The following is a 57,671-nucleotide window of genomic DNA, read 5'->3' as shown; positions in this document are numbered from 1 at the left end:
CGGCTACCTTTGCGCCGCTGCGCTTGGCGATGCTGGAGAGGTCTTCGACCTTGCCGGGGGTATTCCCGGCGAGTACGACATCCAGCTGAATTTTCGGATGCAGCAGGTCGATCGTCACCGTCTGGGCGGAAAACGATCTGCCGCCGACCTTATACGTTTGGCGTGCGCTCACGATCGGGTTTTTCAGGGCTTGTCCCACGTTTCGGGTAACGTAGGGGAGGTACTGTTCCACTCCATCCCTGGTCAGCTTGACGGCTGCATCGTCCTTCTGCCAGCTGGCTTCAACGCCGAGCTTGCTGACGATGAGTGACAGCGGTACATAAACCGAACCGTTCTCGCGGAACGGGGCGGCGGCAAGAGCGAGGCTAGTTCCGTCGAAAGCGGCGGACTTCTGCGCGAGGTGAAGCGTCAGACGGTGGTTGCCCCCGAAAATGTCGAGCTGCTTGGCGGCGTCGTTCCACTGGGTGGTTACGCCTTTGAACTCGGTCAAGGAGCGGACCGGCAGGAAAGAATAACCGGTTTTTGCATCGACGATCACGACGTTTTTGACGGCCGAAGCGGCGGAGGCAGGCGCGGATGGCGCAAGGCACACCCAGGTAAGGCACATGATGAGTACTGCGGTTAACCATTTTTTCATGCTGCAAAAATATCCCCTTTGTCTCGAAATATAAACCAATGTTCAGGAAATCATTTCCTTACTAGTATATCGGCTTACAGAGCGGGAACTTTGAGCCGAATGTCATAAGGTTTATTCGCTAAACTATGCTGGGCGAAGCCGGACAAGCTCTCGATGGTGCAAGCATAAAAAAGGAGGAACTTCGATCAACGAAGCCCTCCTTTTGCAATCCGCCCTGTAATCGCAGCGCCTATTCCGCTACGCGCACGTATACCCGGTCTCCATGACGGTCGACCTCCACCGGGGATTCGAACAGGTCGCTGAGCGTGTCCGCGGTCAGCACGTCCTCGGTCCGCCCGCTGCAGACCGCCTCGCCGCGTCTCATCAGCAGCACGTGGCTAAACGCCGGCAAAATTTCCTCCGTGTGGTGCGTAACGTAAATGAGCGTCGGCGCGTCCGGCTGCAGGGTCAGCTCCCGGATGCTGTCCAGCAGCTTCTCCCGGGAAAACAGATCCAGCCCGTTGCACGGCTCGTCCAGAATCAGGATGCGTGGATTGGCCATCAGCGCGCGGGCAATGAGCAGCTTCTGCTTCTCGCCCTGTGAGCAGGTGCGGTATTCGCGGTCCCACAAATGGCCGCAGTTCATCGTTTCCATCAACTCGCGGGCACGGTCGAAGTCCTCATCGCTCGTTTTGTCGTACAGGCCCACTGTGGCGTGCTTGCCGCTGACGACGATGTTCTGGGTGCGATCCGATCCGTACAGACGCTCCTGAAAGGAGTTGCTGACCCAGCCGATCGATTTGCGCAGCTCGCGCAGGTCCACTTCCCCGAAGCGGTGCCCCAGCACACTGACCGAGCCTTCGGACGGCCAAATATAACCGTTGACGATGTTCAGCAGCGTCGTTTTGCCCGAGCCGTTCAGGCCCAGCAGCGCCCAATTCTCGCCGGGCTTCACCTGCCAGCTTACATTTTTCATTAACGTATGCTGCCCGCTTCTCCACGTAATGTTCTCGATATCGATGATCATCAGGTTCCCTCTCTCTCTTGATCCGCAGTCGGATACATGCTGTTCTTCACATGTTAAAACAAATCCCGGTCCTGTCAATACCTGAGCCGAAGAAACGGCAGAGGATAACGTCTCTGGGATGCTCTGATCACTGGCCCAGTCTGGCGATTTCCTTCAATCATACGACGCGGGGAAAAGGGCTGTCGCTGCGATAATTGCTGAACGGGGGAAGCATTTTTTGCTATAATGGGCATCAGACAGCCGGAAATCGGGGCCTGATCCGGCCAAGCCGTCAAGCCGATGGGGATCTCACGTGCTTATACGGCAGGCAGGGGAACAGCGGGTCCACAAAGGAGACATTTTCATGAAAAGGGAAAGCTTTATTCAGCCGGATGCTGCAGGCTGGCTGCAAAAGTTTCATTTTTCAATCCCGATCAAGGTGCGCTACTGCGAGACGGATATGCTTGGACATGTGAATAACGTCAGCTATTTTATGTATTTTGAACAGGGCAGAATCGAATACTTCGAGCAGCTCGGGCTGTTTGGCGACTTGTTCGGCGAGGAGAAAGTGATGGTGGTTGCCGATCTCGAGTGCCAGTATCTCGCCCAGATGTACCGCAGCGATCCGGTGCAGCTCCACGTGCGGGTGGCGTCGATCGGACGCTCCTCCCTGGACATTGAGTATGCCGTCGTCGCTTCAGGAACACTGAAGGCGGCCGGACGCGGCGCGGTCGTGCTGATCGAAACGAAGAGCGGGAAGAGCACTCCGCTGCCGGAGGAAATCAAGGAAGCCATCCGGGCGTTCGAAGGAACGGGTCTGGCGCAATAGCCGTCTGCTTGGAAGAACGTCACTGTAGATGGGGAAAAAGATGCAGAAGCAGATAGGAGCAAATGCTAGTTATGGCAAAGCAAAAATTTTACGTCGTCTGGGAAGGGCATAAGCCGGGAATCTATACGTCTTGGCCCGAATGCCAGGCTCAGGTGAACGGGTATACGGACGCCAAATACAAGTCCTACGAATCGCGCGCGGAGGCGGAAGCGGCTTATGCGGGCGGATGGAAGAAAAACTGGGGCAAAGCCAAGGCGTCGGGCTCAGCCGGAGGTTATACGTCCAAAGCAGCCAAATCCGGCAAGCCGTCTGCGTCGGCATCCTCGATGGAAGAGATCGATTACGACAGCATCTCGGTGGATGTCGGTACGCGCGGCAATCCCGGCCCGGTCGAGTACAAAGGCGTCGATACGCGGACCGGGGAAATTCTGTTCTATGTCGGACCGGTTGAAAATGGAACGAACAACCTGGGCGAATTTATCGCGATCGTCCATGCACTGGCGTATTTGAAGCAGAAGGGCAGCAAGAAGACCATTTACACCGACTCGAAGACGGCGCTGGCCTGGGTGCGCAACAAGAAACCGGCGACGACGCTGGCCCGTAACGAGAAAACGCGGAAGATTTGGGAGCTGACGGACCGCGCCGTGCAGTGGCTGCACGAGAACAAGTACGAGAACAAAATCGTGAAGTGGAAGACCGAGGAATGGGGCGAGATCAAGGCGGATTTCGGCCGGAAATAATACGGAAAAAGAGCCCGGAGCAGCTTGGAAGCGCTCCGGGCTCTTTGGTTTGCAGGAGAGTATGGGTTTAGGCGAAAGCATAAGCATGTATGTTCGCGACCGCTTGTATTTTTGCGTAAGTATGTGTTTATGCGCATCTGTACTGTGCTCTATCGTCGGCATAGGGCTACGCGTAAGCCTGTATTTCCGAGTATGCGTGTGTGATTGCCAGTACGCTTGCGCTTGAGAGAAGCATGCGTTTATGAGATGGGGGCGTGTGTCTCGGGTAGAGACTGGCTGCCGCTGCTCGCTAGTTCCCTTCCGGCTGGCCGTAATCCAGAACGACCATTTGGTGGCACTGCCACTCCGGCAGCTCATACGTGACGAGGCCGTTCTGCTGCCGAAAGTCGATAGGCGTCATCTGCGGCGCCAGGTATACGCCGGTGACCGGCTCGGAAATCCGCAGTTCCGCGGTTGTTCCACGGATCGGCAGCAGGTCCTCGATCACTTCAATGTTACGACCGCGCTTCACCGGCGAGGCGTACAGCGAATGATGGACATAACGCTTCTGGTCCGGCTGATGCTGAACCGTTGTTACGCCCTGCGCGGGAAGATTCGTACGCAGCGTCTTCTCCGGCAGCAGACGGTTCAACGCGTACAAGACGGTTTCCTTTAAAACGAGGCTTCCCTTGGAAGCATAATCTTCGAACACGTTCCAGGCGATATAAATTCCGTTCGCATGCTCCACCATGCCCGGCCCGCCGTACTCTCCGCTGTTCGGTGTATGCTGATGGGAGCAGAACGTGAACGCGTCGCGGTTAAAATACGGATTTTCCCGTTTGCCAAGCTCGGTTCCGCCCTCGGCAAGCGTCACTTTCTGCCCCTCCGAATAGAAAATAAACGCCGATTCCTGCAGGCTCGCCAGCGGATGCTGCGGATGGTAGTAGTCCGGACGGAACGGATTGACGCCGGCGTGGCGAACGCCCAAGTCGATGGCAAATCCGCTGCCGTCCGGCTTCAGGCCCGACTCGCCGGTAGCAAGGATGCGCCCGCCGCCGGCCAAAAAGCTGTCCAGCTTGGCCAGAATCGCATCGTTGACCCGGATCCGGTCGGGCAGGATCAGGACGGCATACGGGCCGAAGTCGGCTTCCAGGTCGACGACGTCGAACAGGATATGCCCTTCCAGCAGCATGCGCACCGCGCCGGCGTCCGGATCGCCGGTGAAGCTGTCGTGGCCGCCGTTCGCCTGATGGGTGCCGGCCGCTTCCACCGACAGCAGCGCTACATCGGTCACGTTGACGGCGTCACGGCACCACGCTTCCTTGGCTTCGACTTCGGCATAGGCCGCGCCGATCAGCCGGTAGGTGGCTTCATCCATCGCGCCCAGCGGATGCAGCTGGTCCCCGATGGAGCAGGCGGCGCCGTTCGCCAGACTGAGCGCGGCTTCATACCGCAGGGCGTTCGGGTGCTTATAGCCGCCGAATTCGCCCCAGGTGGTATGAAACTTGCCGGTCATGCCCAGGAACGGCATGCCCAGCGTCTGGGCGTAGCGGGCGGACAGCGGGAAGTGGTCGTAGCCCCAGCCCCCGGTCGGCAGCGACTCCAGCTCGAGATGCGAGTTCATGTGTGCAAGGTCGCGGCGTCCGCGGCGGATGTGGCCGCCGTTATGGAAAATCGGCAGCCCGGGTTTGTGCCGGTGCACCGTTTCTTTAACGCGGCTGGTGTAATTGGCGTAAGTTTGCTCCCAGAGCGGGCGCATGGCGCTTTTGTCCCGCGGGTCGATCCCCTGCTCCCGGGCCGCCGCTACGCAGGTGGCGCAGTAGCACTCCCGCACCCCGACGATGTCCAGAAAGATGCCGTCGGCATCATAACGCTGCGCGACCTCTTCAATCTGGGACAGCAGAATGTCCAGATAAGGCGTATTCAGGCAGAGCTGGTGGTATCCCGGCGTGAACAGGTCGCCTTCGCGGCTGAAGCGTTCACGGATCAGCCATTCGGGATGCCGCACGGCAAGCCTCTCGTCAAGGCCTGCGGACAGGTAGACAGGAGTTCGTACCCCGATTTCGTGGGCGGCTTCAATCATGGCACCGAGCAGGTCGAAGGACAGTCCCGGATGCGTGACGTTCGCCTCGGAGGGATGGTATGCCCATCCGTGATGGCATTTGGAAAAAACGGTGATCGAATCCACATGGCCAAGCTTCAGCGCCTGCTGAAACTGTTCCTTGCTGAAGCGGGTGCCGATGGGATGAATCGCTTCGGACGTATGAAAGTCGAGATGAACCTGGCGCATACGCATGGTAGATGTTCCTCCATTCAATAAGCAGAGATTTGAAAACGGCTTTGCACATACCCCTAAGGTAAAGGAAAATGGATACCGCTTCCATGCGGAATAGCGACTTTGTTCTGTCCGATATCGACTTTTGAAAAATGACCGGATCAGCATATTATGCTAGGATGAATTTATTGATGAGAAAGATCTGCCACGATATCGACTTGTACAGGAGGTAGAGGAAGCCCATGAAATGCCTCGAGCTGGCGATTCCGCCGCTGCCGTCGCTTCTGACCGTCGGGCGCGCCGTATGGGCGCCTGGAAGCCGGCATCAGACCCGCAGCTTTGACGCCTACGATCTGATTCTGGTCAAAAAGGGCGCCATGTATATGCGGGAAGACGATACCGAATATGTCATTCAGGACGGTCAGCTGCTGCTGCTCGAGCCGGGACGTACCCATTCGGGCACTCAGGCATGCTCGGAGCCGACGGCGGTGTATTGGGTGCACTTCCGGCACCCGGAGCCCCTGCGCCGAATGGAGGCGGAGGATATTCCCTGGTCGGCGGTGCTCCCTCAAGGGCAGGACAGCGACGAGCATCCGGCAGAGCAAACGATGTATCTGCCCAAATTCGGCGATGCTCCTTTTCACCTGCTCCAGCCTTTGCTGGACCGGATGGTGGAACTGCATCGCGGTTTTGCCGTGGAGCAGTCCTTGAAGCTGCAGGTGCTGTTCTGCGACCTGCTGGAGCTGCTGCAGGCGGATTTGGGGCGCAGGCCGGGCTCGCGATCGGCCGCTCTCGCCCGGGAGACGGTCAGTTATCTGCAGCGCAGCTGGAATGAGCCTTTTCGCTCGGAGGAGCTTGAGGAGGCGCTGCATTTTCAATTCGACCACATTACCCGCTGCCTGAAAAAGTACACGGGCATGACGCCCCTTCAGTATGTGCAGCATTTGCGGATCAGCCAGGCGATGGTTCTGCTGGAGCAGACGTCACTGACGGTGCAGGAAGTGGCAGAGCAGGTCGGCATTCCGAGCGCGAGCTTTTTCGGGAGGCTGTTCCGGGACCGTACGGGGATTTCCCCGGGGCAGTACCGTCAGCGCCGGCAGAGCCATTTATAGAGACTGACGGTGGACAGGATTGGAGCCGGGAAGGCTTTCTTTGAACGCATGGCGAAATAGAAAAGCGGACCTCTTTTCGAACACACAACATCGAAAGAGTGCCGCACTGCTGTAGAATGAACTTAAGGAGGACGGTATGTCGACCATCGAAGTGCTGGATCAGGGCTATGTGCGTTTAGTGAATCATATGGGATCGGACTTAACCGTCGTTAATGCGGCCCGGGTCTCTTATGCCAAGCAGTCGCTGGAGTTGAACGAACGGGACGTGCGGCTTATCAAGTTCCTTGCCCGCGAAGGGCATACGTCGCCTTTTCGCCATGCCATCGTTCAGTTTGAGGTCTATGCCCCATTAATGGTGGCCAGACAATGGTGGAAATACGTGGTCGGGTCTGCCCATTATGAGGGGACCGGCGACAGCTTGGAGGCATGGAACGAATCAAGCCGGCGATACATAACAGAAGACCCTGCATTTTATATCCCAAAGGCAGGCGAGTGGAGGCTCCAACCGGAAAACTCCAAGCAGGGCAGCGGCGGAGAGGTGAATTGGGAGCTTGGCGTGAAGCATACCCAAGAGCTGATGGGTTATGTGGAGCTGGGCATTTCCAAGTACGAAGCCGCCCTGGCGGACGGCATTTGCGCGGAACAAGCCCGGTTGTTCCTTCCCGCTTACGGGATGTATGTACGCTGGTACTGGACGGCGTCGGTTCAATCCGTCGCGCACTTCCTGTCTCAACGGCTGGAGCATGATGCGCAAAAAGAAATCCAGGAGTATGCGAAAGCAGTGCTCGAGCTGATCAAACCGTTATTTCCCGTTTCACTGGGGGAGCTCCTTGGGAATGAGGAATAGCCAGTTCGACCAAACGGAAAACTGGAAAGTCATGAAATGACCCATGACTAATAGTCTAATATTCGTAATCTAACTTTGAGGAGGAATAATCACATGCCGAAAACGATCCAATGGGGTATTTTGGGAACGGGCTGGATTGCGTCGCAGTTTACAAAAGATCTTGCTTTTACGGAAAATGGGGTGGCAGCGGCCGTAGGCTCCAGAACGCTCGACAGTGCTTCGCGATTCGCCGCTGACTATGGAATCGGGAAAGCATACGGCAGCTACGAAGAGCTGGCAAACGATCCGGACATTGACGCGATCTATGTCGCGACGCCGCATCCTGCACATAAGGAAAACGTCCTGCTGTGTTTGAAAGCGGGCAAAGCGGTATTGTGCGAAAAGCCTTTTACGGTGAACGCGGGCGAACTGGAGGTGGCTGTATCTTATGCCAAGGAGAACAAGGTTTTTCTGATGGAAGGAATGTGGACGAGATTTCTTCCGGTCATCCGCAAAGTGAGGGAATGGCTGGATGAAGGGCGGATTGGTGACGTTAAGCTCGTCAAAGCGGATTTTGGATTCCGTGCCGGCGTCAATCCGGAAGGCAGACTGTTCAATCCGGGCCTTGGGGGCGGGGCACTGCTGGATGCCGGGATTTACCCCGTGTCTTTTGCATCGCTGATCTTTGGGGCTGAACCGGAGGAAGTGTCGAGTACCGCTCAGATCGGCAGTACCGGCGTGGACGAGCAGTTCTCTCTCCTGCTGTCCTATGGCCCAGGCAAAACCGCACAGCTGAACGGGGCCATACGCCTGAATATGGACAATGAAGCATGCATTTACGGCACGGAAGGGTATATTCGAATTCCTTCCTTTTTGAACGCGACCAGAGCTGCGTTATATGTCAACGGCAGTGAAGAGATTTTTGAAGATGACCGGACATCGCTCGGGTATGCGTTTGAAGCCGAGGAAGTGGCAAGATGTCTGGCGGAGGGGCGGACCGAAAGCTCGGTCATTCCGCTTGAAGAGTCGGTGGCGATTATGAAGCTGCTCGACCGGATCCGAGGTCAATGGGGACTCCGTTATCCGTTTGAGTAATGTTCCGATATTTAAATTTCAAGGAGGCCTGCTGCGATCCAGGAGCAGGTCTTTTAGTGTGTACACTACTTAATCAACAACCTTTTTACGGTTCATTACGGCTGTAGCAAGGGAAAAAATACCGAGGGAGGAGACCAGAAACAATACGGTTACATCCTGGATATAAACATAAATAGCCCCAACTAACGCTAACCCGGCTGCATTAAAAACAGCAAGTCTTGTTACAAGCGATCTTCTTGCGAATGCTGCCGCAGCGAAATGAAGAAAACTTACTACGGCATGAAATCCATACAGTATCAAAAAGAAAAACACAAACACGACGAAATCCCCTGGGCCGCTAGCGTATGGGGTATCGGATACCAGCGAATGGTTGATATGGACGACAAGGGCACCGTTTAAAATGCTTAGAACAAGGGAGAGAAGGCAGAGGTTGACCACCAATTCTTTTTTCGCAATATCCATGATATAACTCCTGAATTTGGCTTTTTCTATATCATAAACTATTCTTGGCTGGAAAGCCTAGACTGGGGCTTGTCGAAGATCTGTCACTTTTTGCTGGTTTCAGAGCGATAAGGACAGGTACTATAATAGCTGTACATCCATGACGAAGGTCGCCTATCCGATTACAACGAATGCGACTGCTTAAAGGAGGCCGCAGCTATGAGTTCCTATATTTCTGAACGCATAAAAATTCCGCCGGGATTGTGGGCAGGATTCCGTCAACTCGGGATTGCCCCGCATGACGTTGTCCGCAGCGCAGGACTCCCGCTTACGATCATTGCAGAACCCGAGGTCACCACGGCCCAATATTTCGCCATTTGGCAGGCTTATTCCGAGCTGGCCGGCGACGTCGCCCAAGGCATCATCCAGCTGGCGACTGTCTTTGAAACGGCGAAATACCCGCCGACCGTTTTGGCGACGTATCATGCCCGTGATTACCGTGACGCGCTGTACCGGATGGCCCGGTACAAGCAAATGTGTCCCCCCGAGAGCCTGCGCATCACTGAGGAGGGAGAGCACTGCACCATCGAGCTGGGCTGGCTGCATCCCGGGGAGTCCGGCCCGCCGGTGCTGGTTGGCATCACGCTGGCATGCCTCATGGAGCTTGGACGCCGGGGGACAGGGCAGCCTGTGCAAGCACGGTCCGTTGAATTTATGCAGCCAATGGGTGATATCCAGACCCTTGAAAGTTATTTCGGCTGCCGGATCCAGGTAGGTGCTACACGCAACCGGCTGACGCTGCACCGGAGAGATCTGGATCGGCCTTTTCTATCGTACAACGAAGAGCTGCTGGACATTCTGACTCCCGCGCTGGACCGGTCGCTTGATGAACAGCAGCGCAACCGCTCGTTCCCCGAGACGGTCAAATGGATTCTGAAGCGCAGCCTCACGGCAGGGCGCCCCGACATCCAGGCTGTCGCCAGAGAGCTCGGGATGAGCGACCGTACCTTGCAGCGCCGGCTTACAGAGGAGAACACCAGCTTCAAGCACCTGCTGACGCAAGCCAGACATGAGCAGGCGCGGGAATATTTGGCGGACCCTTCGCTTGATATTAAAGAGGTCGCTTTCCTGGTTGGATACGAAGACCAGAATTCGTTCTACCGGGCCTTCCGGCTTTGGGAAGGAAATACGCCATCCCATTGGCGTGCTGAACATGTAAGTACGAACTCGTGAGCCGAAGGACAGCGAGCAGAGCCCGATTTTCGATCGATTTCCAAACCTCGGATTGCTTCGGCTTGTCGGGATATTCTGTTATTTTATTGGCGTGTATAGCAAGAACGTTGGCGCTGCACACTAGTTACTGAACCCTCCTGGTCAGGTAATATGATCTCTATCCGGAGTAAAAGGAGTTTTTTGTTATGGATATGGGATTACACAATAAGACAGCGTTAGTTACAGGATCTACGAAAGGGATCGGAAAGGCCATTGCCATCGAGCTGGCCAAAGAAGGCGTTCATGTACTCATTAACGGCCGAAACGATGCAGAGGTAGAACAAACGGTGAATGAAATCAAGGCGAACTTCCCGGCGACCTCTCCGCAGAAGGCGACGGCCGATCTTGTAGATAAAGGGCAAAGAGAAGCTTTATTTGAAAAATTCCCCCAGGTTGATATTTTGGTGAACAATATGGGGATCTATGAGATCATGCCATATGAGAACGTTGACGACGAAGTATGGGAAACCTACTTCCGCACGAATGTTCTTGCCGCCAATGGGCTGACCAAATTTTATCTGCCTACCATGCTGAAGCAGGATTATGGGCGGGTTCTCTTTATTGCAAGCGAGGAAGCGTTGATGCCTTCGGGACAAATGCCTCAGTATGCCGTGACCAAGTCGATGCTGTTATCTCTGTCGAAGAGCTTGTCCAAATTGACGAAGGGCACCGAGGTTACTGTGAATACGATCATGCCGGGACCGACCCTCTCTGAAAATGTGCAGCAAATCATTGAGGGGATGTACGCTGACGAAGATCTGACCTTCTCGGAAAAAGAGAAGAGGTTTATGGCGGCAGGCCTGCCCCAATCGGAAATTCAGCGGTTTATCCGGCCGTTTGAAATCGGCAGATTGGCTGCTTTTGTATGCAGCCCTTATGCATCCGCCTTCAAAGGCGCTCCGATCCGTATGGATGGGGGAATGGTGCCGACAATTTTTTAATCGATGTTGTTGCGAAAAAGAACCTTGGGCGGAATCCCGAGGTTCTTTTTGGTATTTCGCCGTAAAGAGCAACGCCAATTCCAAATTGTGGTATGATGGGGCTGCCTTACAGTATCAGGCGTTGTCAGGATCAAATCCGTTCCAGACGATCGTTTGCTCCATCGGGAAGCGCTTGGTCGGCCTGGCTGGCTTGACGGCTTTCCCTATCGCGACGAGCAGGACCGGAATATAACGCGGCGGAACGTGAAAGGTTTTGACGAATGCGTCGGCGTCGAAGCCGACCATCGGGCCGGAGTCCAGACCCATCGCTTTGGCGGCGAGCATCAGCTGCATGGCTGCCAGTGAAGCGTTGCGAATCGCTTCGTCGCGCCGGTAGGGTGAGGAGGCGTCCACTGCATAGGCCTTATCGATTTGATCAAACAGGATTCGGGATGAAGCATAGCCAGCGTAAGCATCTTCAGGCCCGCCTTCCATAACAGGTCCATAGACCGCTGCGGCATTCCGGTTAGCCTCGAGGTCGCCGAGCACAGCGACGGTCACGGATGCATCGACGACCTGCCGTTGGCCGTTCGCAGCGTGTAGGAGCTTGTGTTTGGCATCCATGTCGGTAAAGGCGACGAACTTCCAATGCTGTAGATTCCAGGACGAAGGAGCGCTGCCCGCAAGCTCCAGCAGCTGCTTGATTTCTTGTTCACTGATCATGTGTGAGGGATCGAAATATCGCACGGAATGGCGCTCATGGATGACGGTAAGAAAATCGGATTGAACAGTTGATGACATGAACGGGTCAACTCCCTTAATCTATAGTCAGGATCTTGTTCGCGAACTTGCATCCTTTATACCGCCATGTTATGGCAACGGGCGGTCTGGAACAACCGCATTTTCAGCAAAGTGTACCGTAACAGTTGCGCCGTCTTCTATACATAACGCTATTAGAGTGAGGAAACAAAATGAAAAAATATTTGGATATCCTTGCCGATATCGAACGTAAAATCAGCGAAGGGCAGTTCGAGTCGGGTCAAAAGCTACCTTCCGTCCGCAATGCGGCGAAGATGTATGGCTGCAGCGTCAGCACGGTTACACGGGCATACACGGAGCTGGAGAGCCGTCACATGATTTACTCCATCTCCCAAAGCGGCTACTACGTTGTGGAGAAACCCGGCAAAGGGCCCGACGCTGCGGAGAGCTGGCAGATCGATTTCGCCTCGGCATCGCCCGATCCGTCGCTGTTTCCGTATTTGGATTTTCGGCACGCCTTGAACCAGGCCTTAGACACGTACCAGAGCCATCTGTTCACCTGCGGCGAAGCCGAAGGACTGAAGAGGCTCCGTCATACGCTCGTTTCCCATTTTGCGGAAGACCAGGTGTTTGCCCAAAAGGAGAGGATCATCGTTTCGGCGGGTGCGAACCAAGCGCTCGAAATATTAGCAAAAATGCCGTTCCCGAATGGGAAGTCCATCATCTTGGTAGAACAGCCCAGTTACGACATCTTTTTACGGTATCTTGAGACGGAGGGCATCCCGGTATGCGGAATTTCCCGGACGACCGCGGGAATTGATTTGCAGCAATTGGAGGAGAAGTTCAAACACGGCGGGATCAAATTCTTCTACACCATGTCCAGGTATCACAGCCCGCTAGGGACTTCATTCAGCCGGGAAGAAAGAAAGGCGATTGCCCGGCTGGCCGGCAAATACGACGTTTATGTCGTGGAGGACGATTACATGGCCGATCTGGGAGAAGAGCCGGGAACAGATCCCATTTATGCCTACAGCGGCATGTCACACGTCATATATTTGAAAAGTTTCTCAAAAATAATATTCCCGGGGCTACGGCTCGGGGCCGCCGTGCTGCCGGAGAAGCTGATGAAGGCGTTCTGCGAATACAAAAGATATGCCGACACATCGCAGCTGTCCCAGGCAGCGCTTGAAGTCTACATCAAAAGCGGTATGTATGAGCGGCACAAGCGAAAGATACGCAGCCAATATGCTGACCGGATCCGCGAACTGAATAAGGCGGTTTTGCGGCATAACGGTTCAGGCCTGATCGATATCCCCCCTGTGTCCTCGGGATTGTATGTTCCGTTCAAGCTGCCGAAAAAGGCCAATCTGGAACGCCTCGTTGAGCGGCTTGCCGCAAAGAAGATTCTCGTTGTTTCGAGCAAGCGGTTCTATTTATCGGACTATAGGGAGCAGGAGAAGTTTTTAAGAATCAGCATTGCTAGGGCGCAGCCGGAACGGATTGAGGAGGGAGTCCGGGAGATCATCGGAGAAGTAAGCCGGGAGCTCAAATGCCTGGTATGACGTTAAGAAGGAGTGCATTAAGACGGCATACGGCATTAAAAAAGCAGCAGGGCCGCCCGCACGGGGCAGCTGCTGCTTGATCGAGAGCCAAACCGTTTTACTTCCCTGCCCGCTCCGTTATTGCCCGATGGAAGGGGCATCCGGCCGGCGAGGTGTCGTCATCCCGCAGAAAATACTGCTTGTATTCAAGATTCCCCTGCGATCCGTAAGGCTTTAATTCCGGATGGGCCGGCGCGGTGTCGTATGCGGCAAGGCGTGCACGGATCCGGGGAGCGATCTCAGCCGCTTTTTCAGGATAGGCGTTCCACTGGTCCAACACCCAGCGCGGCGTCAAAGCCAGCATGAAATAGGGGAAGCTTCGGCTCTGACGGGATGTATGTGCCGGGGTGCCGCAGTAGACGAAATACCGTTCGCCATCGTAACAGAACTCCCACAGCGCCTGTTCCGGGTCTTCCGGAATGTCCTCCGGCCACGGCGTACGATCCAAACGGCTGACCTGGTTCAGTAAGTTCCAGAATGCATTTTCATACGCCAGAACCTCTCTAACGTTCTCCTCCGCCTCGAAAAAAACAACCAGGGAGGAATAATCCCCGAAAGCACGCGAAGCTCTGCCATACTCGGCAATGATCTCTGCGAGCTCCGGCCCTGCCGAACCATCCCAAGGACTGGGCGCAAAACCGAAACGGAGATGACCGAGTGCAAACGCCCGTGTGGCCGGAATGCAGGGGAACCGGGCTTCCCGGTCCGTCATCTTGGCCGCAAACCGCCGGCAGGCGTCTTTCTTCCAAGCTTCCAGAGGAAGCTCTTCATTTTCGATGTCCGTATACTGCAGCAAAAGCGGCATGAACAGCCCTCCTTTTACCTACAGCATACGCCCAGGGGCAAGAGGGTGACTGTGCAGAAGCCCATGCTTTAGCCCCCGCCCATCATATTGGTTCCGCTCATGGTATGTTATCGGGCCAAAATAAAGATTGAACGCCCCGCTGCAATCCATTTACAATGAAACTATCTTCCAGGCCAAAGGAACGATGCATAGATGACGACAACAACCTTGTGGAATCAAACGCTGCATCTGGTTTCTCATGCATATTTCGAGCGTAAGGAAAGGTTTGAAATGGATGTGGATTGTTACTCTGTCTGGGTGCTGTTTGCCGTGGAATCGGGCAAATTTTATTACCGGATCGGGGAGGAACGAGGGGAGGCGGGGGCCGGAGACCTGGTGTACTGCCCGCCGGGGTTCACCTTTGAACGGGAGATGGTGTCTCCGCTTGCGCTTCACTACATCGGCTTTGAAATGGTGGGGGAGGAGCGGACGGGGCCCGTCCCGTCGCTGCCGACGTTTTTGTCGCACCCGCTTGACAACAAACGCCTCGTTTCCAATTTTGCCTATTTGCGAAAGCTGCATTTAGCGACAGAACCGCGGCATGTGCTGCGCAAGGACATGATCATGAACGACATCTGGCAGCTCGCCTGCGAGGTGTGGGAAAGAGAGCATCTCCATGATGAGCAGCAGCTGCTGGCCGACTCGGACGATGTGCTGATGAACCGTGCGGCCGAATGGATCTACCAGAACGCGTACACCCCGTTCAGCATGAGGGAGCTGTCGGATTCGCTGAACCTCAGTCCCGTCCAGTTTACGCGCCGGTTCCGGAAGTCGTTCCGGATCGCTCCTTCGGACTTTGTCCGGTCTTTGCGCATCAGTAAAGTGGCCGAGCTGCTGCTGGATACCGACATGACGCTGGACCAGATTGCCACCTGCTGCGGATATGAGAACGGCTTGTATCTAAGCCGGGTGTTCTCCAAAAATATGGGCATGAGCCCATCCAAATACCGCGAGCTGAACCGGCTGTAACCGGTCTCTGGTGTCCTTTGTGTGGGAAGACAGAGCAAGGCGCCGGCGTCCGGTCGATTTCGCATGCCGGTGATGACAGGCGCCCCGCTGTCCGCGTCCCGGTCTGCTAGCTCTCGGTCACTTCCAAATGCTTGATGCAGTCGTAGAGCGAATAGGTCCAGGCAGTGTCATTCAGAACGATGGTCGTAACGGAAGTATTGCGCAGCTTGACGCCCGTCGACTCATCCTGCATCAGTTCTTTTAAGGTTTGCCCCAGAAAATAGCCGTGCGTGACGGCGAGAATTTTTTGTCCCGGAAATCTGGCGGCCATCTCTTCCACAAAGCTTCGGCCGCGGGCCCGCATCATCTCATCCGTTTCCTGCTCCATGTCCAGCTCGTGCCAACGGGCTCCCCAGCGCTGGACCCTTTCCGCTTCGGTCGTATCGGCGATCTTGCCGCGGTCCATCTCGCGCAGGCGCACGTCGTAGAAATCGACCGGTTTCTTGATTTCGGCCGCGATGATGTCGGCCGTCTCCCGGGCGCGCCGCAGGTCGCTTGAGATAAACAGATCCCAATGCTCCCCGGCCAGCCGCTTGGCTACGAGCGCAGCCTGCATTCTTCCGGTTTCGTTCAGCGGATTTTGCGTATGCCCCTGCGCCCTGTTCTCGATATTATGATCGGTTATTCCATGCCTGACAAACGTAATTGATGTCACCCGATTTGTCCTCCTAAGCTTTTCTCCGATTGTAACCCAGCCCTACCAGGAATGAATCTAACACTTAGCGGTTTACGCCGCTTGCCGCGGCTTCCAGAATGGAAGAGACCGGCACCGTTTCCCCTTTTACCGGAAAATACGGCTTTACGCCCCGGGTGTCCTGCGATACCGGGAACCGGCTGTGCAGCGTAATGACGGTTTTCGGCGCAATGCTGCCGATCAGGCTGGCGAGCGCCTCGGGATGGGCGTGTCCGCCATTGGACAGGGAATGGCCGGTAATCGCGTAGGCGTTCAGAAACTTGGATACGGCAGCATGCTCGATTTTGACGCTGTAGTCCGACTGAATAAAATGCGATTGACCCTGCAGGCCTCCCAGCGTCTCCAATTCAATCATATGCGCAAGGTCCGGAAATTTGAAGAAATACACTATTTCTGGCTTGCGCTCGGCGACTTCTTCCAAAGAGACGGCAGGGTACGGCACCTCAATGCCATCAGCCATGGTAGTATCGATGACTTGAACGGGAACGTCAAGCGCCGGATGTCCATGGAGCACCTGCAAGCCTTCCCGGTTCGCCGTATGCCAGACGGCGGCAAGCGACGCCTCCATCACGATACTTTTTCCTTGGTCTGCGGCGATCGCGATCATGTCGGCCATTCGCTCTAAATCCCGCGGCGACATCTGCAGATACACCAGTCCTTCCGCTTCGCGAACGATCTCCGCGAACGAGGCAAGCAGCGCCTCCTCCGTGATCTGCAGCGGAACGGTGGAGGGGTCGGATGTAAGGCGCGTCCCTTCCGTAATGAGCACGTCGATCGGTTTGCTCTGGCACAGCCGGATGAAACGGTCGATCTTATCCGGATGCTTACCCTGCCGGCGCCAGTCCCCCGTATACGCAATTCTATGGGTGCCGTCGTCGATGATGATGCCGGATGCGCCGGTCGCATTGTGATCCATCTCGACGACCTGCATCGTGAACTCTCCGAAATCGACCACGGTCAGGTCGTCGCAGGTTGTTATCTTGGCCACGGTATCCTTGCTGTGCCGGCCCGCCACCATGCCGCGGAACAAGGAATACGAATCATGGTTCATATATACGGGGAGATCCGGATGGGCAAAGGGAAGCAGCGCCATATGGTCCGTATGCATATGTCCAATATAGAGATGAACCCGGTCGTAGTCCGGAAATTCCCGGTTTCCCCAGACCCGCCGAACCGCGGCCCAATTCAGGCCTTCCATCTGCTGAGCATCGTACAGCTCCGGCAGCGGGGCGGTCATGCCGCCCAGCAAAAACTGGCGCAGCTCGCGTCCGGGTGTCGCATTCACCGGTTCAAACAGCGTTACTTGGGTCGGAAACAGCAGGCTGCTGTGCTCGACGCCAAAGTCGAACATCAGCCCCTGTTTTCCTTTGCCGTACAGAACCTGCACGCCTCCTGATTTACCTACTCCGCCAAAAAAAGTCAATTGTGCCTCCTGCAACGTGATCGCCTCCTGTGTGGATATAAGCTCACTAGATTATAAACTTGTCGTCCCGCTTGCCTCGCCAACGTCCTCCAGCGAAAGGATGGCGCCATGCTCCCTGAGCTTTTGCCGGATGATCCGGACATCGACATCCTCCGGCGGGATCTGCTGCTTCACAGCCAGAGCGGCGCCGATGCCCACGCCTTCGCCGACGGCCATGCAGGTGGGCATGACCCGGGAAGAGCCGAAGACGACGGGGTCGACGCTGATGCAGCGGCCGCTGAGCATCAGCCGTTTCACGTCCTTGGCGATCGTCGCCCCGTACGTGATGCCATAGGGGCCGGCCAGCGACCGGATAACGGTCGAGTCGCCTGAACCGCTGTGAATGTCGATAATATACGAGCCGAGTGCGATCGTGTCATCCGGAATGATCCCGTTCACGGCCGCCTCTTCGCGGATCATCTGCTTGCCTATGATCCGCCTCGTTTCACGGATGCCCAGAAACGGGGCAATCGAGGACAAATAGATGTGCTCAAACCCCGGGATGTGCTCGCGCAGCATGTCGATCAGGGGAAGGATCTGCAGATGCGATTCGATCTCGCCCCGGCTTAGCTCCTCGACCTTTGTCCCATCAAAATTCAGGATGCGGATGCAGTTCAGGGCAATGTACCCCTCCCTAGGCAGATTGATATAGATGATCGTATCGCGGCTGATCGGGCATTTGCCTTCCTGCCTGAGCCTGGAAACCGTATTTTTCAAGCCGACGAACACGTGATTTTCGCTGGCCCGCAGAAACTCCGCCGTATAGCCTGGGCGGATCTTCATCGAAGATCCGTGCCGGAGCTCCTCCGGATGCTCCCCGAGGAAATCCATAAACCGTTCGAGATCAAAGCCGCCGACGGTAAACATAAGGGTAGGCGGCTGGGTTTCCCCGTTCGCGTACTGCCCTTTCTCAAACGAGGCGCCCGCCATATAAGCGACGTCGCCGTCCCCGGTCGCATCGATGAAGACATCGGCGAAGACCTCGATTTCCCGGCCTTTTCCCTTTAAGAGAACGGATTTCAGCTCACCATCCTCCACGTTTGTTCCGATGATTTCGCAGTGCAGCAGGGGCTGTACCCCGTACTGTTTGATTTTTTCAAAAATGACGATTTTCATCAAGCTGGGGTCGATGACCGTCGTCGAATTGTGCAGCGGGCATTCCCGGTGTCCGAAGGAACCGCCAAGCAGGGTCAAACGGTCGACGATTTCCTGCGGCAGGCCGCGGGTAACCTGGCGTCCCTGGGCATCCAGGAAGGCCAGCAAAGGCAGTCCGATCGTCATGTTTCCGCCCAGGAAGCCTTGCCGGTCCACAATCATGGTCTGCGCTCCCTCCCGTGCGGCTGCAATGGCTGCCCCGACGCCCCCGGCCCCGCCCCCAAGGACAAGCACCTGTGTTCTGATAACTTCGCGTTGCAATTGGCTTTCCATATAACCCCTACTTTCTCATTGAATCTCCGCGGATGGACACAGCCCACTAAGCCGTGCACCGCTTAAGAAGCGTGAATTGGTTTTCATTATACGAGGGGCAAAGATGCATGAACATGCAGTAATCCTTCATTGGGGATGCACTTTGTTTCAGGGGTGGGAAGGAAAGGTGACAACATTCGGGATGCTTCTCCAAAACTTGACGTTCCGCCAACAAGGCCCTGACTTTGCTGAAACAAAATACATGTACAGTAAAAGAGCGTGCATGGACTCATCCGAGCGGAGGTTGCTAACATGTGGGTGAAAGCTTTCCAACATGTTGTTCATGTCAAAACAAGCCTTGAGGAGGAATACGATCGTGAACATGCGTAACAAACGTGCAGGTTCCATGGCGGCCGTGTTAAGCGCCATCCTGCTGCTGGCGGGCTGTTCCGGGGGCGGCGATTCGAAGGGCTCGTCCGCGGGCTTTCATGAGACAGGGCTGCCGATTGTCGATAAGCCGATATCCCTGACCATTGCCGGTACTTATGATGAACGAACGGGAACGAATTGGAATGAGCTTGAGACGATGAAGGAAATCAACGAAGGGACCAATGTTCAGATTAAGTGGAACCTCAGCCCGGGTACCGATTGGGCGACAAAGCGCAACCTGATTATCGCCAGCGGCGATCTTCCCGACGTGCTGCTGGAGCTCAGCAGCTCGCAGGTCGTGACGGGAGGCGCAGACGGCATGTTTATTCCGCTGGAGGATCTCATCGGGAAATACGCGCCGAATTTGACGGATTTTCTGAACAAATACCCGGAAGTACGGCAGGCGATCACAGCTCCGGATGGGCATATTTACTCCCTGCCGATGGCCAACATGTCGGAGTATAAGCATGCCGACGGGAATACGCTGTGGGTGAACAAGGAATGGCTGAAGAAGGCCGGCTTGGAAATGCCGGAGACGACGGAGGAGCTCACGAAGGCACTCGAGGCATTCAAAACGATGGACATGGACGGAGACGGCAATCCGAATAACGAAATTCCGCTGACCGGCGTCTTCGGTGACTCGCAGTATGGGTTCGGCTACCTGTTCGGATCCTTCAATACGATCGACGAAACCTTTATCGTGCAGGATGACAAGGTGGTATTCGTCAGAGCGACGGAAGAGTTCAAAAATACGGTCAAGTACCTGCACTCGCTGTATGAAAAAGGGCTGATCGATCCGGACAGCATGACGCAAAACTCCACCCAGCTGATCGCCAAAGTATCCTCCGGCAAAAAAGCGTCTGTTGGAGCATTCTTCGCCTGGAGCGCCGACCAGATCACCAATGCGGACTACCGGTGGGATTACGGTTCGCCGATGATCCCGCTCGCCGGGCCGGACGGCTCCCAGATCACCCCGCGCAACAATTTGCAGATGACCCCGGGCATGTTCGTCATCACGAAGGTCAACCCGTACCCCGAGGCGACGATGAGATGGGTCGACCGGGCTTACGAGCCGGAAATGTCCATGAAGCTTCGCGAAGGCCCGAACCGTCTGAAGAAGCTGGCTGACGGCACGTATGACACCATCCCGAATCCGGACAACTATACGGCCGGCGAATGGAAGGTCAAAGAGACGCCTTACAATGACTTCGTCTACGGCTTCTCGCAGGAAATGCGCGACAAGCAGATTCTGCCGAAAGCGGAGCCCGGGCAGCTGGATCCCGATTTTGACGAGTGGTACGAAGCTCTGGTTCCGTACATGAAGCCTTGGGTGTACCCGAATATTATGTTCACGGACGCGCAGTACAAGAGCATCGAGCAGTATCAGACGGATATCAAAACGTACACGGATAAAATGGAAGCCCAATGGATCGCCAAAGGCGGCATCGACGAAGAGTGGAATACGTACCTGGAGACGCTGAACAAAATGGGGCTGAGCGATTATACGAAGGTGTACCAGGACGGCTACGATACGAATAAAGCGAACCTGGCCAAATAGAAAACTGCCCCCAACATCCGTTCGCGAGCTGGTTTCCGGCCCCGCGTAACGTAAAGGACGGTTGATAACGATGAACACCAAAATCGAAAGGACGGCGCTCGCGCAGCTGGAGAAGCCCGCGAAACCGAAGGCTGCTTCGCTGTGGCAGCGGGTCATCCGCAACTGGCAGCTCTACGTTTTGCTGCTGCCGCTTTTGCTGCATTTCGCGATATTTCAGTACGCGCCCATGTACGGTCTTCAGATCGCTTTTAAAAATTTTCGCGCCATAGACGGGATTTGGGGGAGCCCCTGGGTGGGGTTCGAGCATTTCGAGCGCTTCTTCCGGTCCTATCAATTCTGGAATACGCTCAAAAATACGCTGCTGATCAATCTGTACGACCTGATCTTTGCCTTCCCGATCGCGGTCGTGTTCGCGCTCATGCTGAATCAGGTCGCCCGGCTCCGCTTCAAGAAATGGGTTCAGACCATTACTTACGCCCCGCACTTTATTTCGACCGTGGTATTGGTCGGCATGCTGTACATTTTCTTGAATCCGCGGACGGGGATGATCAACCATTGGATCGACCTCTTCGGCGGGGAGCGGATCAATTTTTTCGGCGAAGCGGCATGGTTCAAACCGATGTACGTCATCTCGGAGATTTGGCAAACGACGGGCTGGAGCGCGATCATCTATTTGGCCGCCCTGACGTCCGTCGATCCGCAGCTTCATGAAGCTGCGATTATGGACGGGGCCAATAAATTCCAAAGGGTACGCCATATCGACGTGCCTACGATCATGCCTGTCATTATGATCATGCTCATTCTCAAAATGGGGCACTTTGCTTCCCTGGGCTTCTCGAAAGTGCTGCTGATGCAGAACTCCTTGAATATCGATTCGTCGGAAGTGATTCAAACCTATGTGTACAAGACCGGCTTGGTCGGCGCGCAGTACAGCTACTCGGCGGCGATCGGCCTGTTCGACAACCTCATCAATTTTACCCTGCTGCTGACGATGAACCAGCTCGCCAAAAAATTGAAGCAGCAAAGCTTGTTCTAGGAGGGAGCGCTCATGGCTAAAACGGATGCATTCGACCATACCGCAAGGATTGCCCGTTCCCGTGCCGACAAAGTGTTTGACCTGTGCAACTATACGATACTGACCGTTATTCTGCTGATCGTCCTGTATCCTTTGTATTTCATCGTCATTTCCTCGTTCAGCGAACCGACAGCCGTCAATTCCGGGAACGTCAGCCTTTGGCCCAAAGGGTTTACGCTGGAAGGCTACCGCATCATCCTCCAGAACCACGACGTATGGAGAGGTTATGCGAATACGTTTCTGTACACGGTGCTGGACGTCGTTTTAAGCTTAGCGATCATGATCCCGGGCGGCTACGCCTTGTCTCGCAAGGAGCTGGACGGGCGGAATGTGTTCATGGTGCTGATCGTCTTTACGATGTTTTTCAGCGGGGGCATGATCCCGACCTATATGGTGGTCAAAAATTTGGGCATGGTCGACACGATCTGGGCGCTGTTTGTGCCCACAGCCGCATCGGCGTATTACGTCATCGTGGTGCGGACGTTTTTCCAAAATACGCTGCCGGAGGAAATGCTGGAATCGGCCAAGGTCGACGGCTGCTCGACCTTCCGCTTCTTCTTCAGCATGGTCATTCCGCTGTCGGCGCCCATCATTGCGGTCATGGCGCTGTTTACCGCGGTCTCCCAGTGGAACTCCTTTTTCAGCGCGCTGATTTATCTGCACGATGCGGATCTGTATCCCCTGCAGTTAATCCTGCGCAGCATCCTGATCTCCAGCCAGATGTCGGCCCACGGAACCGATGCCGTCGTGGACCCGGAAACGATCGTGGAAGCCCAGCGGTACGCGGAACTCATCAAGTATGCTCTCATCATGGTCGCCAGCGTTCCGGTACTGGCACTCTATCCCTTCCTGCAGCGTTTCTTTGTGAAAGGGATGATGATCGGCTCGGTCAAAGGGTAAACCTAACAACGAACTGCCGCGAAGTTGAAGTGCACCTCCAATGGTTAGCCGATGTCGAACCAGTGAGGGTACCGTTCAAATGCGGCAGTTTTCGTGTTGGACGGGAAAAGATTAGCGCGATCACGAACGGGCTCTAGCTCTCCAACACCGCATGGGGGACCGGATTGCCTAACTTGTTATTTTCCACAAATTGCTGAAGAAGGGAAATAAACGCCCGGGCCGCGTGGCTTAAAAATTTATCCTTATTCATAATGATGACGATCTGCCGGTATAAGGTGGGATTGACGATAGGGATTGCGGATATCGCACCGTCACGGTTCAGATCGATCAGCGATTTGGATAAGATGCTGACGCCGGCACCCGATTTAACCAAATTGAAGATGGTGCTGATGGAATTGGTTTCGACGAAGGGGCTCATCTGTTTGCCGGTCATGCGGCAGGTCGCGTCCACTAGCTGGCGGCACTTGTGGTTCTCGGGAAGCAGGATCAGCGGCAGCCGGTCCACTTCGGTAAAGCTAATCTCTTTTCGCTGGGCAAGCTCATGGCTGGAGGAGACGGTTAAATAAAACTGTTCGAAGTATAAAGGGATTTTGTCCAGCCGGTCATCGTCGACGGGCAGAATGGTCACGGCCGCATCGAGTTCATTATTCAGTACCTTCTCCGTAACGTTTCCGGATTCAACGATTTTGACCGTAACGTTCGGATATTTCTGGTTGAAATCGACTAGAAGCGAGGACACCAAATGATTTAACTCCCCGGGGGGAGAGCCGATGGCGAGCGTTCCGCGATCTCCGCTTTGCAGCTCGTTCATTTGGTCCTTTGCGCTTTGGAGGGCGTTGAAAATGACAGCCGTATGCGACTTCAGGATCTTCCCCGCCTCGGTCAACGCGATTTTCTTCCCGATTCGGTCAAAAAGAGGGGTGCCGATTTCGTCTTCAAGCGACTTGATCTGATGGCTCAGCGTAGGCTGGGTCACATTTAATTTATCTGCGGCCCGCGTGAAGTGAAGCTCCTCGCAAATCGCTTGGAAATATTCCAATTGCCGTATCTCCATGATTCGTTTCCTCCCGAGGTGTAGGATGGCATGATGAGTGTATGAATGCTATGAGTGTCCAAATGATGTGGTTTATCTATTATTATTATAGAAATCATAACATTGATCTATCGTATACTGCATTTTACAATGAGGGCATCAACAACACAATCTTTTTTTGCGAGGTGTATGACAATGTCCTTATCCATCGGTCATGTAAAAATCCCGGACAGCGCATTAGCCAGACAGGCTGCCGAGCTGCTTCGGGATCATGGGGATGATTTGCTGTGGAATCATTCTCATCGGGTATATCTGTTTGGTGCCGTACAGGGGGAGCAGGCTGGAATAACGTATGATGCCGAGCTGCTGTATATTAGTGCTTTGTTCCATGATTTGGGATTAACCAATCATTTCAGCAGTCCTGACAAGCGGTTTGAGGTTGACGGGGCCAATGCGGCAAGAAAGTTTTTGGAATCGCATCAGGTTCCGGAAGAGTCGATCCGGCGCGTCTGGGATGCCGTCGCCCTGCACACGACGATCGGCATTGCGCAGTATAAGGAGCCGGAAGTTGCGCTGATTTATTCAGGTGTCGGTTATGATGTCATGGGAGAAAATTTTGATGTGATTACGCCGGAGATTCGTGAGCAAATTGTAACGGCTTTCCCGCGGAACCAGTTTAAAAGCAAGATTCTGAACGCTTTTCTGGAAGGCTTCAAGCATAAGCCGGAAACGACATTCGGCAACATCAAATCGGATGTATGCGAACGGCTGCTGCCAGGATACAAACGTCCGAACTTCTGTGATTTGGTTCTTCACTCGCATTGGGACGAGTAAGTGGATACACTTGCCTTTCCGAAAAAAAAACCGATGCCTTGCGGCATCGGTTTTTCATGCATTAGCCTTTTTCAGTTTAATTGAAGGTTTACGCCAACTACTCCGATTTTACCGCGTTCTATTTATATACTTCATTAGAATGGCGGGGAGGGATTTCAATGAAGAAGGTGCTCATTGGCTTATGGGTCATTACTCTTGCGATGTTATCCGGATGTCTAAGTCATCCTTCCGTGATTCAATTTACTGGCGAAAGTAAAACCTGGTCTGCAAGCTATACAATTACCAAAATGAATCGAGAAGATCATATGGAGCGGTTTCAAATCCGGTACAAAGGGAAAGACCCGGCTAACGTGGGGAGAGTGAAATATAAATTCACCGGCACAACGATGGGTGGGAGCGGGGAACAAAAATTGTCAGGGAACAGAGACATCGTTAGCGGATCCGGAGGCAACGGCGCTATTCCGCTGGAGGACTCAACCATTCAAGTTACCGTCGAGTGGAAAGGCCACAAGGAAGAGATGGAGCTTTCGACCGGCGATTCCCGTAAATAATAAGCCCCTATCCACAAGGGACAGGAGCTGTTCCAGGGAGGAGAAACTTAAAGCTTCTTCCCTTTGCCGTGCAATATTTTCAATTCTCCGTTCTCATACCCGACCGAATAGTTCATCCGGTAACCTTGATAGACGGTGCCGCTCTTGCGCCGCTCCTCAGCCGTAATATCCACGCTGACCAAAGCGCCGTCGTCCTGCTCTTCAAGCGTCAAAGGGCCAAGCGTTATATCACCGGTATTCAAATATCCCGCCCGGAAATCCTCGTAACTGATCCCGCTCTGCCATTCGCTGCCGAGCAGGGAATACGCCGTGACGTAATCGCCGTTATTCAGGCTTTGATAGAAGACAGCGACAATGTCCCGCTCGTCCGCGACCGTTCCGTCGCTGTCCGTACCGTACTCATCTCTGCCGTTCCCAGCCGGAAGCTCGGTCATCGGGGTCTTGGACCATTCCCTGGCCTGCTGAAGAATGCTGGAGATCGGAATGCTGAACCCGATTCCTGGTCCCTCGGACACAGCCGCCGAGTTGATACCCAGCACTTCACCCGTTTCTGCATTGACCAGCGGTCCGCCGCTGTTGCCGTGGGTAATCGGCGCAGAGATTTGGTACAGATTGCTGTAGGTGTACGGATCAATATCGAAGCTGCGGCCGAGTCCGCTGATAATCCCCGTCGTTACCGTATTTTCCAGACCCAAAGGGCTGCCGAGCGCGAGGATTTCGTCCCCGACCTCCGCCTTGTAGCCTTCGGCTACGGGAAGCGGGGCGAGTTTCTTAAGCTCAGGCACGCGAACGACCGCAACATCCGTATCGGCTCCGATCCCGATGACGGTTCCTTTATATTCTTCGTGATTCAGCGTCCGCACCGTTACCTGCTGTGACCCGGTTACGACATGGGCGTTGGTTAACAGGTCACCTTGATCGTTATATAGAAATCCGGAGCCGAGTCCGTCTCCGCTTTCGATCGTGACGACCCGTTTCTGGCTGTCCTCGATAATCTCCTTGCGCGTCTTTTTTTCTTTCGTCACGGCCGCTGCAGTGGCTGCATTGGCTGCCGTTTGCACCGCGAGCAGCGGCGCCCCGCCAAGCTCGTTCTCGGCCGTCCTGTGAATGAAATACGTCCCGCCGCCTCCCAAGCCGAGGATGATCAGGGAGGCCAGTGCGCTGATCCAAATGCCTTTACTCATATTCCCTGCCCCCTATTCCAAATACCAGGATGCGTTATCAACCGAGACTTCCGCTTGTTCGTAGACCCCATAGTAAGATGTCGAGAAGCTCCCTGATTCCCCTGGTTCCAGTCTGAACGGGGAAACGTTGGCATAAGCATCGCCTATGTAGGCACCGGAGAAGCTGCTGTAAATATGGAGGTAAACGCTGACCGAATAGATCGGGCGGGTCGCGGTATTCGTGACCGTCCCGGAAATGGTCAGATCGCCGTAATCGTCCAGCACGGCCGTAACGCCGGATACATCAACGGCCGCGGTCCGGTTGTTCAATTCTTCTTCAGCTGCCTTCTGCTGGGCCAGCTGAATACGCTTCGCTTCAGCCTCCTCAAACTCCCGCTTCGCTTCCGAAATCTGCTTCCGGTACGACGTCAGCTTCGGATTGTCCGCAGCGTAGGACAGCCCGTTGTCCACCGCTTCCAGCGCTCCGGCAAAATCCTTTTTCCGCAGCTTCTCTTCGGCTGACGAATAACTGATTCCGGCGATTTTGTTAATAATCTGCGCTTTGACGGCCGCCGCTTCCTGACCGCTGAGGCCGCGGACCGTATCAAGCTTGTCGGCCAGCGCATCAACTGTGGTCAGCTTGTCCAGCTGGCCTTTGATGCGAAGCACCGTCAGCATGACCTGATCCGCCGCCAGCGATTTCTGAAGCGGCGCGAACAGCGGCTCCTGCCGCTTGCCGATCATTTCCGCGATTTGCTTCAGCGCTTTTTCCCCTTCATCCAGCTTCTTGGCCTTAAGCTGTGCCGAAGCACCGTCGAGTTGATTCTTTAGCTGAGCGGCCTTGGCCGCAAGCTCCCGGTCCCGGGTCAGTGCGGCGAAGCGCGGCCGTTGTTCTTCGGCCCGTTCCAGCAGCTGGACCGCCTCCGAATACCTTCCGGCCAACGCCTCTTTCTTGGCTTGCTGCTGAAGCGCCGTCACTTCCTGGTTTACGGACTGCTCATACTTGTAATAGAGTGTAAGACCCAGGGCAACCACTCCGGCAAGCATAATAGGGATGATCCACTGGAATACCCGGCCGCTTCCCCCCTTGGTGACGGCCGCCTGTGCCGGGCGCTGATCATCTCCCGGCTTGCCTGCCGCAGCTTGAGGCAGCCGGATGGCCTCAGTGCCTGCGGCTACCTCAAGAACGGCCTGCCGTACTTCTTCCGTCAATAATCTTGCTCCGCACTTTCCGCATATTTTCTGTTCCGGAGCACACTTTGCCCCGCACTGATGACAATACACCCTGCTCCCCCCAGCATTCTTGTATCGATCCGGCTGCGGTAATTGAAAGCCGGTTCCATCAAAATATCTAGGTCTTCAGCGATTCTTCTGGTTCCATAGACCTAGATTACTAGTTTTTACTATACCATAATATGGATTGATGCGAGAAGAGGATTTTAATAGCTTGGAGTCAGCCCATCTTTTAACGGCTGTCGGGTGTCCGATTGCTTTTTTAGCTGGACGGGGTAAAAGCAATTCGCAAGAAATAACAACCTGATAGTTGTGCTACGATGACGTTAGCAAAACATGTGGGCTGATAGATCCATTTTTGTGAAATTGGAGGTTGGATACCCATGACCAATCATTCGAGTAACAAGAGAATCGACACTGCCTCGAGGACGATCCAAGCACCACCGCAAGCGATTTATAATGCGTTCGTGGACCCTAAGGCTTTAGTAATGTGGCTTCCTCCGGAGGGGATGAAAGGCCGGATTTTCGAGTTCAACCCCGTGGCGGGCGGAACTTACCGGATGTCGCTGGCTTATTTAGAGAACGACGGCACAATGCAAGGGAAAACCTCTGACGATACAGACGTCGTCGAAGGAACGTTCCTGGAGCTCGTCCCGGACGAGCGTATTGTACAGGCTGTTGTATTCGAGTCAGATGATCCTCATTTTGCCGGAGAGATGATCATGGCATGGACATTAGCAGCCGACCCGAAAGGCACGGTGGTTACGATCGTATGCGAGAACGTACCGGCAGGGATCCGGAAAGAAGATCACGACGTCGGTTTAAGGTCCACTTTAGAGAACCTGGCATTATATACGGAACAATAGTTCGTTTCGTTGAACGAGTCAAAATCGGTTTGTTAAAAAATTTATAGAAAAAAATCCATAAAAGATCGTGTATTTGTCGATTATGGTGAGCCGCGTTCGTTGTATTGGTAGAGGACAAAAAACGAAGCAAGGAGGCTTTGCCTTATGAGAACGGTCACTTCGAAAGACGGCACGAGCATTGCTTACGACAAGGTTGGAAGCGGCCCGCCGCTCCTGCTGGTCGATGGTGCGCTGTGCAGCCGGGGGAATGGCCCGAGCAGCGCCTTGGCAGCTGCATTGCAGCAGGATTTTACCGTGTATACCTATGACCGTAGAGGGCGTGGCGAAAGTGGAGATCATGCTATTTATGGAGTGGATCGCGAGATTGAGGACCTTTCTGCTGTGATTGAAGAAGCAGGAGAGGATGCATTTGTATACGGCGTATCCTCGGGGGCAGCGCTTGCCCTTGAAGCGGCAAATCAGCTTTCGTCGATAAAAAAACTGGCGTTATACGAAGCGCCTTTTGTTTCGGACGGCAGCCGTGAAGCTGTGCCTGATGAGTACGCTGCACAAATGGGTGAACTGATTAGAGCCAATCGCCGGGGTGCAGCAGTCAAGCTGTTTATGAGAAAAGGAGTCGGACTGCCGGCCCCGGTCGTGGCCATGATGCCGATGATGCCTGCCTGGTCCAAGCTTAAGTCGGTCGCCCATACGCTTCCTTATGACACCATACTGACGATCGGGCAGCAGAAAGGGAGTAAGGAGACGTTGAAAAAATGGTCGAGCGTCTCTGTCCCCACGCTTGTTGCCGTTGGCGGCAAGAGCCCGGAATGGATGCGAAATTCCATGAAGGAGCTTGCACAGGTTTTGCCGAATGCAACCCATCAAGTGCTTCCCGGTCAAACGCATATCGTGAAACCGGCCGCATTGGTCCCTGTATTGGTCGATTACTTGAAGGGATAAAAAATATATTGAGGAGGTTGCGATATGGTAACATTTACTGCCGACCTGCAGCTGCACGGAAAGACCGCAACAGGAATTGAGGTGCCGGAAGAAGTAGTCAGAAGCTTAGGCTCTGGAAAAAAGCCTGCGGTTCGTGTTACGATCCGGGGGTACGCGTACCGGACTACGATTGGAGTCATGGGCGGACGATTTTTGATTCCGGTCAGCACGGAGCATCGGAAGAAAGCAAAGGTTGCCGCCGGCGACAAACTGGAGGTTCAGTTGGAGCTGGATACGGAACCGCGTGAACTAGCCGTGCCGGATGATTTCTTGTCCGCATTGTCGCATAACGGGGTGGCGAAGGCCGCTTTTGAGAGCATGTCTTATAGTAATCGACGGCGCCTTGTTCTGAGCATTCAGGATGCCAAGACACCGGAAGCCAGACAGCGGCGAATAGAGAAAGCTTTGAACGAGCTCAATGATTTCAAAAGTAAAAAGTGACAGAAGCAGCGTATTAAGGAGGCAATCATGCACGCTAGACACGATTATAAAACATTGCGTCAAACCTTTGAGCAGGCGGCAGACCTGTACCAGCAGGCGCGGCCGGAATACCCAGATGCACTGCTGAACGATCTGGTCCGTGCGGCTAATTTGCATCCGGGGGATCGTCTGCTGGAAATCGGTTGTGCGACAGGAAAGGCAACCCTCCCGTTAGCCAAACGTGGATTCAACATGACATGCGTGGAGCTTGGAACGGATCTTGCGGAAGCAGCCCGCCGCAACCTCACCGGAATGGATGCCGAAATTATAACGGGGGGCTTCGAGGAGTGGCAGCCCGAGGACTGGAAAAGATTCGATTTGGTATTTGCCGCCACCGCGTGGAACTGGATTGATCCGAAGGTTCGGTATTCCAAGGCATGGCAGGTCCTGCGTCCCGGCGGACATTTGGCTTTTTGGAACGCCACTCACGTTTTTCCGGACGACGGGGATCCGTTCTTCCGTGAAATCCAGGACGTATACGATGAATTGGGCGAGGGCAAACCGAAAGACACCGACTGGCCAAGGCCGGGGGAACTGCAGGAGCAGCGGGAAGAGATCGGGCAAAGCGGCCTGTTTGAGGTCGTTCATGTTCGGCATTTCGACTGGGAACGCATCTATCATGCGGAAGAATACATTAACCTTCTAAAAACGTTCTCCGACCACATTCTTATGGAGGAATGGAAGCGTGAGAAGCTCTTCAGCGAAATCCGGGTTCGCCTGAACAGCCGTCCGGACTCGTCGGTCCACCGCCATTGGGGCGCTGTTCTTCATGTCGCCCGGCGTTTAGACTGAGCGGGAAGATAAATTTAACAAGCGGAATAATTGAAATGACAAAGCTCCGATTGGATACCGGGTTCAACAGGCCAATCGGAGCTTATTGTTTTTTTATTATGATTTTGAACTCCCCGAAAGCGGGACAGTTTGGTTATAGCCATTCCATACCTGAAGCTTATGGTAAAATTATCAAGTATGAATGCGAGCCGACGGAGGGAGCCCATGTGGAATTACAGGAAATTAAGTTTTGAGGACGCTGAACTCATTAACGGGATGAACCCATCTGTTTTATAGTTTCCGAATACCCCCAAAAGGAGCTGTGCAAGCATGCATGAGAAATCGAGTATCTCCGAATTCCATAAATTGTGCCGTGCGCTGAAGTTGGGCGAATTGCAATCGGACCCTGTACCGGTTACCGGTGGGCTGCTTCACAAAATGTACGCGGTGGAAACTGCGACAGGCAAATATGCCGTAAAGGCATTAAATCCGCAGATTATGACCAGACCAACTGCAGTGAACAACTACATCTTGTCTGAGCGGATTGCGAATTACGCGGCAAAATTCATTCCTGCGCTTCCCGCAAAGAAGTTTGACGGGGAGTCGCTGCAGCGATTAGAGGACAGGTATTATCTTGTTTTTGATTGGACCAGCGAAAACAGCCTGAAGCATGGTGAAATAGACACGACTCATTGCGAAAAAATGGGTGACATTCTAGCAAAGCTGCATCGGATCGACTTTTCAGTTTTAGGCATCGAAACTCCGCGATTTTCCAATTCTGCTCTAACGGACTGGGGCTTTTATTTGGAGAAAGGAGAAGAAAACCATGCGGAGTGGACCGAACAGATGCTCGAAAGCATGGAACATTTACATCGGTGGAATGAAGCCGCCATCGAATCGGTGAACGGGCTTTCTTCTGAATGGGTGATTACGCATGGGGACTTGGACCCGAAAAACGTACTGTGGTCAGGTCATGAACCGATACTGATTGACTGGGAATCCGCCGGTTATAAAAATTCGTCGCTGGACTTACTGGAAACTGCGGTTTATTGGTCCGAAAGTGAGAAGGGTGAGATACAGAAGGAGAAGTTTTCAGCTTTTATACAAGGATATAAAACAGCTCAGGGGCGCATTTCATCCGATTGGAGGCTGATTCTGGCTGGTGGGTTATTGTCCAAACTGGAATGGCTGGAATATAGTCTGAAACGGTCTTTGTGGATCGAATGTACGGATGAAGAAGAACAGAAGACCGGAACAGAGCAGGTCTCCATAACCCTGGGTGCTATTAAGCATTATGCAGAATCCATCCCCAAGATGGAAGAATGGCTTGAATTGCAGAAGATATAGAGAAGCACAGGATATATTGATGCTGACTGGACAGCGGCTCGAGTTCGTTCCAATGCGCGTGCTGTCCAGTATTGGAGTCAAGTGATAAACGACATATCCTGTTGTTTTACCTGGATGCTCCGAACTTTCCACCATGTTTCCGACGGATCGATGACGGATTTATCCACGTGTTAACAAGGCAAAAGCCGCACTCGGTGATGGCAGCTGCATTTCGCTGATGACGCAGGCAAGCATGATGGATTCCTGAAGGCGGCTTCGGCTGATATCCCCCAGATCAATAATCGTTGACCAGCCGAGGTCTTTCAACAGAGTCCTGACTTGCTCCTTGGACTCCAAGTTGTTGCCGGATATAAACATGACCGGTGAGCCTTCGCTAAAATGCGGGTGAACCATGATTTGATCGCTGACGATATTTAGTGTTTTAACGATAGAACTGTCAGGCAGCAGCTGTTGGACGATTTCCCCTGCAGATGTTTCGTTATGGAGCAAACGCGGCCCGCCGTCAAAGGATACGGCATTGCTGACGTCGATGACGGTTTTATTTTTTAAACAGGCAGGGTCGATGGATTCCAGCACGTCTTTCAAACCATTCCAGGGAAGCGCCAGAATCATCGTCTCTCCAAACCGGGCGGCTTCGTCAAAAGTGACCATTCCGACCGAACTACCGCTCTCTTTTTTCCAAGATGCGTGTTTCGGATGATCAGGTTCCCGGCTGCTCACGACAACGCGATGGCCCGACACCGCTAAACCTTTAGCTAACGCTTTACCTACATTTCCGGATCCCAAAATCCCGATTTTCATGTTCGCTTCCCCCCTCACGAGCCATTATAGAGCTGGGTCCATGCCGGGAACAATAAGGCACTTTTTTGTATCCAGGCATGCGCACGCAGCTTGGTGTATAATGTTGGGAAAAAATATGGAGGGAGTCCAATGCCTGTGCAGCTGAATGAGTGTCCGGTCGAGGTGGTCATATCCAGTCTAAGCGGGAGATGGAAGATACCGATATACCGGTATTTGTACAAAAACGACCAGCCCGTGCGTTACAGCGCATTGCAGCGCCATTTACCGTCCATCTCCAAGAAGGTACTGACGGAACAGCTCCGTGAGCTGGAGCGTGACAGCATTATTGAACGGAAATCATACCCGGAGCCCCGGCCCAGAGTGGAATATGCGCTGACTTCGGCGGGACGGTCTATGATTGAATTTCTGGATCAGATCAGCGAGTGGGGCGTGAAGCACATTCTATCAAAACAAGAAACTCAGCAAAGCTGATTTGGATCTTGATTGAAAACCGATGATCAAATATGCAACAAACGCCAAGAAATCGCTATGCTAGTAGCAAAGCGATTTCTTGCGCATATATTACTAATAATCTTGGAGCCGCCGCTAGGTTGTTTAGGCCGACGCCAATTTTTCAATGACGATCGAAGCGCTAGTCGTAGGCGTTCCGCCGCCTATGCTACCCTGAAGTGTTTGGGTACCCATATTATCGGTTCGGTTCAGAGTCAAGATGCCTCCCGCGGTTAATCGTGCTACGACTTGACCTTGATAAGGGTTATTGCCCGCACCGGAGCCATAATTACTGCAAGGAACCAGCGTGGCAGGCAGCGGTCCGGCGGCATCCGGATCGAAGAACAGGCCGAATGCGCTGTTTCCGGCAGTCGGGAATACTTCCCAGCTGATGTTATAGAAACCGGTTTCCAGGATATTGACGGTGGAAGGGCTGGTAAAAGAAGTGGCCGTTCCGTTAATGACGGAGTTATTAAAAGTGACGGCGCCGCCTTGGCCACCGGGAGTAGGGGCTGCGGCTACGGTTTGATCGACCGTGCTGCACAAGAATGCAAACGATGCGATGCCCCCGGCTGGACCGGCAGGACCTTGAGGACCGGCAGGGCCTTGTGCTCCTGCAGGACCTTGAGGACCGGTAGCACCCTGTAGTCCTGGAATGCCTTGTGCTCCAGGAAGACCTTGTGGTCCCGGGAGACCTTGTGCTCCTGCAGGACCTTGAGGACCGGCAGGAGCATTTACTTTAATTTTCGGGGGAGGACAGTTTACCTTTACGATCTTTTTAATGACGCGGTGTTTCTTATTTCTATGGTGGTGAAAAACAATTTTACCTCTGCAATGCTTTCTTGGACAATGCAATGATATACACCTCCTGTCGATTTGTCTACAGAGTATGGGTTTGCTTCACATTTGGCATGGACTGATAACTATCATTTGCTAGACTAACGGCTATATTTTGAGAAAACGGGCATATGCGGGGTATTTCTTGGGACAAGCGGTTTGTCTGCCAATCCATAGGAATAAATTGATAGATTGGTTTACATATTCGATATTTTCAGAAGGCGATGCTATTTTGACGCATTATTAAAAGATGGAGAGAGATAGACAATTGAGAGCACAAATGGGCAAAATGGATACTGCATAGCTCAAAAAGTGCCCGGACTTAGGCAGGAGTGCGATGACTATTAAGGGAAGGCAAAGGATGGGAATGATCCAACATAAAGAAGTGTATATCTTTACGGGGTTTATCTGGTGCCTTCTGTTTGCGATCATCAGCTTTTACTGGGCAGGCGGAGGCATGATTGGCGTAAATACATTAGGAGGGTTCATCTATAATCAAGCCATAGAAAGGGAAGCATCGTTCATAGCCATAGTCTGGCTTACTGGATTCGTGAAATTGTGCGGGGGCTTATTTTTGCTGCTGCTTCTAAGGCCATGGTCCAGCATGACGAACCGGGTTTTGTATGTTCTAGGGCTACTAGCGGGGATTTTGCTATTCTTCTATGGCCTGGCCAACGTTGTTTCTCTTATTTTTGCCTGCATAGGGCTGCTGTCCCTGCAGATTGACGATTTTGCGCTCAGGTGGAGGCTCTTTTTTTGGGAGCCATTTTGGATGCTGGGAGGAGCGTTATTTATCCTTGCTGCACTCAAGTTTAAAAGGGAGGCCAAATCAAAATCATGATCCTTTTGTAAAGCAGCCGACTTCTCAGCAGTCGGCCGCTTTTTTTCATTTCTGAAATTTCATGGAAAAATTTGATGGTATCTGCTGTGTTCTATTTCATGCTAAACTCAATCGGATTCAATATAGGATAGGGGAAGTTTAGAATGGAATAGTATTTAAAAGCATTGAAAAATTACGCAGGATTTCAGGGGAGGGCGTCCAAAAAGGAATATTGGATGTTTATGCTGTATGAAGGAGTAATCTACATCGTGCTTTCCGTCGTCGAGGAAATCGTGGGGCTGTCTTACATATTATCCGGGATCTATTTTGCAGCTACCTTCTTGCCGGCTTTGGCGGTTGCATGCCGCAGACTCCACGATACGGGAAGAAGCGGTTGGTGGAACTTGATCGCCCTGATACCGATCGTGGGTATCGTTATTTTTGTTGTGCAAACCTGTCAGGCAAGTCAGGAGACGGATAACCAATATGGCCCCCAGCCCGTGAAGTAATGTTTGGGAAGGCGGGCGAGACATAAGGATCACATCACAAGAGGAAGGCTGCCGGCCGATTGAGCCGGGAGTCTTTTTTGCTCGGTTGGTCAATTTTGATATGCCGCCCATATCACGCCGGATCACTCAAAAATGACACATTGTCCGCTTGTCCAAGCCGCTTGTCATCAGGCCGCAGGCACCTTGTCACCGGGGCTTAGGGGCAGCAGCTAAAATGACATATTTACGTGCACCGCTCCCTGGGCTATCGTAAAAATGTAAGCGTTAGCACACCTGACATACTGTGGCAACGATGGGTGGAGCACAAACCATTTATCAGGAAGGGGTGATCCTATGCAGGAAACCAATACGGCGTTTGCCGGCCGCCCGGCGGCGGCCATGACGACAAAGAGAAAAGGCAAAGGTTTATGGAAGCGCATCATTATGAACTGGGAGCTGTACCTGTTTATTGCGCCGGCCTTTTTGTACTTTCTTATTTTCTGTTACGGGCCGATGTACGGCATCCAGATCGCGTTCAAGAACTTCATTCCGACAAAAGGAATCACGGGAAGCCCGTGGGTCGGCTTCGACCACTTCGTACGCTTCTTTCATTCCTACTACTTCTGGGATCTGCTCTGGAACACGCTGAGCATCAGCTTGTACTCGCTGGCCATCGGGTTTCCGATCCCGATCATTCTGGCGCTGGCCTTCAACGAGGTCCGAAACGGCTTCTTCAAGAAGCTGTCCCAGACGGTGACGTACGCACCGCACTTCATTTCCATGGTCGTTATGGCCGGGATGATTATCACGTTCCTTTCGCCGTCGACGGGGATCGTCACCCACATGATCGAGGGTCTGGGCCTGAAATCACCGGACTTCCTCACCGACCCGCGCTGGTTCAAGACGATGTACGTCTTCTCGGACGTGTGGCAGAGCGCCGGCTGGGGCACGATCATCTATCTCGCCGCGCTCTCGGGCGTTGATCCGGGGCTGCATGAGGCGGCGATTATCGACGGGGCCTCGCGCTTCCAGCGCTTGCGGCACATCAACATCCCGGTGCTGGTCCCGACGATGACCATCCTGCTCATCCTGAATATGGGCAGCCTGCTCGGGGTCGGCTTTGAGAAAATCCTGCTGCTGCAAAACCCGCTCAACATGAGCTCGTCGGACGTCATTTCCACCTTCGTCTACCGCTCGGGTCTGGTGGATGCGCAGTACAGCTTCTCGACCGCCATCGGCCTGTTCAACTCGGTCATCAATGCGGTATTGCTCATCGTCGTCAATCAGATCGTCCGCCGTACGAGCGAGAACAGTTTGTGGTAGAGAGGAGGGGCTTCGATGTTATCCGGAGTCAGAGAAACCCGGCGGGATAAAGTTTTTCTCGCCTTCAATTACCTGTATGTGTTTCTGGCGTTTCTAATCGTGTTCTACCCGCTGGTGTACATGGTCAGCGCCTCCATCAGCGACCCGAAAGCGGTCGGGTCGGGGGAGATGTGGCTGTGGCCGAAAGGCATTACGTTTGACGGCTACAAGCGGGTGTTCGAGAACACAAGCATCTGGACGGGGTACGGCAACACAATTCTGTACACCGTGGTCGGGACCGCGATCAACCTGCTCGTGACGCTGCCGGCGGCGTATGCGCTGAGCCGCAAGGACTTTGTCGGCCGCAACTTCTTTATGGGCATGTTCATGGTCACGATGTTTTTTGGGGGCGGCCTGGTGCCGACGTACCTCCTGGTGAAGCAGCTGGGCATGGTCAACACAATGTGGGCGATCGTCATTCCATCGGCCGCGTCGATCTGGAACATCATCGTCTCACGGACGTTCTTCCAGAGCTCGATTCCGAAGGAGCTGCAGGAAGCGGCGCAGATCGACGGGTGTACGAACATGCGGCTGTTCGTGAAGATTATCCTGCCGCTGTCGATGCCAATCATCGCGGTCATGGCCCTGTTCTACGGGGTGGGCAACTGGAACAGCTACTTCTCGGCGCTCATTTACCTGAACGACTCGGCGAAATACCCGCTGCAGCTGGTGCTGCGCCAGATTCTGGTGCTGCAGGAAATGGCCGCGCAGGGCGGAGGAGCGATCGACGCCTCCACGGCAGCCGCGATGAACAACAAGGCGGAAATCGCCGCTCTGGTGAAGTATTCCGTGATTATCGTCGCCACGATTCCGGTGATTGTCATTTATCCATTTCTCCAGCGTTACTTTGTGCAAGGTGTTATGATTGGTTCCGTAAAGGGCTGATCCTGCCTGCTTAGAATCGACATCAAGTCAAAAAGGGGAGTTTATAAAACATGAAAAAGCTTCGCAAGGCGTCATCCATTCTGCTCTGCCTCACCGTATCCGCCAGCCTGCTGGCAGCCTGCGGTTCCAACGGCGACGGGGGTTCCTCCTCAGCTGCCGGATCTGCGGCCGAAGGGGTTAAAAAAGAAGGCTTTCCGATCGTGGACAAGCCGCTCACGTTAAAAGTGATGTCCCAGGACGCGGGCGTGGCCGACTGGAACAAAATGCCCGTACTGCAAGAGATGGAGAAATTGACGGGCATCCACCTGGAATACCAGCTTTCGCCGATCGACAGCTTTGAGACGAAAAAGAACCTCGTATTCGCGAGCGGCGACTTGCCAGATATATTTTATGCGGCGGATTTGAAACCGGCGGAGCAGGTGACATACGGCAGTCAGGGCGTTCTGATCCCGCTCGAAAAGTATATCGATGAAGGCTATGCGCCGAACATCAAGAAAATTTTCGACGAGCATCCGGATATCCGCAAGTCGTTTACGACGCCTGACGGGCATATCTACGCGCTCCCGAACATCGATCTGTCGGCGGTATGGTACCGCAGCCCGATGTGGTATAACGGCAAGTTCCTGAAGGCGCTGAACGTAACCGAGCTGCCGAAGACAACCGACGAGCTGTACACGCTGTTGAAACGTTTCAAGGACGAAGATCCGAACGGCAACGGCAAAAAGGACGAAATTCCGCTGACCTCGGTCAAGCTGGACGACCTGCGCATGTATTTCCTCGGCTTCTGGGGCATCTATGACGAAGTCATTTACGCCGACAAGGACGGAAAAGTGCACTATACGCCGCAAGAAGAGGGTTATAAGGGCTACCTGACCTTCATGAATAAACTGTGGAAGGAAGACCTTCTGGATCACGAGACGTTCTCGCAGACGCCGGATCAGAAGAAGGCCAAGGGGCAAAACAACCAGATCGGCGTGTTCAACGACTATTTCCCTTACTTCACGCTGGGCGGCGAGCCAAGCTCGGACAACCCGCTCATGACGCCGGTCGCCAGCGAAATTCCGGGAACGCCAGTCTACGGCAAGCATCCGGGCATTTCGGCCAACGGTACGTTTGCGATTACGAGCAAGGACCCGAATCCGGAAGCGACGATGCGCTGGATCGATTACCAATACGGTTATGACGGAGCGACGCTGTTCAGTCAGGGACCGGAAAATACGCTGTGGAAATACAAAGATAAAGAAGCCCATGAGAAAGAATGGCTGCCGGTACCGGGCGGCGGCGACCGTGAGGAATATCGCGGCACACTGACGCCGAACTACGGCATTCTCGCACCGGGCATGAATTCCGCGGAGTTGACCAAAGGGCTGAAGAGCGACTTCGACCGCTTCATCGACAAGGAAAACGCGGAGAAGCTGACGCCGATCGGCAAAACGCCGTTCCCGAACGTCTATTTGACCAATGAAGAGCAGACGGAAGCAACGGCACTGTTGTCCGACCTGAACACTTATGTCAAGCAGATGGAAGCGAAGTTTGTGACCGGCCAGGAACCGCTCTCGAACTGGGACAAGTATGCAGCGCAAATCAAAAAAATGGGAGGCGACCGGATCGCCGAGCTGTACCAGGGCGCTTACGACCGCTGGAACTCGGGCAAGTAACCGGATCATCCGCACCATGCAAAAGCAAATAGCCAACATCGCCCTGCAGCGCAAGCGGCAGGGGAGTTGGCTATTGCTTTAAGAAGAAGCGGGAAGAGGCGCAGCCTTATTCGTCGTCCGGATCGGAAGAAGCGGGAGGCTGGCCGGTTTCGGAGAACAGCTTCCGGTACTGCCCCGGCGTGTAGCCGGTCTCCTTCTTGAACTTCCGCGTGAAGTTCGGGGTGTCCTGGTAGCCGACCCGCAGAATGATGTCCTTGAGCGGATCGCTGGTCGTCCGCAGCTGATGAATCACTTCTTCGAGGCGCTTCTGCCAGACATACTGGATGAAGTTCAGCCCCATCTTTTCCTTGAACGACCGGCTGACGTGGGACGGCGAGATGTCGAATTCAAAAGCGACGCTCTCCAGGCTCAGCGTATGGTCGGTGTAATGCCCGTCGATGTAAGCGACGATCCGATCGATCATCGACTGCTCTTCCTTCTGGTTATTCCGCTCGACCTGGCTGCAGACCCGGGAAGCGAGGCTGAGCAGGCCGCGTTCGACTTCCTCGAGCGAGCTGCTGTACACCATGCCTGGAGGCACGTCCTGCAGCACGCTGTGGATACCGAGCTCGGATGCGGTCTTGAGGATCGTGTTGAGCAGGTCGAAGCAGACGCAGCGCATCAGCATCGCCGATACCTCGGCCGCCTGCAGGTCCTGCACCGACAAGGAGATAATTTGGGCGGCAACGTCGTAGCTGCCCTGCTTCAAGCTCTGGGACAGCTTCATCAGCGTGTTGTTCGGCACCCAGGCCGTATGGTCCGGCGTGTAGGACAGCTTCTCGAAATACGTGACGCTGCCTTGGCCGGTGGTCGCCCGCAGCTCGAAAGCCGAGCAGGCTTCGATGAAGGACTGGTTCAGCTGGTCCGGGCTCGGATAGCTGGTGCCGACGCCGATCATCGGAAAGACGTCGAAGGATTCGAGCAGACAGCCGCGGACCGCCTCAACGATCTGGTGCATCCGGTTGAACTCCTCGGCGCCTTCTTCCGGATCGTAGCAGATGATGAGCCCCAGCTGGTCCAGCTGCGGAAGCTCCACGCCATAGCCGAGAGCTGCCAGCTCAGGGAATTCGATCTGGGTCAGCAGCCGGATCATTTCGGTGCGGTCCTGCCGGTCGCTTTTCTCCTGCTCTGCCGGCTCCGACCCGATGACCATCACAAAGTAGCGTGACCGGTCAAAATGAAGGTCGAACGCCTCCCGCAGCTCCGGCGACAGGCTCTGGGCGCTGCCGTACTTCAGCAGCATCGACAGGAAGTGGTTGCGGGCGAACGGCTCCTGCAAATCGATCCGCGAGCTGTATTCCTGCAGCGCGGTGCGGATCCGGTCCAGCTCGTTGCCGGACGGCGTCTTGCCGCTCTGCGGCCGCTTGGCCGGGGAGTTGGTGGAGGCAAACTCCACGAGCATCGAGATCGGCTGGTACTGCATGCGGGCAAGGAGCAGCGCGATGGCCGCGCCGACTAGGACGACAATGATGAACAGCATGATGATAAAGCTCCGCACATGCAGAACGCTGCTGAAAAATTGCGAACTCGGCATGGCGGTAACGTAGGTCCAGCCGTTATTATCGGATTTGACCGAGACGATGGAATGCGCCTTGCCGTTAATAGTGCGTTCGTGAATGCCAGGGGACAGATTGATCAGCGACTTGGCCTCGCTTCCGGTGAGCGCTTCGCCTTGACGGTTGTCCACCAGAATGCGGCCTTCGTTATCAAGAATATACGTCAACCCCTGATAGCTGCCGAGAATGGAATCGATCAGGCTGGTAAGCTCAGATTCCCGGATCAAATACATGACCGTTCCGTGCGGAGTCGGACTGTTGGGCGTAATCGGAATTAGGTACGCGAGCATCGTTTCTTTTAAACCGGAAGCGTTGCTGACCGTATCGGCGGGACGCATCTCAGGATACTGCCCCTCATTGAGATCCTTGAACATCCGGCTCTTGTCCCAGCTCTGGAAGCTGAACTTTTTGGCGAATACATCAAGATTGTACAGGCCGTTGCTGGAATAGATTTTCTCATCTTTATGAAAATAGAGGAAAATTTCGCCGATGATCGAGCTGGTTGCCTTGTACTGATCCAGTGCCTGAATGGCGTCTCCGCTCGTCAGCGGGTCATGGACCCGGTATTTCGTCAGCCTCTCGTCATAGGAGACACGGGAAGCGATTTCGCTGAGCTCCTTCATCCGCCCGTCAATGATCACTTTAGTCTGGGTCAGCTGATCCAGCCGGGAGTGCTCGATCTCGGAGCGGAGATTCGTCACAGCGTTTTCATAAATAAAGATCGTCATGAGGATCAAGGGAATCAACAAGATAAACAAATAGGACCAGATATATTTCAAAAACAGCTTGGACTTGAAGTAATTTTTCTTCAACAATTCTGCCTCCCGTTAACCGTAATGCGTCTGATCAAGTTCCATGATACCAATATTTCGGGCTTTTGGACATAGAGAGAAAAACGAACGAAGTCGAAATATGGAGAATTTTGTTGATAGGAAGGCGCGGTTTAGCGGCGGGCAGCTCAATCTATGATAAAAATCCGAATCAATGGAGGGTGTACGATGAGCGAAATCAAGCAGGTCCAGGAAGAACAGGAGTCCGTCGTCGTGGAAGGCGTCCACAATTACAGCAGTGAAGAACATTGGGTGAAACCAGAGGACCCGCTGCTGCTGGAGCGTCTGGAGTGGTTCAAGGACCAGAAACTGGGCCTGATGATGCACTGGGGGCCTTATTCCCAGCTCGGATTGGTGGAATCCTGGGCGCTGAGCGACGTGGATGAGGAATGGTCCAGAAACGAAATCGACTGGGACATCGATGCGGAGGAGCTGAAACGCGAGTATTTTGCCTTGAACAAAACGTTCAACCCGCTCCGTTTCCAGCCGGAGCTGTGGGCGGATCTGGCCGCCGAGAACGGGTTTAAATATTTAAACTTTACGACCAAGCACCATGACGGGTTCTGCATGTGGGATACGAAGACGACCGACTACCGTATCACTGGGCCGGACTGCCCGTTCCATACGCACAAATACGCGGATATCACCAAGCAACTGTTTAACGCTTTCCGGGAAAAAGGGCTCGGCATCTCCGCCTACTTCTCCAAGGCGGACTGGCACACCCCGTATTACTGGGCTCCCGGGATGAAGCCGGGAACAACGACATCCCGCGGGCCGACCTACGATCCGAAGGAATATCCGTGGCTGTGGGAGCAGTTCGTCCAGTTCACGCATGAACAGATCATGGAGCTCATGACGAATTACGGAAAGATCGACGTGCTGTGGCTGGATGCCGGCTGGGTCAACGACTATCGGGATCAAAACATCCGTCTGGGCGAAGTAGTTGAGCGGGCACGGAAAATTCAGCCTTGGCTGCTGTCGGCGGACCGCACGGTAGGCGGACCTTACGAAAACTTGATCACGCCGGAACAGACGCTGCCCGAACGCGCGCTGATCGTACCTTGGGAGAGCTGCATCACGATGGGATCGGCCTTCTCCTTCCGTTATGAGGACGACTACAAGACGGTCCGGCAGCTGATCCATCTGCTGGTTGAAATTGTTGCTAAGGGCGGCAATTTGGCGCTGAATGTGGGACCGCAGCCGGACGGACGGATTTCCAAAACGGCCATCTCCCGCATCAAAGGCATGGGCGCATGGTTGAAGGTTCACGGCGAAGCTATTTATGGCACGCGGATTTGCGAGCCGTATTCGGTCGGCCGGGCGCAGTTCACCCAAAAAGGCGACACGACCTACGCCTTTTACCTGTACCGGGACGAACACGAAGCGGTTCCAGCGGAGCTGCAGCTGCCGCTGCAGCAGCCGTTCAGCCGGATCGATCTCGTCGGCGGAGCAGACAATCTGGAATTCCGGCGCACGGATGACGGCGTTGCCATCCGCCTTCCGGAGAAGGAACGCGAAGGGCTGGCGCCGATCGCGCACGTGTTCCGTATCCGCTAAGACAGCGGGCAGACGCGGCATAAGAGTATAGATCCAAACACCGGCTATAAACAACCGAATACAACGCGAAAGGTGCGACCGATATGCAACCATGGTTTGAAAACGCAAAGCTGGGGATTTTTATCCACTACGGCATTTATGCCGTCGACGGAGTGGCTGAATCCTGGTCATTTTACAACGGACACATTCCCTATGAACAATACATGAAGCAGCTGGACGGATTTACGGCGTCGAAATTCGATGCTGAAGCGTGGGCCGACTTGATCGAAAAGTCCGGCGCCAAATATGCGGTGCTGACAACGAAGCACCATGACGGGGTAGCGCTCTGGGACACGAAGTACAGCGATCTGAACGTCATTCAGAAAACGCCGGCCAAGCGGGATATCGTTAAGGAGTACGCGGAGGCCATCCAGAAGCGCGGGATCCATCTGGGCATGTACTATTCCTTGATCGACTGGTCCCATCCCGACTATCCGAGTGTCTATGAAGGGGGCAAGGTGCCGGAGGATTTGAGCACGGCCAACCGCTTCTCGAGCCCTCAAGACGGCATTCAGAACGAAGAGCGCTGGCAGAAGTTCCTCGAGTTTAACAACAACCAGCTGCGGGAAATTTTGACGAATTACGGCAAGGTCGATCTGCTATGGTTCGACGGGGACTGGGAGCGCAGCGCCGAGCAGTGGAACCTGCCGGCCTTTAAGGAATATTTACACACGCTGAATCCGGACATCATCATCAATTCCCGCCTGCAGGGCCACGGCGATTACAAAACGCCGGAGCAGGGCATTCCGATCACGAGACCGGAGGGGCCATGGGAGTTCTGCACGACGATCAACACGTCCTGGGGCTACGTGCCGACAGATAACAAATACAAGTCGCTGAACCAGATCATCCGCATGTTCTGTGACTGCATTTCGATGGGCGGCAACATGCTGCTCGATATCGGACCGCGGGAAGACGGCACGATCGACAAGCGGCAGGAAGATATTTTGCTCGGATTGGGCGATTGGATCCGCACTCACGAAGAGGCGGTGTTCGGCACGGAAGAAGGCATCATGACCCGTTATTACCTCGGAGGCAGCACGGTGTCCAAGGACCGCAAGACGCTGTACCTGTTTGTCTATGACGATCCGAAGGAAAACGTCTGCCTCAAAGGGCTGTGCAACCCGATCAAAAAGATCACCGTGCTCCACTCGGGCAAAGAGCTTTCGCATGAAATTCACGGCGGGGTGCCGTGGTTCAACATCCCGGGAACGACATGGATTCACATGACCCCGGAGGACACCCATGAGCAGGTAACGGTGCTGAAGCTGGAGTTCGACGAAGAGCTGGAAATGTACGGCGGATCCGGCGCCGTCGTAACCCATAACTGACGGATGGACGGGACGCTATAAGCGGACGATCACGGGGAGGAACGCCTTGCACTTTTCACGGCGGGGCCTCCCCCTCTTTCGGGTAAACGGACAGGATTCGGGGGCCAAAGGTAATCAAGGCTTAGCTGCATCGTCTTAGGATCAGCCCGGAGCATATGACCATGTATACAAAAGGAGATCAAGAATGGAACAATTCAGATTGCCACAAATCAACATGCCGCGGATGGAACTTCCGGCTTCCATTCGGAACGTGCTGACCGAAGCGGAAGAGAAGCTGTCGCACCGGCCCAAGCTGCTGCAGCTGTTCAAGAACTGTTTTCCGAACACGCTGGAAACGACCACGAAGCTGATGGATGACGGAACCACCTTTGTCATTACCGGGGATATTCCCGCATCCTGGCTCCGTGATTCCGTGGAACAGGTCATGCATTACGTGCCTTTCGCCAAAGAGGATGCCGCGCTGCAGCGGATGATCGGCGGGCTGGTCAAGCGGCATATCCAGTACATACATATCGACCCGTACGCGAACGCGTTTAACGAGTCGGCAAACGACTGGCACTGGAACAAAGCCGACGTGACCGATATGGGCCCTTGGGTGTGGGAGCGCAAGTTCGAGATCGACTCCCTGTGCTTCTCCATGCGGCTCGCCTATGCGTACTGGAAGGAAACCGGGCTGACGGACATTTTCGACGCCGGATTCAAATCGGCGATGCGGATCATTTACGAGCTGTTCCGGACCGAGCAGCGTCATATGGAACAGTCGCCGTACCGTTTTATGCGCAATAACGGCATCCGGCAGGATAGTCTGGCAAACGGAGGGCTCGGCATGCCGGTCAACTATACGGGCATGGTCTGGTCCGGCTTCCGCTCCAGCGACGACGCGTGCGACTTTCATTACAACATTCCGGGCAACATGTTCGCCGTGGTTGCGCTCCGCCACATGCAGGAGTTCGCCGAATGGGTGTTCCGCGATACGGGCTTCCTGCAGGAGCTGAAGGCGCTTGAGGAAGATATCCATCATGGCATCCAGCTCTACGGCATCTACCGCCATCCGGAATTCGGACCGATTTACGCGTACGAGACCGACGGGTTCGGCAACTACTGCCTGATGGACGACGCGGGTACTCCGGGACTGCTGTCTATTCCTTATCTGGGCTATGTCACAGCCGATGATCCGATCTATCAAAACACAAGACGCTTTGCGCTGTCCAAAGCCAATCCGTTCTACTTCGAAGGCCGGGCGGCAAAGGGCATCGGCAGCCCGCATACGCCGGAAGGCTATGTGTGGCATATGGCTTTGTCCATGCAGGGACTGACAGCGGTCACGAAGGAAGAAAAGCTGGAGATGATTGCGACGCTGGAGGCGACGGACGCGGGAACAGGCTACATGCATGAGGGATTCCTTGCCGACGATCCAGCCGTATATACGAGATCGTGGTTTGCCTGGTCGAACAGCCTCTTCTCGCAGCTGGTCTATCAAGCGATGAAAGAAGGGATTCTATGAGCCGGCAGGTCATCATTTTCTATGATTCGGCGTTTCCGGGCGCATCGCTTCCACCGGCTGCGCAGCTTGATGAACTGCGGCGGATCGGTAAAGTGGCCGACGCCAAAGGTCTTGCCGAAGCGCTGCGGACTGCTGAGAGAGGATGCTTCGTAAATCTGCATGCGCCGTATTTTCCGAAAGATGCATGGGCGGACATTGCGGCGTTTCTAAGAAGCGGCGGCGGGCTCGTCAGCGCCGGCGGGGCGCCGTTCCGCCGGCCGGTCCGGCTTGAGGAAGGGGCATGGAAGGCGGAGGCGGAGCAGACCGCTTACCACCGGGAGCTGTACATTCATGAAATACTGCATGTGGACGCCGGACCGGTCGCGAGTCTGCGGGCTTCGGAGCAGATCCCGCTTCTGGCCGGACAGGAGCAGCTGTTTGGCATCAGCGACACGCTGAACCTGGTGCCGCACACGACCCGGAACGCCGATCTGCCGCACCAGATGGGCTCCTCCGGCACGATGAGCACGCAGGTGCATGCGCTGCTGACCGGCATATCCGCCGACGGCCGCGAGGTAGCCGCTCCGGTAGTGCTGTGGGAGAACTCGCGCGGTGATTTTGCCGGTTCACGCTGGCTGTTCGTGAACGTGCCGCTCACCTCCGCGTTCTGGAATCAGGGCGGAGCAGAGGCGCTGGGTACCTTGGCAGAGTTTGCCTCGCGTCCGGTCACCGAGCTGTCGCTAAAGACCAATTACGCTGCTTATGAGCCGGGCGATCACGCGGTCTTGACGCTGCAAACGCAGCGGATCTTTCCGAAGCGGACCGCGATTCGGGATGCAGAGCGATGGACGTTCGCCCTTACGGTAGAGGAGGACGAAGGGGACCAGAAGTGGGAGCATCGGTTCACAACGGGCGTTACGGGCGAGCTGGACTTCGTCCGGATTTCTGTGCCGCTTGCGCTTCGCGCCGGGCTGTACCGGGTGGAATGCACCGCTGCGTCGGAAGACGGAGAAGTAAGGGTGCTGCGTCAAGGCTTCTGGGGGCATGACGCACAGATGCTTCAAGAAGGAAGCCTCTTGACCCGCGGGCGGGACTATTTTCTCAAGGACGGCCGGCCGCTGCCGATTGTCGGCATGACGTATATGGCGTCCGATGTGGCCCGGAAGTTCCTGTTCCTGCCGAACAGCGACGTGTGGGACCGGGACATGGCCCAAATGGCGTCAGCCGGCATCAATTGGATCCGTACCGGGGTGTGGACCGCCTACCGCAACATCATGCAGGTCGACGGCCATGCCTCGGAGGAGGTGCTTCGGGCGATCGACGCCTTTATCCTGACGGCGAAGAAGCATGGACTTCACGTCACGTTCACCTTTTTCTCCTTTACGCCGGAGACGTGGGAAGGGGTTAATCCTTATCTGGATCCGCAGAGCGTGGAGGCACAGAAGCGGTATATCCGCTCCATCGTCTCCCGTCACCGTCACACGACGAACGTGGACTGGGACCTGATCAACGAACCGTCGATGTTTGACCCGGTGCGTATTTTCTCGGCCGGGCCGCGCTCTGCGCATGACCGCTATGAACGGGCGGCCTTTGCGGAATGGCTGGAGCGGCGCCACGGCCAAATCGGGCAGCTGCAGGAGCGGTGGAATATGACGCCGGAGCAGTTGCCGAGCTTTGCGGCCGCCGCGATTCCGGAGCCGCAGGAGATCAACTTCGACGTGCAGGATATGCATTCAGGCAAGAAGGGGACGCGTTGGCTGGATCACTGCCTGTTCTCGATGGACATGCATAACCGCTGGGCCCTGCAGCTGTATGGCACGATCAAGGAGCTGTGTCCGGATCAGCTGGTCACTGTCGGCCAGGACGAGGCGCTCGGCTCGCAGCGGCCGTCGCCGTTCTTTTACCGCGAGGCAGCAGACTATACGACGGTGCATTCTTGGTGGCAGAACGACGATCTGGTCTGGGACGGGATTTTTGCCAAGACGGCCGACAAGCCGAATGTCGTTCAGGAGACGGGGATCATGTACGTCGAGACGGCCGAAGGGCTGGCCAAGCGGAGCGAGCGGGAGCTGCGCAGCATGCTGGAGCGCAAGTACGCTTATGCGTTCTCGACGGGCGGTGCGGGAGCAATCCACTGGATCTGGAACACGAACTTCTATATGGATAACGCGAACGAATCGCATATCGGTGCCCTGCGGGCCGACGGCACGGAGAAGCCGGAGGCGGACGTTTCGTACGAGTTCGGCCGGTTTATGGCGGGGATCCGCGACCTGTTCCGGGACCGTCAATTGGAGGATATCGCGGCGGTGTTCCCATACTCGAACGACTTCTCGAACCGGAAGTTTGCGAATGAGGCGACGCGCCTGATGACGCGCGTGCTGTCCTATCAGCTGAAGCTGGCGCTGCGGGCCGTGTCCGAATACGACCTGGAGCCGCTGGCGGAGCATCCGGCCAAGCTGATTCTGCTGCCAAGCCCGCACAATATCGAGGACGCGGCTTGGGCGAGGCTGCTTGAGATCGTCCGGAGCACGGGAGCGGTGCTGCTTGTGACCGGGCCGCTCTCGATCGACGCGTACTGGCAGCGGACAGAGCGGGCGGCGGATCTGCTCGGCGATACGGTGATCCGCAACGTACGGCGCGAGGAGACGCTGAGCCTTCAGGGCAAGCGGCTGCCGGTTACCTTCGGGAAGCGGCGCATCGCTGAGGTGAACAAAGAGGTGCTGGCGTCGGGCGACAGCCAGGCCGGTTCGGGAACGCCTGCTGCCGACGCGGTGACCGACATCCCGCTGGGCGCGGGCAGATTGATCTGGAGCCCGCTGCCGGTTGAGCTGAACGAACGGATTGACACCACGGCCGAGCTGTACCGCTATGCGGCGGAGGCGGCCGGCTGCGCCAGCGGCCTGACCTGGCTGCAGGGCGGGGACAACCCGGGGATTTACGGGCGCAGACTGCGGTTTTCCGAAGGCTTTTTATACATTTTCGTATCGGAATATGCGTGGAATGCCCAGATTGAAGTGCAGGACGACGATACCGGAGCCGTCTATGCGTTCGAGCTGGAGCAGGAGCGGTCGGTGCTGTTTGCGGCCGATGCGGAAGGACGAATACAGGCGGTGTACCGCCCGCACGAGGTTCAGATTCAAGTCAAGAAAAGCTAGGAGGAAGAACACATGCCAAACCGCAAAACGGCTCATATCGTATCCCACACCCATTGGGACCGGGAATGGTATCTGCCCTATGAGAAGCATCATGTCCGTCTGATAAAACTGATGGATGCGCTGCTGGACAAGCTGGATGAGGATCCGGAATACCGCAGCTTTTTCCTGGACGGCCAGACGATCATTCTGGAGGATTACCTACAGGTCCGGCCGCAGCAGCAGGCGCGGCTTGAGAAGCATATTTCGGACGGCCGCATCCTGATCGGCCCCTGGTACATCCTGCAGGACGCGTTTCTGACGAGCAGCGAGGCCAATGTGCGCAACATGCTGATCGGGCACAAGGACGCCAAGCGCTACGGCCAGTCGGCCAAAATAGGCTACTTTCCCGACACCTTCGGGCTTGCCGGACAAACGCCCCAGCTGATGCGGCAGTCCGGCATCCATAACGCCTTCTTCGGGCGGGGCGTGAAGCCTACTGGTTTTAACAACACGGTCGCCGACGGCGATTACGAATCCTCCTTCTCCGAGCTGGAGTGGGAGGGGCCGGACGGCTCCAAGGTGCTCGGCATCCTGTTCGCCAACTGGTATTCGAACGGGAATGAAGTGCCTGCGGATCCGGGCGAGGCGAAAGAATTCTGGCAGCGCAAGCTGGCGGACGCCGCCAAGTATGCTTCCACTGGGGAGCTGCTGTTCATGAACGGCTGTGACCACCAGCCGATCCAGCTCGATCTGCCGGAGGCGATCCGCACGGCGCGCGAACTGTTCCCGGATACGGACTTCGTCCATTCCAATTTCATCGATTATTTGGCGGCCCTCGAATCCTCGCTGGACCGTGAATTGTCCTCCGTCCGGGGCGAGCTGCGCAGCCAGCGGACGGACGGCTGGGGGACGCTCGTCAATACGGCTTCCTCCCGCGTCTACCTGAAGCAGTTGAATCAGCGGGGCCAAGCGATGCTCGAGAAGGTAGCCGAGCCGCTTGCAGCTTATGCCAGCCTGCTCGGTGCGGCGTATCCACATGATCTCCTGCAGTACGCCTGGAAGACGCTGATGCAGAACCACCCGCACGACAGCATCTGCGGCTGCAGCGTGGATGAAGTGCACCGCGAGATGGTCACCCGCTTCGAGAAAAGCCGGCATGTCGCCGAAGCGGTTGCGGACGACAGCCTGCAGTCTATTGCGGAACACATCGACACTACCGGCTTTGCGGCGTTCGGGCCGGATGCTGTTCCGTTCACCGTCTTCAATACGACCGGCGGCACGCGGACCGGCACGGTCAGCGTCGAAGTCGACGTGCTCCGCCATTATTTCCGGGAAGGCATTCCGTTCGGCGAAATGAAATCGCGGGTGAAGCAGCTCGAGCTGGCGGACCGGATCGTGGTGGACAGCGAGGGACGGAAAGTGGACTGCACGATCACCGACCTGGGACTGCAGTTCGGATACGATTTGCCAGACGACAAGTTCCGGCAGCCTTATTTTGCCCGAAAGGTCCGGGTGGAGCTGGAGGCGGCGGACGTTCCCGCGAACGGCTTTAGCACCTACGCGGTCGTCCGCTCGGCTTCCCAATCCGCTGCATCGGCGGAACGGTCCACGCTTGTTACCGGGGACCGAACCATGGAAAACGAATACGTGTCGGTTAGCATTGAAAACGACGGATCGGTGACGCTGACGGACAAGGCGAGCGGCCAGATTTACTCTAATTTGTGCGTTTACGAGGACAGCGGGGACATCGGCAATGAATACATGTACCGCCAGCCGGACGGGGAAACCCCGCTGACGACCCGGAATACAGCAGCCGAGATTACGATTCTGGCCGACAAGCCTTACGAGGCGTCCTTCCGGGTCGTTCATGCCTGGGACATTCCGAAGGGAGCGGAGGAGAAGCTTGCGCTGGAGCAGCAGGAGCTCGTATGGTTCACCGGCCGATCGTCCGGCCGCTCCAAGGAGACCGTCCGGATCGTCATCGAGACGACCTTGACGCTGGAGAAAGGATCACGCGGTTTGAAGGTATCCTCTCGCTTCCATAACCAAGCCAAGGATCACCGGCTGCGGATGCTGTTCCCGACCGGCCTTGCCAGCAACGTTCACCAGGCGGATTCCATGTTCGAGGTCGTGACCCGCGGCAACGAGCCGTCCGCCGAATGGACCAACCCGAGCTACTGTCACCACCAGCAGGCTTTTGCCAGCATCCAGGACGAGCGGACGGGACTCACGGTCGCGAACCTGGGCTTGAACGAATACGAGGTGCTGCAGGACGGACAGAACACGATTGCGGTGACGCTGCTGCGTTCCGTCGGCGAGTTGGGCGACTGGGGCGTATTCCCGACACCGGAGGCGCAGTGCCTGGGCGAAGCCTATGCCGAGCTGATGATCATCCCGCACGGTCTTGCGAATCCTGAGGCTGCGTATAACGAAGCCTATCAGTTCCAGGTGCCGTGGACGGGCGTACAGGTCGGCCTGCATGCGGGCAGCCTCCCGCCGGTTTATCAATGGTTCGGCTGGCAGGGAGAAGGAATAGCACAGTCCGCGGTGAAAAGAAGTGAGGAGACAGGAGACCTCATCTTCCGCTGGTACAATTTGACCTCGAGCGGCAGCGAGCTTGCCGTAACGCCGACATTTGCGTATCGCCAGGCATATCGAAGCAATATTCTGGAAGAGCGGCAGGATGCGGTTGAAGCGGTGCAGCCCGGAGGGGCGCTCCGCGTAGCGGCCGGGCCGGCCGAGATCGTGACGCTGGCCTTGGAGATTGCGGATACCGGCAATATAGGTTAACGATCGATGCAGAACGAATAACGGAGGGAATCGCGATGAATCTAAGCGGAGTGCCGGAGCCTAGGATTGAATATGCTCCCAAACATTATATTTGCCGGCGGGCGCAAGGGCCGCTCGTCCTGGACGGACGCCTGGATAAGCCGTTCTGGTCCGAAGCGCAGTGGACGGAGGATTTCGTCGATATCGAGGGCGATCTGCGCCCCAAGCCGGCCAAGCAGACCCGGGCCAAAATGCTGTGGGACGACGAATATTTTTACTTCGGCGCGGAGCTGATCGAGGATCAGATCTGGGCTACGCTGACCGAGCGGGATTCGGTCATTTTCTACGACAACGATTTTGAAATCTTTATCGATCCCGATGGGGATACGCACCAATATTACGAGTTTGAAATCAATGCGCTGAATACGGTCTGGGACCTGCTGCTGGTACAGCCTTACCGCGACGGCGGACCTCCGGTCAACGGCTGGGATATCGCCGGCTTGCAGACCGCGGTGCATATTGACGGCGAGCTGAACCGCCCGGATGCGGACAACCGCAAATGGAGCGTGGAAGTGGCGATCCCGTGGGCGAGCCTGAAGGAATGTGCGCCCGAGGGGCGCCGCCCGGCTACAGGCGAGTTCTGGCGCGTCAACTTCTCGCGGGTGGAGTGGCGGACGGAGGTTCAGGACGGCGAATACCGCAAGGTGCTGAACCCCGAGACCGGCAAGCCGTACCCTGAGGACAACTGGGTATGGTCGCCGATGGGCATCATCAACATGCATTATCCGGAGCTCTGGGGGTACGTCGTATTCTCGGACGGAGAAGTGCCCCAGGATTTTGAGCTGCCGGAGGACGAGCGGATCAAGTGGGAGCTTCGCAAGCTCTATTACCGCGAGCGCAACCACTATGAGGCCCATGGACGGTTTACCGCGGATTGGGAGCAGCTGAAGGGTGAAGATACCTGGACGATTCAACCGGAGATCGAAGTAACCCGCAGCCTGTTTCAGCTGACGGCGCCGTCCGCGGACGGACGAGCGGTGTACTGCATCCGCGAAGACGGAAAGCTGTGGAAGGAGGAAGCGAAATGACGACGCATACGACCGCATTCTCGCTGGATCAGGAGATGCTGCAGCGGATCGAGGAGAAATTTCAGGAGAAGATGGCACTGGCCGAATCCCGGAAACAGGAGCTGTTCGGCGTGTTCGAGGAGGCTTTGACCGCCGAGGAGACATGGGCTTTGAAATATTTGTACGCGTACATGCCGGTCAACGACCTGGCAGATTACGACGGTACGCTGTTTCTGAGCCATGTGCGCCGCACGCTGGCGATCCGCAAGCAGGTGCCTTGGGGCGAGCGGGTACCGGATCACCTCTTCCTGCACTTCGTCCTCCCATACAGGGTGAATACTGAAAATATCGAGGATTCGCGCGGCATATTGTATAACGAACTGGCGGAGCGGACCGCGGGACTGTCCATGGCGGACGCGATCCTGGAAACGAACTACTGGTGCCACGAAAAGGCGACCTACGTCGGCAGCGATCTGCGGACGATTTCGCCCCTGACGATGATCCGCACGGCCCGTGGCCGCTGCGGGGAAGAGTCGACGCTCGCCGTGGCTGCGCTGCGCAGCATCGGCATTCCTGCGCGCCAGGTCTATACCCCGCGCTGGGCGCACTGCGACGACAACCACGCCTGGGTGGAAGCGTGGGCCGATGGGCAGTGGTACTATATCGGCGCCTGCGAGCCTGAAGCCCGCCTGAACCAGGGCTGGTTCACTCCGCCGGCACGGCGTGCGATGCTGATCAACACGAGAATCTATGCCGATTATCCGGGGCCTGAAGATATTACGCTGGCCGACGAATGGTTTACGGAGATCAACCTGCTGGAAAATTACGCGCCGACGCAGACCATCCGCGTGACGGTAAAAGATGAGGCCGGCGTTCCGGTAGAGGGGGCCGAGGTGCGCTTCGAGCTGTACAACATGGCGGAGCTGTACCCGATCGCCACGCTTCCGACGGACGAGCGGGGCGAAGCCTCCTTCAAGACGGGCTTCGGCGACCTGGTCATCCGCGCCGTCAAGGACGGACGCTGGGGTGAGACCAAAATTTCGGTCCGGGACAGCGAGCGCTTTGAGCTGACTCTGGACTGCTCCGTTCAGCCGGAAGGAACGGCAGACTTTGACATGGTGCCGCCGCCCGAACGGGAAGGGGAAGCTGCGGATGCCGTCACGGAAGAGAAGCAGCAGCGCCACAACGTCCGGATCGAGGAAGGTACGCGCATCCGGACCGCCTTCGAGGAAACCTTCCTCGGCGGGGACGATGCCGCCCGATTGGCGAAGGCGGCGGGGCTTCCGGCCGAGCGTGTCGAGGCGGTGCTGGGCAAGGCCCGGGGCAACGGACGTGAAATCGCGGCTTTCCTGGAAGAGCGTTCCGGCGAATTCGGAGAATGGCCGCTTCGGCTCCTGGAATCGCTGAACGACAAGGACCTGGCCGATACGTTCCGGCCGGCGCTGGACGACCATCTGACCGGAGCGCTGAAGCGCCGCGGCGATTGGGATGAGGAGCTCTTCGGCCGGTACATTCTGTGCCCGCGCGTGCTGTTCGAAATGATCGTGCCGTACCGGAAGTTCTTCCAGGAAGCCTTTACGCCGGAGGAGACAGCCGCGTATCAGGCCGATCCGGCGCAGCTGGCCCGCCGCCTGGAGCAGGGCTTCGGTCTATGGGAGGACCTGCCGAATCTGCTTGGCAAAGGCAATCCGGTCGGTACCTATCGGCTGGGCAAGGGCGATCCGGTGTCGCTCGGCATCTTGTTCGTGGCCGCCAGCCGCAGCCTTGGCATCCCGGCCCGCCTGCACCCGAGCGAGCAGAAGCCGCAGTATTGGCAGGACGGCGGATGGAAAGACGCGCCGTTCACCCTGTATGCCTCCGCCGAGGAGACCGGAAGCGCAGGCTGGGGCATGCTGCGCCTGCTGCGGGATGAAGCGGCCGGTCCGGATGCGCCTGCCGCATCCTACAGCGAGAACTTTACGTTCGCCCGGCTTGAAAACGGCGTATACAAAACGCTGGTATACCCGTTTGGCCAAACCGAGGTGTACGACGTGCCTTTTGAAGTGGAGCCGGGTGCCTATCGCCTGACAACGGGCATCCGTCTGAAGGACGGGACCGTACGGGTGCGCCTCAGCTACTTTACGGTGAGCGAAGGGGACACGACGGAGGTTCCGCTGACGTTCCGAGAAGCTGCCGAGGAGGTGCCGGTGCTGGGCACGCTGGATGGCGGCGGGGAAGTTACGCGCTTCGACGGGACGGCCGCCGCGCTGGGCGGCTTGATCGGTTCCAAGGGTGCCATCACGGCCTGGATCGAGCCTGAGCGCGAGCCGACCAAGCACCTGCTGCGTGAGCTCGGGGAGCTGGCGGAGTCGTTTGACAAGCTGGCGCTGCCGATCGTCCTGATCATTGGAGATCGGGAGTGGACGGCGTCGTTCGATCCGGCCGCTTATCCGAATCTGCCGGCGCAAACGGCGTTTGTACGGGATTCCAGCTATGCTTCCCTGCCTGACCTGATTTCGTCTTCGGCTGCAAACGAAGCGGGCTACCCGCATCTGTTCGTGCTGGACGGCCAGAATCAGATCCGGTACACGGCATCCGGCTATAAGATCGGCACGGGGAAAGAGGCGCTGCAGATTTTATCGGCGGTAACAAAGCAGGGGTAAGCCGGCAGAGCAAGCCGATCCAACAGAACAACCTAACATAACAACTCAACCGGGATCGAGATTCTGGTACAACCCAATAAGAAACGGAGTGTCTTAAGTATGTCGAAAAAATATATTGTGGCGGGTTACGCCGTGGACGCCGTGCTGCCGGAGATGACGCCGGAGGACCTGTCCAGGCTGACCCATCTGAACGTGGCGTTCGGCCATGTCCGGGATGACGAGATTACGACGGAGCATTTGAAGAACGGCGAGGCCATCCGGTCCATCAAGCGGGAGCATCCCGAGCTGACGCTGCTGCTGTCGGTCGGCGGCTGGAGCGCGGGCGGCTTCTCCGAAGCGGCCGCAACCGAAGAAGGAAGAGCCCGCATGGCGGCATCGGCCGTACGGGTGCTGAACGAGTACCCGTTTGACGGGATCGACTTGGACTGGGAGTATCCGTGCTACGGCGAGGCGGACATCGCCGCCAGTCCGGATGACAAGCACAACTTCACGCTGCTGCTGGCGGCGATTCGGGAAGCGCTCGACGCCAAAGGCGCCGCGGACGGCCGCCACTACCTGCTGACGATCGCGGCGGGGGCGGACCAATATTACGTGGACGGCACAGAGATGGATCAGGTGCAGAAGTACCTCGATTTCGTGCAGCTGATGACTTATGACATGCGGGGCGGCTTCCAGGTGCTGACAGGCCATCATACGAACCTGTACACCGGAACGGGCGATTTGTTCCGTATCAGCACGGACGCTTCCGTGAACATCTTTGTCGGGGCAGGCGTGCCGCGGGAAAAAATCGTGATCGGAGCGGCGTTCTACTCCCGCATCTGGAACGAGGTCCCGGACCGCAACCGCGGCCTGTACCAAATGGCGGGCACGACAGGCGGATACGGCCCATCCTTTACAGAGCTGGCTGCCGATTATATCGATAAAAACGGCTATACGCGCTACTGGGATGAGGAAGCCCGCGCGCCGTTCCTGTTTAACGGGTCGAGCCTGATCTCCTATGATGACGAGGAATCCATCCGGCATAAATGCGAGTACGTGAAGGAGCAGGGACTGGCCGGCATCATGTTCTGGGAATACGGCTGCGACCGGACGCACCGCCTGCTGGGCGCGATGCACGAAGGGTTGGGCGCCAAGTAAAGGGAAGGTCCTAGCCGAAATTAGCCGAAACGAGCCGAACGAAAGTACCACGATTTGAACGAACGATGCTTCAAAATCACCGGTTTGTCTAACGCATCGAATTTCATGCATCCTTTCCTTGATCCAGGGGAAGGATGCATTTTTCTTTATCCAATGCCGGGTTCGTACAGGCAGCTTTCCATAGGGCTCGTTTCATACCCGTTTACTTCATGGCACGGCCGTTTGCATGGCTTGGTCCCGATGTTCATCTCATACTTGATCGGAGCTGCCCCAATTTGCCACAATGGAACAATGGAGGTGGATTGACATGGGAGAAAGAAAAGTCATTGACGCTTCGGCGAAGCTGAACACGGTGGAGTCGATCCGGGCGGATCTCGGCCGTCTCGGCGTCCGGGAGGGTGACACCCTGCTGGTGCATTCCTCGCTATCCAAAATCGGCTGGGTGTGCGGCGATGCGGAAGCCGTCATTCTGGCGCTGCAGCAGGCGCTCGGCAGTGCCGGGACGCTGGTGATGCCGGCCCACAGCGGCCAGAATTCCGATCCGGCGGAATGGGCCAATCCGCCCGTACCATCCGCATGGCTGGAGGAAATTTACGCGCATATGCCGGCGTTTGACCCGGATTACACGACGACCCGGGCG

The 57,671-nt window shown here is 55.6% G+C and carries 49 protein-coding genes (2 of these 49 cut by a window edge); 34 read left to right on the top strand and 15 right to left on the bottom strand.

The annotated features are described in order from the left end of the window. Nucleotides 1–637, bottom strand: partial view of a phosphodiester glycosidase family protein gene (locus tag BCV73_RS22565; protein WP_089548612.1) — the 5' portion only. It extends 515 nt beyond the left edge of the window; the window shows 637 of its 1,152 coding nt (coding positions 1–637); the start codon lies at nucleotides 635–637; the stop codon falls past the left edge of the window. A gap of 229 nt (nucleotides 638–866) precedes the next feature. Further along, the gene (locus tag BCV73_RS22560) at nucleotides 867–1,643 is read right to left on the bottom strand and encodes an ABC transporter ATP-binding protein (RefSeq protein ID WP_089548611.1); all 777 of its coding nucleotides are present in this window, start codon (nucleotides 1,641–1,643) and stop codon (nucleotides 867–869) included. Between the two features lie 343 nt (nucleotides 1,644–1,986). Between BCV73_RS22560 and BCV73_RS22555 the strand changes: the two genes are divergently transcribed. After that, nucleotides 1,987–2,451 carry an acyl-CoA thioesterase gene (locus tag BCV73_RS22555; RefSeq protein ID WP_089548610.1) on the top strand — a complete coding sequence of 155 codons (465 nt, stop codon included), beginning with the start codon at nucleotides 1,987–1,989 and terminating at the stop codon, nucleotides 2,449–2,451. A 71-nt stretch (nucleotides 2,452–2,522) separates the two neighbouring features. Beyond that, on the top strand, nucleotides 2,523–3,191 hold the full coding sequence (gene rnhA / locus BCV73_RS22550; RefSeq protein ID WP_089548609.1) for a ribonuclease H: 669 nt from the start codon (nucleotides 2,523–2,525) through the stop codon (nucleotides 3,189–3,191). 289 nt (nucleotides 3,192–3,480) lie between these two features. On the opposite strand, the gene BCV73_RS22545 is transcribed toward rnhA, so the two are convergent. After that, the gene (locus BCV73_RS22545) at nucleotides 3,481–5,466 is read right to left on the bottom strand and encodes an alpha-amylase family protein (RefSeq protein WP_089548608.1); all 1,986 of its coding nucleotides are present in this window, start codon (nucleotides 5,464–5,466) and stop codon (nucleotides 3,481–3,483) included. Between the two features lie 221 nt (nucleotides 5,467–5,687). Here BCV73_RS22545 and BCV73_RS22540 point away from each other — a divergent pair, with 221 nt between their 5' ends. The 3 genes from BCV73_RS22540 (at nucleotide 5,688) to BCV73_RS22530 (ending at nucleotide 8,478) form a co-directional block, all read left to right on the top strand. Next, nucleotides 5,688–6,557 (top strand): AraC family transcriptional regulator, encoded by an 870-nt coding sequence (locus BCV73_RS22540; protein WP_089548607.1) that lies wholly within the window; start codon nucleotides 5,688–5,690, stop codon nucleotides 6,555–6,557. A 136-nt stretch (nucleotides 6,558–6,693) separates the two neighbouring features. Further along, nucleotides 6,694–7,404 carry an FAD-dependent thymidylate synthase gene (gene thyX, locus BCV73_RS22535; RefSeq protein WP_076177058.1) on the top strand — a complete coding sequence of 237 codons (711 nt, stop codon included), beginning with the start codon at nucleotides 6,694–6,696 and terminating at the stop codon, nucleotides 7,402–7,404. A 93-nt stretch (nucleotides 7,405–7,497) separates the two neighbouring features. Further along, a complete protein-coding gene (locus BCV73_RS22530; protein ID WP_089548606.1) occupies nucleotides 7,498–8,478 on the top strand; it encodes a Gfo/Idh/MocA family protein in 981 nt (326 codons plus the stop codon). Between the two features lie 69 nt (nucleotides 8,479–8,547). Here BCV73_RS22530 and BCV73_RS22525 read toward each other — a convergent pair whose 3' ends face one another. Further along, nucleotides 8,548–8,940 (bottom strand): hypothetical protein, encoded by a 393-nt coding sequence (locus tag BCV73_RS22525; protein WP_076177056.1) that lies wholly within the window; start codon nucleotides 8,938–8,940, stop codon nucleotides 8,548–8,550. Nucleotides 8,941–9,138: 198 nt separating this feature from the next. Here BCV73_RS22525 and BCV73_RS22520 point away from each other — a divergent pair, with 198 nt between their 5' ends. Both BCV73_RS22520 and BCV73_RS22515 read left to right on the top strand, forming a co-directional pair. After that, on the top strand, nucleotides 9,139–10,152 hold the full coding sequence (locus tag BCV73_RS22520; protein WP_089548605.1) for a helix-turn-helix transcriptional regulator: 1,014 nt from the start codon (nucleotides 9,139–9,141) through the stop codon (nucleotides 10,150–10,152). Between the two features lie 185 nt (nucleotides 10,153–10,337). Then, nucleotides 10,338–11,132: an SDR family NAD(P)-dependent oxidoreductase gene (locus BCV73_RS22515; protein ID WP_089548604.1), complete on the top strand. Its 795-nt coding sequence runs from the start codon at nucleotides 10,338–10,340 to the stop codon at nucleotides 11,130–11,132. 114 nt (nucleotides 11,133–11,246) lie between these two features. On the opposite strand, the gene BCV73_RS22510 is transcribed toward BCV73_RS22515, so the two are convergent. Next, nucleotides 11,247–11,912 carry a nitroreductase family protein gene (locus BCV73_RS22510; RefSeq protein WP_089548603.1) on the bottom strand — a complete coding sequence of 222 codons (666 nt, stop codon included), beginning with the start codon at nucleotides 11,910–11,912 and terminating at the stop codon, nucleotides 11,247–11,249. 170 nt (nucleotides 11,913–12,082) lie between these two features. On the opposite strand from BCV73_RS22510, the gene BCV73_RS22505 reads away from it, so the two are divergent. Next, nucleotides 12,083–13,432, top strand: coding sequence for an aminotransferase-like domain-containing protein (locus BCV73_RS22505; protein WP_089548602.1), 1,350 nt, complete (start codon nucleotides 12,083–12,085; stop codon nucleotides 13,430–13,432). Nucleotides 13,433–13,529: 97 nt separating this feature from the next. On the opposite strand, the gene BCV73_RS22500 is transcribed toward BCV73_RS22505, so the two are convergent. Further along, on the bottom strand, nucleotides 13,530–14,276 hold the full coding sequence (locus BCV73_RS22500) for a YqcI/YcgG family protein (RefSeq protein ID WP_076177051.1): 747 nt from the start codon (nucleotides 14,274–14,276) through the stop codon (nucleotides 13,530–13,532). A gap of 192 nt (nucleotides 14,277–14,468) precedes the next feature. On the opposite strand from BCV73_RS22500, the gene BCV73_RS22495 reads away from it, so the two are divergent. Further along, nucleotides 14,469–15,284 (top strand): helix-turn-helix domain-containing protein, encoded by an 816-nt coding sequence (locus BCV73_RS22495; RefSeq protein ID WP_089548601.1) that lies wholly within the window; start codon nucleotides 14,469–14,471, stop codon nucleotides 15,282–15,284. A gap of 106 nt (nucleotides 15,285–15,390) precedes the next feature. Here BCV73_RS22495 and BCV73_RS22490 read toward each other — a convergent pair whose 3' ends face one another. The 3 genes from BCV73_RS22490 to BCV73_RS22480 form a co-directional block, all read right to left on the bottom strand. Next, nucleotides 15,391–15,978 carry a histidine phosphatase family protein gene (locus tag BCV73_RS22490; protein WP_076177049.1) on the bottom strand — a complete coding sequence of 196 codons (588 nt, stop codon included), beginning with the start codon at nucleotides 15,976–15,978 and terminating at the stop codon, nucleotides 15,391–15,393. Between the two features lie 64 nt (nucleotides 15,979–16,042). Beyond that, nucleotides 16,043–17,455 (bottom strand): MBL fold metallo-hydrolase, encoded by a 1,413-nt coding sequence (locus BCV73_RS22485; protein ID WP_089548600.1) that lies wholly within the window; start codon nucleotides 17,453–17,455, stop codon nucleotides 16,043–16,045. 36 nt (nucleotides 17,456–17,491) lie between these two features. Beyond that, complete coding sequence (locus BCV73_RS22480; RefSeq protein WP_089548599.1) at nucleotides 17,492–18,907, bottom strand: FAD-dependent oxidoreductase; 1,416 nt, start codon at nucleotides 18,905–18,907, stop codon at nucleotides 17,492–17,494. Between the two features lie 361 nt (nucleotides 18,908–19,268). Between BCV73_RS22480 and BCV73_RS22475 the strand changes: the two genes are divergently transcribed. From BCV73_RS22475 to BCV73_RS22465, 3 genes are all read left to right on the top strand, one after another. Beyond that, a complete protein-coding gene (locus BCV73_RS22475; protein WP_244879511.1) occupies nucleotides 19,269–20,873 on the top strand; it encodes an extracellular solute-binding protein in 1,605 nt (534 codons plus the stop codon). Nucleotides 20,874–20,943: 70 nt separating this feature from the next. After that, a complete protein-coding gene (locus BCV73_RS22470) occupies nucleotides 20,944–21,909 on the top strand; it encodes an ABC transporter permease (RefSeq protein WP_089548597.1) in 966 nt (321 codons plus the stop codon). Between the two features lie 12 nt (nucleotides 21,910–21,921). After that, entirely contained in the window at nucleotides 21,922–22,848 is a 927-nt protein-coding gene (locus BCV73_RS22465) for a carbohydrate ABC transporter permease (protein ID WP_089548596.1), read from the top strand. A gap of 133 nt (nucleotides 22,849–22,981) precedes the next feature. Here BCV73_RS22465 and BCV73_RS22460 read toward each other — a convergent pair whose 3' ends face one another. Beyond that, a complete protein-coding gene (locus tag BCV73_RS22460) occupies nucleotides 22,982–23,902 on the bottom strand; it encodes a LysR family transcriptional regulator (protein WP_089548595.1) in 921 nt (306 codons plus the stop codon). 174 nt (nucleotides 23,903–24,076) lie between these two features. Between BCV73_RS22460 and BCV73_RS22455 the strand changes: the two genes are divergently transcribed. Together BCV73_RS22455 and BCV73_RS22450 are read left to right on the top strand one after the other, a co-directional pair. Beyond that, a complete protein-coding gene (locus tag BCV73_RS22455; protein ID WP_089548594.1) occupies nucleotides 24,077–24,715 on the top strand; it encodes an HD domain-containing protein in 639 nt (212 codons plus the stop codon). 287 nt (nucleotides 24,716–25,002) lie between these two features. Continuing rightward, on the top strand, nucleotides 25,003–25,266 hold the full coding sequence (locus tag BCV73_RS22450; RefSeq protein ID WP_218828173.1) for a hypothetical protein: 264 nt from the start codon (nucleotides 25,003–25,005) through the stop codon (nucleotides 25,264–25,266). Between the two features lie 47 nt (nucleotides 25,267–25,313). On the opposite strand, the gene BCV73_RS22445 is transcribed toward BCV73_RS22450, so the two are convergent. Together BCV73_RS22445 and BCV73_RS22440 are read right to left on the bottom strand one after the other, a co-directional pair. Next, on the bottom strand, nucleotides 25,314–26,450 hold the full coding sequence (locus BCV73_RS22445; RefSeq protein ID WP_089548593.1) for a S1C family serine protease: 1,137 nt from the start codon (nucleotides 26,448–26,450) through the stop codon (nucleotides 25,314–25,316). Nucleotides 26,451–26,462: 12 nt separating this feature from the next. Continuing rightward, the gene (locus tag BCV73_RS22440) at nucleotides 26,463–27,641 is read right to left on the bottom strand and encodes an FxLYD domain-containing protein (protein WP_089548592.1); all 1,179 of its coding nucleotides are present in this window, start codon (nucleotides 27,639–27,641) and stop codon (nucleotides 26,463–26,465) included. Nucleotides 27,642–28,045: 404 nt separating this feature from the next. Here BCV73_RS22440 and BCV73_RS22435 point away from each other — a divergent pair, with 404 nt between their 5' ends. The 5 genes from BCV73_RS22435 (at nucleotide 28,046) to BCV73_RS22410 (ending at nucleotide 32,107) form a co-directional block, all read left to right on the top strand. Next, a complete protein-coding gene (locus BCV73_RS22435; RefSeq protein ID WP_089548591.1) occupies nucleotides 28,046–28,528 on the top strand; it encodes an SRPBCC family protein in 483 nt (160 codons plus the stop codon). A 144-nt stretch (nucleotides 28,529–28,672) separates the two neighbouring features. Next, nucleotides 28,673–29,470 carry an alpha/beta fold hydrolase gene (locus BCV73_RS22430; protein ID WP_089548590.1) on the top strand — a complete coding sequence of 266 codons (798 nt, stop codon included), beginning with the start codon at nucleotides 28,673–28,675 and terminating at the stop codon, nucleotides 29,468–29,470. Between the two features lie 24 nt (nucleotides 29,471–29,494). Beyond that, nucleotides 29,495–29,950 carry a YdeI/OmpD-associated family protein gene (locus BCV73_RS22425; RefSeq protein ID WP_089548589.1) on the top strand — a complete coding sequence of 152 codons (456 nt, stop codon included), beginning with the start codon at nucleotides 29,495–29,497 and terminating at the stop codon, nucleotides 29,948–29,950. 27 nt (nucleotides 29,951–29,977) lie between these two features. Then, nucleotides 29,978–30,781, top strand: coding sequence for a class I SAM-dependent methyltransferase (locus tag BCV73_RS22420; protein ID WP_089548588.1), 804 nt, complete (start codon nucleotides 29,978–29,980; stop codon nucleotides 30,779–30,781). Between the two features lie 309 nt (nucleotides 30,782–31,090). Then, on the top strand, nucleotides 31,091–32,107 hold the full coding sequence (locus BCV73_RS22410; RefSeq protein WP_089548586.1) for a phosphotransferase: 1,017 nt from the start codon (nucleotides 31,091–31,093) through the stop codon (nucleotides 32,105–32,107). Between the two features lie 159 nt (nucleotides 32,108–32,266). On the opposite strand, the gene BCV73_RS22405 is transcribed toward BCV73_RS22410, so the two are convergent. Further along, nucleotides 32,267–32,908 (bottom strand): NADPH-dependent F420 reductase, encoded by a 642-nt coding sequence (locus BCV73_RS22405; RefSeq protein ID WP_076173528.1) that lies wholly within the window; start codon nucleotides 32,906–32,908, stop codon nucleotides 32,267–32,269. Between the two features lie 129 nt (nucleotides 32,909–33,037). Here BCV73_RS22405 and BCV73_RS22400 point away from each other — a divergent pair, with 129 nt between their 5' ends. Continuing rightward, complete coding sequence (locus BCV73_RS22400) at nucleotides 33,038–33,379, top strand: winged helix-turn-helix transcriptional regulator (protein ID WP_076173529.1); 342 nt, start codon at nucleotides 33,038–33,040, stop codon at nucleotides 33,377–33,379. A gap of 123 nt (nucleotides 33,380–33,502) precedes the next feature. Here the strand turns inward: BCV73_RS22400 and BCV73_RS35910 are convergent, their stop codons facing one another. Next, nucleotides 33,503–33,943, bottom strand: coding sequence for a hypothetical protein (locus BCV73_RS35910; protein WP_244879490.1), 441 nt, complete (start codon nucleotides 33,941–33,943; stop codon nucleotides 33,503–33,505). Nucleotides 33,944–34,595: 652 nt separating this feature from the next. Between BCV73_RS35910 and BCV73_RS22390 the strand changes: the two genes are divergently transcribed. The 5 genes from BCV73_RS22390 (at nucleotide 34,596) to BCV73_RS22370 (ending at nucleotide 39,447) form a co-directional block, all read left to right on the top strand. Continuing rightward, nucleotides 34,596–35,075 (top strand): DUF3995 domain-containing protein, encoded by a 480-nt coding sequence (locus BCV73_RS22390; RefSeq protein WP_256992953.1) that lies wholly within the window; start codon nucleotides 34,596–34,598, stop codon nucleotides 35,073–35,075. A 164-nt stretch (nucleotides 35,076–35,239) separates the two neighbouring features. Next, nucleotides 35,240–35,563, top strand: a complete 324-nt coding sequence (locus BCV73_RS22385; protein WP_256992952.1) for a DUF805 domain-containing protein — start codon at nucleotides 35,240–35,242, stop codon at nucleotides 35,561–35,563. 333 nt (nucleotides 35,564–35,896) lie between these two features. After that, the gene (locus tag BCV73_RS22380; RefSeq protein WP_089548584.1) at nucleotides 35,897–36,865 is read left to right on the top strand and encodes an ABC transporter permease; all 969 of its coding nucleotides are present in this window, start codon (nucleotides 35,897–35,899) and stop codon (nucleotides 36,863–36,865) included. Between the two features lie 15 nt (nucleotides 36,866–36,880). Next, nucleotides 36,881–37,789: a carbohydrate ABC transporter permease gene (locus BCV73_RS22375; protein WP_076173532.1), complete on the top strand. Its 909-nt coding sequence runs from the start codon at nucleotides 36,881–36,883 to the stop codon at nucleotides 37,787–37,789. Nucleotides 37,790–37,839: 50 nt separating this feature from the next. Continuing rightward, nucleotides 37,840–39,447, top strand: coding sequence for a type 2 periplasmic-binding domain-containing protein (locus BCV73_RS22370; protein ID WP_089548583.1), 1,608 nt, complete (start codon nucleotides 37,840–37,842; stop codon nucleotides 39,445–39,447). A 106-nt stretch (nucleotides 39,448–39,553) separates the two neighbouring features. Here BCV73_RS22370 and BCV73_RS22365 read toward each other — a convergent pair whose 3' ends face one another. Then, the gene (locus BCV73_RS22365; protein WP_089548582.1) at nucleotides 39,554–41,854 is read right to left on the bottom strand and encodes a helix-turn-helix domain-containing protein; all 2,301 of its coding nucleotides are present in this window, start codon (nucleotides 41,852–41,854) and stop codon (nucleotides 39,554–39,556) included. 186 nt (nucleotides 41,855–42,040) lie between these two features. Here BCV73_RS22365 and BCV73_RS22360 point away from each other — a divergent pair, with 186 nt between their 5' ends. From BCV73_RS22360 to BCV73_RS22320, 9 genes are all read left to right on the top strand, one after another. Next, entirely contained in the window at nucleotides 42,041–43,429 is a 1,389-nt protein-coding gene (locus BCV73_RS22360; protein WP_089548581.1) for an alpha-L-fucosidase, read from the top strand. 83 nt (nucleotides 43,430–43,512) lie between these two features. Then, a complete protein-coding gene (locus BCV73_RS22355; protein ID WP_089548580.1) occupies nucleotides 43,513–44,799 on the top strand; it encodes an alpha-L-fucosidase in 1,287 nt (428 codons plus the stop codon). A gap of 184 nt (nucleotides 44,800–44,983) precedes the next feature. Continuing rightward, nucleotides 44,984–46,303, top strand: coding sequence for a glycoside hydrolase family 125 protein (locus tag BCV73_RS22350; protein ID WP_089548579.1), 1,320 nt, complete (start codon nucleotides 44,984–44,986; stop codon nucleotides 46,301–46,303). Beyond that, a complete protein-coding gene (locus BCV73_RS22345; RefSeq protein WP_089548578.1) occupies nucleotides 46,300–49,437 on the top strand; it encodes a beta-galactosidase in 3,138 nt (1,045 codons plus the stop codon). The genes BCV73_RS22350 and BCV73_RS22345 overlap by 4 nt, the downstream gene beginning before the upstream one ends. Nucleotides 49,438–49,449: 12 nt before the next feature. Beyond that, nucleotides 49,450–52,206: an alpha-mannosidase gene (locus BCV73_RS22340; protein ID WP_089548577.1), complete on the top strand. Its 2,757-nt coding sequence runs from the start codon at nucleotides 49,450–49,452 to the stop codon at nucleotides 52,204–52,206. Nucleotides 52,207–52,241: 35 nt separating this feature from the next. After that, the gene (locus BCV73_RS22335) at nucleotides 52,242–53,273 is read left to right on the top strand and encodes a carbohydrate-binding family 9-like protein (protein WP_089548576.1); all 1,032 of its coding nucleotides are present in this window, start codon (nucleotides 52,242–52,244) and stop codon (nucleotides 53,271–53,273) included. Continuing rightward, nucleotides 53,270–55,894, top strand: coding sequence for a transglutaminase domain-containing protein (locus BCV73_RS22330; protein WP_089548575.1), 2,625 nt, complete (start codon nucleotides 53,270–53,272; stop codon nucleotides 55,892–55,894). The genes BCV73_RS22335 and BCV73_RS22330 overlap by 4 nt, the downstream gene beginning before the upstream one ends. Before the next feature lie 99 nt (nucleotides 55,895–55,993). Next, on the top strand, nucleotides 55,994–57,031 hold the full coding sequence (locus BCV73_RS22325) for a glycoside hydrolase family 18 protein (protein ID WP_089548574.1): 1,038 nt from the start codon (nucleotides 55,994–55,996) through the stop codon (nucleotides 57,029–57,031). Nucleotides 57,032–57,338: 307 nt separating this feature from the next. Continuing rightward, a protein-coding gene (locus tag BCV73_RS22320) for an AAC(3) family N-acetyltransferase (RefSeq protein ID WP_089548573.1) crosses the window boundary here: on the top strand, nucleotides 57,339–57,671 show its 5' portion. Its footprint extends 477 nt past the window's final position; the window shows 333 of its 810 coding nt (coding positions 1–333); its start codon is at nucleotides 57,339–57,341; the stop codon falls past the right edge of the window.

The organism is Paenibacillus sp. SSG-1, from assembly GCF_002224835.1.
Classification (GTDB): Bacteria; Bacillota; Bacilli; order Paenibacillales; family Paenibacillaceae; genus Paenibacillus_AQ; species Paenibacillus_AQ favisporus.
This window is presented reverse-complemented; position numbering and strand designations above follow the sequence as displayed.

Bases quoted from the DNA above. Each gene is read 5' to 3' on its own strand.
- BCV73_RS22560 (WP_089548611.1), bottom strand. From the start codon at position 1,643: ATGATCATCGATATCGAGAACATTACGTGGAGAAGCGGGCAGCATACG.
- BCV73_RS22555 (WP_089548610.1), top strand. From the start codon at position 1,987: ATGAAAAGGGAAAGCTTTATTCAGCCGGATGCTGCAGGCTGGCTGCAA.
- rnhA (WP_089548609.1), top strand. From the start codon at position 2,523: ATGGCAAAGCAAAAATTTTACGTCGTCTGGGAAGGGCATAAGCCGGGA.
- BCV73_RS22545 (WP_089548608.1), bottom strand. From the start codon at position 5,466: ATGCGTATGCGCCAGGTTCATCTCGACTTTCATACGTCCGAAGCGATT.
- BCV73_RS22540 (WP_089548607.1), top strand. From the start codon at position 5,688: ATGAAATGCCTCGAGCTGGCGATTCCGCCGCTGCCGTCGCTTCTGACC.
- thyX (WP_076177058.1), top strand. From the start codon at position 6,694: ATGTCGACCATCGAAGTGCTGGATCAGGGCTATGTGCGTTTAGTGAAT.
- BCV73_RS22530 (WP_089548606.1), top strand. From the start codon at position 7,498: ATGCCGAAAACGATCCAATGGGGTATTTTGGGAACGGGCTGGATTGCG.
- BCV73_RS22525 (WP_076177056.1), bottom strand. From the start codon at position 8,940: ATGGATATTGCGAAAAAAGAATTGGTGGTCAACCTCTGCCTTCTCTCC.
- BCV73_RS22520 (WP_089548605.1), top strand. From the start codon at position 9,139: ATGAGTTCCTATATTTCTGAACGCATAAAAATTCCGCCGGGATTGTGG.
- BCV73_RS22515 (WP_089548604.1), top strand. From the start codon at position 10,338: ATGGATATGGGATTACACAATAAGACAGCGTTAGTTACAGGATCTACG.
- BCV73_RS22510 (WP_089548603.1), bottom strand. From the start codon at position 11,912: ATGTCATCAACTGTTCAATCCGATTTTCTTACCGTCATCCATGAGCGC.
- BCV73_RS22505 (WP_089548602.1), top strand. From the start codon at position 12,083: ATGAAAAAATATTTGGATATCCTTGCCGATATCGAACGTAAAATCAGC.
- BCV73_RS22500 (WP_076177051.1), bottom strand. From the start codon at position 14,276: ATGCCGCTTTTGCTGCAGTATACGGACATCGAAAATGAAGAGCTTCCT.
- BCV73_RS22495 (WP_089548601.1), top strand. From the start codon at position 14,469: ATGACGACAACAACCTTGTGGAATCAAACGCTGCATCTGGTTTCTCAT.
- BCV73_RS22480 (WP_089548599.1), bottom strand. From the start codon at position 18,907: ATGGAAAGCCAATTGCAACGCGAAGTTATCAGAACACAGGTGCTTGTC.
- BCV73_RS22475 (WP_244879511.1), top strand. From the start codon at position 19,269: ATGCGTAACAAACGTGCAGGTTCCATGGCGGCCGTGTTAAGCGCCATC.
- BCV73_RS22470 (WP_089548597.1), top strand. From the start codon at position 20,944: ATGAACACCAAAATCGAAAGGACGGCGCTCGCGCAGCTGGAGAAGCCC.
- BCV73_RS22465 (WP_089548596.1), top strand. From the start codon at position 21,922: ATGGCTAAAACGGATGCATTCGACCATACCGCAAGGATTGCCCGTTCC.
- BCV73_RS22460 (WP_089548595.1), bottom strand. From the start codon at position 23,902: ATGGAGATACGGCAATTGGAATATTTCCAAGCGATTTGCGAGGAGCTT.
- BCV73_RS22455 (WP_089548594.1), top strand. From the start codon at position 24,077: ATGTCCTTATCCATCGGTCATGTAAAAATCCCGGACAGCGCATTAGCC.
- BCV73_RS22450 (WP_218828173.1), top strand. From the start codon at position 25,003: ATGAATCGAGAAGATCATATGGAGCGGTTTCAAATCCGGTACAAAGGG.
- BCV73_RS22445 (WP_089548593.1), bottom strand. From the start codon at position 26,450: ATGAGTAAAGGCATTTGGATCAGCGCACTGGCCTCCCTGATCATCCTC.
- BCV73_RS22435 (WP_089548591.1), top strand. From the start codon at position 28,046: ATGACCAATCATTCGAGTAACAAGAGAATCGACACTGCCTCGAGGACG.
- BCV73_RS22430 (WP_089548590.1), top strand. From the start codon at position 28,673: ATGAGAACGGTCACTTCGAAAGACGGCACGAGCATTGCTTACGACAAG.
- BCV73_RS22425 (WP_089548589.1), top strand. From the start codon at position 29,495: ATGGTAACATTTACTGCCGACCTGCAGCTGCACGGAAAGACCGCAACA.
- BCV73_RS22420 (WP_089548588.1), top strand. From the start codon at position 29,978: ATGCACGCTAGACACGATTATAAAACATTGCGTCAAACCTTTGAGCAG.
- BCV73_RS22410 (WP_089548586.1), top strand. From the start codon at position 31,091: ATGCATGAGAAATCGAGTATCTCCGAATTCCATAAATTGTGCCGTGCG.
- BCV73_RS22405 (WP_076173528.1), bottom strand. From the start codon at position 32,908: ATGAAAATCGGGATTTTGGGATCCGGAAATGTAGGTAAAGCGTTAGCT.
- BCV73_RS22400 (WP_076173529.1), top strand. From the start codon at position 33,038: ATGCCTGTGCAGCTGAATGAGTGTCCGGTCGAGGTGGTCATATCCAGT.
- BCV73_RS22390 (WP_256992953.1), top strand. From the start codon at position 34,596: ATGGGAATGATCCAACATAAAGAAGTGTATATCTTTACGGGGTTTATC.
- BCV73_RS22380 (WP_089548584.1), top strand. From the start codon at position 35,897: ATGCAGGAAACCAATACGGCGTTTGCCGGCCGCCCGGCGGCGGCCATG.
- BCV73_RS22375 (WP_076173532.1), top strand. From the start codon at position 36,881: ATGTTATCCGGAGTCAGAGAAACCCGGCGGGATAAAGTTTTTCTCGCC.
- BCV73_RS22370 (WP_089548583.1), top strand. From the start codon at position 37,840: ATGAAAAAGCTTCGCAAGGCGTCATCCATTCTGCTCTGCCTCACCGTA.
- BCV73_RS22360 (WP_089548581.1), top strand. From the start codon at position 42,041: ATGAGCGAAATCAAGCAGGTCCAGGAAGAACAGGAGTCCGTCGTCGTG.
- BCV73_RS22355 (WP_089548580.1), top strand. From the start codon at position 43,513: ATGCAACCATGGTTTGAAAACGCAAAGCTGGGGATTTTTATCCACTAC.
- BCV73_RS22350 (WP_089548579.1), top strand. From the start codon at position 44,984: ATGGAACAATTCAGATTGCCACAAATCAACATGCCGCGGATGGAACTT.
- BCV73_RS22345 (WP_089548578.1), top strand. From the start codon at position 46,300: ATGAGCCGGCAGGTCATCATTTTCTATGATTCGGCGTTTCCGGGCGCA.
- BCV73_RS22340 (WP_089548577.1), top strand. From the start codon at position 49,450: ATGCCAAACCGCAAAACGGCTCATATCGTATCCCACACCCATTGGGAC.
- BCV73_RS22335 (WP_089548576.1), top strand. From the start codon at position 52,242: ATGAATCTAAGCGGAGTGCCGGAGCCTAGGATTGAATATGCTCCCAAA.
- BCV73_RS22330 (WP_089548575.1), top strand. From the start codon at position 53,270: ATGACGACGCATACGACCGCATTCTCGCTGGATCAGGAGATGCTGCAG.
- BCV73_RS22325 (WP_089548574.1), top strand. From the start codon at position 55,994: ATGTCGAAAAAATATATTGTGGCGGGTTACGCCGTGGACGCCGTGCTG.